Annotated in this window: 52 protein-coding genes and 1 tRNA gene (2 of these 53 only partly in view); 18 read left to right on the top strand and 35 right to left on the bottom strand. The window is 64.0% G+C overall.

Translation table 11 applies throughout. The annotated features are described in order from the left end of the window. The 3 genes in view from AZ34_RS13305 to AZ34_RS13295 are tightly spaced (at most 29 nt apart) and all read right to left on the bottom strand, a layout consistent with a single transcriptional unit that may run on beyond the window. On the bottom strand, nucleotides 1–438 hold the 5' portion of the coding sequence (locus tag AZ34_RS13305; protein WP_035608842.1) for a TIGR00730 family Rossman fold protein. Its footprint begins 183 nt before the window's first position; only the first 438 of its 621 coding nucleotides appear in the window; it begins with the start codon at nucleotides 436–438; its stop codon lies beyond the left edge, outside the window. 29 nt (nucleotides 439–467) lie between these two features. Next, the gene (locus AZ34_RS13300) at nucleotides 468–875 is read right to left on the bottom strand and encodes a diacylglycerol kinase (protein WP_081767217.1); all 408 of its coding nucleotides are present in this window, start codon (nucleotides 873–875) and stop codon (nucleotides 468–470) included. Beyond that, complete coding sequence (locus AZ34_RS13295) at nucleotides 872–1,423, bottom strand: RDD family protein (RefSeq protein ID WP_081767216.1); 552 nt, start codon at nucleotides 1,421–1,423, stop codon at nucleotides 872–874. Before AZ34_RS13295 ends, AZ34_RS13300 begins: the two co-directional genes overlap by 4 nt. 250 nt (nucleotides 1,424–1,673) lie before the next feature. Between AZ34_RS13295 and AZ34_RS13290 the strand changes: the two genes are divergently transcribed. The 6 genes from AZ34_RS13290 (at nucleotide 1,674) to AZ34_RS13265 (ending at nucleotide 9,321) form a co-directional block, all read left to right on the top strand. Then, the gene (locus AZ34_RS13290) at nucleotides 1,674–3,449 is read left to right on the top strand and encodes an acetolactate synthase 3 catalytic subunit (protein ID WP_035608834.1); all 1,776 of its coding nucleotides are present in this window, start codon (nucleotides 1,674–1,676) and stop codon (nucleotides 3,447–3,449) included. Nucleotides 3,450–3,569: 120 nt separating this feature from the next. Continuing rightward, on the top strand, nucleotides 3,570–4,061 hold the full coding sequence (ilvN, locus tag AZ34_RS13285; protein WP_035608831.1) for an acetolactate synthase small subunit: 492 nt from the start codon (nucleotides 3,570–3,572) through the stop codon (nucleotides 4,059–4,061). Between the two features lie 51 nt (nucleotides 4,062–4,112). Further along, nucleotides 4,113–5,135 carry a ketol-acid reductoisomerase gene (gene ilvC, locus AZ34_RS13280; RefSeq protein ID WP_269320455.1) on the top strand — a complete coding sequence of 341 codons (1,023 nt, stop codon included), beginning with the start codon at nucleotides 4,113–4,115 and terminating at the stop codon, nucleotides 5,133–5,135. Between the two features lie 154 nt (nucleotides 5,136–5,289). Further along, the gene (gene pssA, locus AZ34_RS13275) at nucleotides 5,290–6,114 is read left to right on the top strand and encodes a CDP-diacylglycerol--serine O-phosphatidyltransferase (RefSeq protein ID WP_035611748.1); all 825 of its coding nucleotides are present in this window, start codon (nucleotides 5,290–5,292) and stop codon (nucleotides 6,112–6,114) included. Between the two features lie 228 nt (nucleotides 6,115–6,342). Continuing rightward, nucleotides 6,343–8,034: a 2-isopropylmalate synthase gene (gene leuA / locus AZ34_RS13270; protein WP_035611746.1), complete on the top strand. Its 1,692-nt coding sequence runs from the start codon at nucleotides 6,343–6,345 to the stop codon at nucleotides 8,032–8,034. Nucleotides 8,035–8,292: 258 nt separating this feature from the next. Next, complete coding sequence (locus AZ34_RS13265) at nucleotides 8,293–9,321, top strand: serine hydrolase (protein WP_155831816.1); 1,029 nt, start codon at nucleotides 8,293–8,295, stop codon at nucleotides 9,319–9,321. 78 nt (nucleotides 9,322–9,399) lie between these two features. On the opposite strand, the gene AZ34_RS13260 is transcribed toward AZ34_RS13265, so the two are convergent. The 3 genes from AZ34_RS13260 to aat form a co-directional block, all read right to left on the bottom strand. Next, nucleotides 9,400–10,188, bottom strand: coding sequence for an IclR family transcriptional regulator (locus AZ34_RS13260; protein WP_035608823.1), 789 nt, complete (start codon nucleotides 10,186–10,188; stop codon nucleotides 9,400–9,402). A 147-nt stretch (nucleotides 10,189–10,335) separates the two neighbouring features. Then, nucleotides 10,336–11,112: an arginyltransferase gene (locus AZ34_RS13255; RefSeq protein WP_035608821.1), complete on the bottom strand. Its 777-nt coding sequence runs from the start codon at nucleotides 11,110–11,112 to the stop codon at nucleotides 10,336–10,338. Between the two features lie 19 nt (nucleotides 11,113–11,131). After that, nucleotides 11,132–11,896, bottom strand: a complete 765-nt coding sequence (gene aat, locus AZ34_RS13250; protein ID WP_035608819.1) for a leucyl/phenylalanyl-tRNA--protein transferase — start codon at nucleotides 11,894–11,896, stop codon at nucleotides 11,132–11,134. Between the two features lie 72 nt (nucleotides 11,897–11,968). On the opposite strand from aat, the gene AZ34_RS13245 reads away from it, so the two are divergent. Continuing rightward, nucleotides 11,969–12,045 (top strand) — tRNA-Pro (locus AZ34_RS13245). A 156-nt stretch (nucleotides 12,046–12,201) separates the two neighbouring features. Here AZ34_RS13245 and AZ34_RS13240 read toward each other — a convergent pair. The 18 genes from AZ34_RS13240 to epsA all read right to left on the bottom strand — a co-directional run bounded on the left by AZ34_RS13240 (nucleotide 12,202) and on the right by epsA (nucleotide 30,471). Continuing rightward, complete coding sequence (locus tag AZ34_RS13240; protein ID WP_035608817.1) at nucleotides 12,202–12,471, bottom strand: hypothetical protein; 270 nt, start codon at nucleotides 12,469–12,471, stop codon at nucleotides 12,202–12,204. Nucleotides 12,472–12,524: 53 nt separating this feature from the next. Then, nucleotides 12,525–13,073: a hypothetical protein gene (locus AZ34_RS13235; RefSeq protein WP_035608814.1), complete on the bottom strand. Its 549-nt coding sequence runs from the start codon at nucleotides 13,071–13,073 to the stop codon at nucleotides 12,525–12,527. 265 nt (nucleotides 13,074–13,338) lie between these two features. Then, nucleotides 13,339–14,124, bottom strand: a complete 786-nt coding sequence (locus AZ34_RS13230) for a WecB/TagA/CpsF family glycosyltransferase (protein WP_035608811.1) — start codon at nucleotides 14,122–14,124, stop codon at nucleotides 13,339–13,341. Further along, nucleotides 14,121–15,593 (bottom strand): lipopolysaccharide biosynthesis protein, encoded by a 1,473-nt coding sequence (locus AZ34_RS13225; protein ID WP_051509829.1) that lies wholly within the window; start codon nucleotides 15,591–15,593, stop codon nucleotides 14,121–14,123. The genes AZ34_RS13230 and AZ34_RS13225 overlap by 4 nt, the downstream gene beginning before the upstream one ends. A gap of 27 nt (nucleotides 15,594–15,620) precedes the next feature. Next, nucleotides 15,621–16,829 (bottom strand): glycosyltransferase, encoded by a 1,209-nt coding sequence (locus AZ34_RS13220; protein ID WP_081767215.1) that lies wholly within the window; start codon nucleotides 16,827–16,829, stop codon nucleotides 15,621–15,623. Further along, the gene (locus tag AZ34_RS17675; RefSeq protein ID WP_051509825.1) at nucleotides 16,826–17,875 is read right to left on the bottom strand and encodes an acyltransferase family protein; all 1,050 of its coding nucleotides are present in this window, start codon (nucleotides 17,873–17,875) and stop codon (nucleotides 16,826–16,828) included. Before AZ34_RS17675 ends, AZ34_RS13220 begins: the two co-directional genes overlap by 4 nt. Nucleotides 17,876–17,878: 3 nt before the next feature. Beyond that, entirely contained in the window at nucleotides 17,879–18,898 is a 1,020-nt protein-coding gene (locus tag AZ34_RS13210) for a glycoside hydrolase family 5 protein (RefSeq protein ID WP_035608809.1), read from the bottom strand. Beyond that, nucleotides 18,895–20,031, bottom strand: coding sequence for a glycosyltransferase family 4 protein (locus AZ34_RS13205; RefSeq protein WP_035608807.1), 1,137 nt, complete (start codon nucleotides 20,029–20,031; stop codon nucleotides 18,895–18,897). Before AZ34_RS13205 ends, AZ34_RS13210 begins: the two co-directional genes overlap by 4 nt. Continuing rightward, entirely contained in the window at nucleotides 20,028–21,311 is a 1,284-nt protein-coding gene (locus AZ34_RS13200; protein WP_051509823.1) for a hypothetical protein, read from the bottom strand. The genes AZ34_RS13205 and AZ34_RS13200 overlap by 4 nt, the downstream gene beginning before the upstream one ends. Before the next feature lie 21 nt (nucleotides 21,312–21,332). After that, nucleotides 21,333–22,010, bottom strand: a complete 678-nt coding sequence (epsI, locus tag AZ34_RS13195) for an exosortase-associated protein EpsI, B-type (RefSeq protein ID WP_035608806.1) — start codon at nucleotides 22,008–22,010, stop codon at nucleotides 21,333–21,335. Nucleotides 22,011–22,014: 4 nt separating this feature from the next. After that, nucleotides 22,015–22,935 carry an exosortase B gene (gene xrtB, locus AZ34_RS13190; RefSeq protein WP_081767214.1) on the bottom strand — a complete coding sequence of 307 codons (921 nt, stop codon included), beginning with the start codon at nucleotides 22,933–22,935 and terminating at the stop codon, nucleotides 22,015–22,017. Then, nucleotides 22,925–23,815 (bottom strand): chain length determinant protein tyrosine kinase EpsG, encoded by an 891-nt coding sequence (gene epsG, locus AZ34_RS13185; RefSeq protein WP_035608798.1) that lies wholly within the window; start codon nucleotides 23,813–23,815, stop codon nucleotides 22,925–22,927. Before epsG ends, xrtB begins: the two co-directional genes overlap by 11 nt. Then, entirely contained in the window at nucleotides 23,812–25,188 is a 1,377-nt protein-coding gene (gene epsF / locus AZ34_RS13180; protein ID WP_035608794.1) for a chain length determinant protein EpsF, read from the bottom strand. Before epsF ends, epsG begins: the two co-directional genes overlap by 4 nt. A 2-nt stretch (nucleotides 25,189–25,190) precedes the next feature. Next, nucleotides 25,191–26,015, bottom strand: coding sequence for a polysaccharide export protein EpsE (epsE, locus tag AZ34_RS13175; RefSeq protein WP_231495530.1), 825 nt, complete (start codon nucleotides 26,013–26,015; stop codon nucleotides 25,191–25,193). A gap of 64 nt (nucleotides 26,016–26,079) precedes the next feature. Next, a complete protein-coding gene (locus AZ34_RS13170) occupies nucleotides 26,080–27,036 on the bottom strand; it encodes an EpsD family peptidyl-prolyl cis-trans isomerase (protein WP_035608789.1) in 957 nt (318 codons plus the stop codon). Nucleotides 27,037–27,046: 10 nt separating this feature from the next. After that, complete coding sequence (epsL, locus tag AZ34_RS13165) at nucleotides 27,047–28,255, bottom strand: XrtB/PEP-CTERM-associated polysaccharide biosynthesis outer membrane protein EpsL (RefSeq protein WP_081767213.1); 1,209 nt, start codon at nucleotides 28,253–28,255, stop codon at nucleotides 27,047–27,049. Between the two features lies 1 nt (nucleotide 28,256). Further along, nucleotides 28,257–29,678, bottom strand: coding sequence for an undecaprenyl-phosphate glucose phosphotransferase (locus AZ34_RS13160; protein WP_051509822.1), 1,422 nt, complete (start codon nucleotides 29,676–29,678; stop codon nucleotides 28,257–28,259). After that, a complete protein-coding gene (epsA, locus tag AZ34_RS13155; protein WP_331280914.1) occupies nucleotides 29,671–30,471 on the bottom strand; it encodes an XrtB/PEP-CTERM-associated transcriptional regulator EpsA in 801 nt (266 codons plus the stop codon). Before epsA ends, AZ34_RS13160 begins: the two co-directional genes overlap by 8 nt. 252 nt (nucleotides 30,472–30,723) lie before the next feature. On the opposite strand from epsA, the gene AZ34_RS13150 reads away from it, so the two are divergent. Continuing rightward, on the top strand, nucleotides 30,724–31,830 hold the full coding sequence (locus tag AZ34_RS13150; protein WP_231495529.1) for a sugar phosphate nucleotidyltransferase: 1,107 nt from the start codon (nucleotides 30,724–30,726) through the stop codon (nucleotides 31,828–31,830). 119 nt (nucleotides 31,831–31,949) lie between these two features. Here AZ34_RS13150 and AZ34_RS17670 read toward each other — a convergent pair whose 3' ends face one another. The 4 genes from AZ34_RS17670 to AZ34_RS13130 all read right to left on the bottom strand — a co-directional run bounded on the left by AZ34_RS17670 (nucleotide 31,950) and on the right by AZ34_RS13130 (nucleotide 34,399). Continuing rightward, nucleotides 31,950–32,606, bottom strand: coding sequence for a hypothetical protein (locus AZ34_RS17670; RefSeq protein ID WP_051509817.1), 657 nt, complete (start codon nucleotides 32,604–32,606; stop codon nucleotides 31,950–31,952). Nucleotides 32,607–32,750: 144 nt separating this feature from the next. Continuing rightward, nucleotides 32,751–33,374, bottom strand: coding sequence for a Crp/Fnr family transcriptional regulator (locus tag AZ34_RS13140; RefSeq protein ID WP_051510173.1), 624 nt, complete (start codon nucleotides 33,372–33,374; stop codon nucleotides 32,751–32,753). Nucleotides 33,375–33,789: 415 nt separating this feature from the next. Beyond that, nucleotides 33,790–33,948 carry a DUF3309 family protein gene (locus AZ34_RS18020; RefSeq protein WP_035608776.1) on the bottom strand — a complete coding sequence of 53 codons (159 nt, stop codon included), beginning with the start codon at nucleotides 33,946–33,948 and terminating at the stop codon, nucleotides 33,790–33,792. A 199-nt stretch (nucleotides 33,949–34,147) separates the two neighbouring features. Further along, nucleotides 34,148–34,399: a hypothetical protein gene (locus AZ34_RS13130; protein WP_035608773.1), complete on the bottom strand. Its 252-nt coding sequence runs from the start codon at nucleotides 34,397–34,399 to the stop codon at nucleotides 34,148–34,150. Nucleotides 34,400–34,636: 237 nt separating this feature from the next. Here AZ34_RS13130 and AZ34_RS13125 point away from each other — a divergent pair, with 237 nt between their 5' ends. Beyond that, nucleotides 34,637–35,770 (top strand): rhomboid family intramembrane serine protease, encoded by a 1,134-nt coding sequence (locus AZ34_RS13125; protein WP_197026554.1) that lies wholly within the window; start codon nucleotides 34,637–34,639, stop codon nucleotides 35,768–35,770. Between the two features lie 11 nt (nucleotides 35,771–35,781). Here the strand turns inward: AZ34_RS13125 and murI are convergent, their stop codons facing one another. Genes murI through AZ34_RS13110 form a run of 3 tightly spaced genes read right to left on the bottom strand, consistent with a single transcriptional unit; the run spans nucleotide 35,782 to nucleotide 38,809 of the window. Beyond that, on the bottom strand, nucleotides 35,782–36,585 hold the full coding sequence (murI, locus tag AZ34_RS13120) for a glutamate racemase (RefSeq protein WP_035608770.1): 804 nt from the start codon (nucleotides 36,583–36,585) through the stop codon (nucleotides 35,782–35,784). Nucleotides 36,586–36,589: 4 nt separating this feature from the next. Continuing rightward, on the bottom strand, nucleotides 36,590–38,143 hold the full coding sequence (locus tag AZ34_RS13115; RefSeq protein WP_035608767.1) for a fumarate hydratase: 1,554 nt from the start codon (nucleotides 38,141–38,143) through the stop codon (nucleotides 36,590–36,592). Nucleotides 38,144–38,191: 48 nt separating this feature from the next. Continuing rightward, a complete protein-coding gene (locus AZ34_RS13110) occupies nucleotides 38,192–38,809 on the bottom strand; it encodes a YqhA family protein (RefSeq protein WP_035608764.1) in 618 nt (205 codons plus the stop codon). Between the two features lie 232 nt (nucleotides 38,810–39,041). Between AZ34_RS13110 and acs the strand changes: the two genes are divergently transcribed. Beyond that, on the top strand, nucleotides 39,042–41,045 hold the full coding sequence (gene acs / locus AZ34_RS13105; RefSeq protein WP_035608761.1) for an acetate--CoA ligase: 2,004 nt from the start codon (nucleotides 39,042–39,044) through the stop codon (nucleotides 41,043–41,045). A 135-nt stretch (nucleotides 41,046–41,180) separates the two neighbouring features. Here the strand turns inward: acs and AZ34_RS13100 are convergent, their stop codons facing one another. Further along, nucleotides 41,181–42,158 (bottom strand): LysR family transcriptional regulator, encoded by a 978-nt coding sequence (locus tag AZ34_RS13100; protein WP_051509814.1) that lies wholly within the window; start codon nucleotides 42,156–42,158, stop codon nucleotides 41,181–41,183. A 152-nt stretch (nucleotides 42,159–42,310) separates the two neighbouring features. Between AZ34_RS13100 and AZ34_RS13095 the strand changes: the two genes are divergently transcribed. From AZ34_RS13095 to AZ34_RS13070, 6 genes are all read left to right on the top strand, one after another. Beyond that, nucleotides 42,311–43,312, top strand: coding sequence for a TRAP transporter substrate-binding protein (locus tag AZ34_RS13095; RefSeq protein WP_035608758.1), 1,002 nt, complete (start codon nucleotides 42,311–42,313; stop codon nucleotides 43,310–43,312). An 8-nt stretch (nucleotides 43,313–43,320) separates the two neighbouring features. Further along, nucleotides 43,321–45,102, top strand: a complete 1,782-nt coding sequence (locus AZ34_RS13090) for an IlvD/Edd family dehydratase (protein WP_035608755.1) — start codon at nucleotides 43,321–43,323, stop codon at nucleotides 45,100–45,102. Nucleotides 45,103–45,110: 8 nt separating this feature from the next. Then, nucleotides 45,111–46,310, top strand: a complete 1,200-nt coding sequence (locus AZ34_RS13085; protein ID WP_051509812.1) for a fumarylacetoacetate hydrolase family protein — start codon at nucleotides 45,111–45,113, stop codon at nucleotides 46,308–46,310. A 10-nt stretch (nucleotides 46,311–46,320) separates the two neighbouring features. Continuing rightward, nucleotides 46,321–46,860 (top strand): TRAP transporter small permease, encoded by a 540-nt coding sequence (locus AZ34_RS13080; RefSeq protein WP_035608753.1) that lies wholly within the window; start codon nucleotides 46,321–46,323, stop codon nucleotides 46,858–46,860. A gap of 6 nt (nucleotides 46,861–46,866) precedes the next feature. Further along, complete coding sequence (locus AZ34_RS13075) at nucleotides 46,867–48,150, top strand: TRAP transporter large permease (protein ID WP_035608750.1); 1,284 nt, start codon at nucleotides 46,867–46,869, stop codon at nucleotides 48,148–48,150. Between the two features lie 182 nt (nucleotides 48,151–48,332). Next, nucleotides 48,333–49,952 (top strand): ATP-binding cassette domain-containing protein, encoded by a 1,620-nt coding sequence (locus tag AZ34_RS13070; protein WP_035608747.1) that lies wholly within the window; start codon nucleotides 48,333–48,335, stop codon nucleotides 49,950–49,952. Nucleotides 49,953–50,024: 72 nt separating this feature from the next. Here AZ34_RS13070 and AZ34_RS13065 read toward each other — a convergent pair whose 3' ends face one another. Next, nucleotides 50,025–50,351 (bottom strand): c-type cytochrome, encoded by a 327-nt coding sequence (locus tag AZ34_RS13065; RefSeq protein ID WP_035608744.1) that lies wholly within the window; start codon nucleotides 50,349–50,351, stop codon nucleotides 50,025–50,027. A gap of 178 nt (nucleotides 50,352–50,529) precedes the next feature. Here AZ34_RS13065 and ilvD point away from each other — a divergent pair, with 178 nt between their 5' ends. Further along, complete coding sequence (gene ilvD / locus AZ34_RS13060) at nucleotides 50,530–52,401, top strand: dihydroxy-acid dehydratase (RefSeq protein ID WP_035608742.1); 1,872 nt, start codon at nucleotides 50,530–50,532, stop codon at nucleotides 52,399–52,401. Between the two features lie 99 nt (nucleotides 52,402–52,500). Here ilvD and AZ34_RS13055 read toward each other — a convergent pair whose 3' ends face one another. Then, a complete protein-coding gene (locus tag AZ34_RS13055; RefSeq protein ID WP_035608740.1) occupies nucleotides 52,501–54,444 on the bottom strand; it encodes a TIGR03545 family protein in 1,944 nt (647 codons plus the stop codon). Continuing rightward, on the bottom strand, nucleotides 54,441–54,977 hold the full coding sequence (locus tag AZ34_RS13050) for a TIGR03546 family protein (protein WP_051509810.1): 537 nt from the start codon (nucleotides 54,975–54,977) through the stop codon (nucleotides 54,441–54,443). The genes AZ34_RS13055 and AZ34_RS13050 overlap by 4 nt, the downstream gene beginning before the upstream one ends. A 132-nt stretch (nucleotides 54,978–55,109) precedes the next feature. On the opposite strand from AZ34_RS13050, the gene lgt reads away from it, so the two are divergent. Further along, a protein-coding gene (gene lgt / locus AZ34_RS13045; protein ID WP_035608739.1) for a prolipoprotein diacylglyceryl transferase crosses the window boundary here: on the top strand, nucleotides 55,110–55,708 show its 5' portion. Its footprint extends 250 nt past the window's final position; the window shows 599 of its 849 coding nt (coding positions 1–599); it begins with the start codon at nucleotides 55,110–55,112; the stop codon falls past the right edge of the window.

Genomic DNA, 55,708 nt, shown 5'->3' with positions numbered 1-55,708 from the left:
GTAGTAGCCGTGTGCGTTGAGGATGCCGACGGGCTTGTCGTGGTAACCCAACTGGCGCCAGGTCCAGACCTCGAACAGTTCCTCGAAGGTGCCGATGCCACCCGGCAGGGCGAGGAAGGCGTCGCTGCGCTCGGCCATCAAACGCTTGCGTTCGTGCATGGTGGGCACGATGTGCAGCTCGGTGCAGTCGGTGTAGGCCCATTCGCGCTCCACCAGCATCTCGGGGATGATGCCGACCACGCGGCCACCGGCCTGCAGCGTGGCCTCGGCCACCGCGCCCATCAGTCCGGCGCGGCCACCACCATAGACCAGTTGCCCGCCGTGGCGGCCAATCCAGCGACCCACGGTGCGGGCCAGATCGGCTTGGCGCGGATCGGCGCCCGGGCGTGAGCCGCAATAGACGCACAAGGAAAAACGGGGGGCTGGCGTGGAAATCATGTGGGAGGAATGTCGGGAGTGGCGGGCGGTCAGCCTGCGAAGCGGTGCCAGAGCGCCGCTGCCCAGATGCCGGCGCACAGCAGCAGAGCCAGCAGCACTGCGGCGCTGCCCATGTCCTTGGCGCGCTTGGACAGGTCGTGCCATTCCGGTCCGATGCGGTCGATGGCGGTTTCGATCCCGGTGTTGAGCAACTCCACGATCATGAGGAGTACGACGCTGCCAGCCAAGAGGGCCACCTGTTCCCAGCCCTGACCCAGCCAGAACGCCAGCGGCAACAGCACCAGGGCCGCGATGACTTCCTGCCGGAAGGCGGTTTCCTTCCAGCCCGCGCGCAGGCCCTCGAAGGAATATCCCAGCGCATGCACCATGCGGTTGAGACCGGTGCGGCGTTTCTGTGGGTTAACGGAGTCCGGGGCCTGCGGCGCGGGTGGGTTCATGGCTGCGGTTCCCGAGGGCGTGCGTCCACCAGCTGCGTGCCTGCGAGCACATCGTGCCAGAACTGGCGTCGGGGGTGAAAGCGGGCGAGCAAGGCCCAGACCAATATCCAGCCGATCAGCAGCACCGAGGTTTCACCCGCCCCCAGGTGAAAGGGTGCGATCAGTGCCAGCGGCGGAAGGAACCACAGCCAGGACAGCAGATAGCGCAGCAGGGCACGCGGCTGTGTGAGTTGCCGGCCCTGCAAGTCGGTGACCCGGATGTGCCAGGTTTTCATGGCCAGGGTCTGTCCCTTGCTCCAGAACCAAGTGAAATAGATGCCCAGCACCAGGAAGAGGAAGGCCATCAGCGCATGCCGACCGGCGAGCGCGTGACGCTGCTGGGTGAGTGAGGAAAATAGGTAGCCGGCAATGAAGATCACGCCGAACAGCAGCATGCCTTCGTAAAGCCAGCAGGCCATGCGGCGCATCAGGCCGGGCGTTGCGGCGGGGCTGGAAGTAGGGGGGGCGGGGGAGGGCGATGCCGCGGCGGGATGCTGGGGATGGGTCATGCGGTCTGCACAGAGCTGTGGCGCGATTATCTCAGTCGCCGAAGCCCGGTCCATCGAATTTGCCATGGGCCGTCCGGGCAATGCCATAATCCATGCTGCTCATTCAAATCATCCGATTGGCAAACGGGTCACAGTCCGGCGCGGTTATCCAATGCGCCCATGGCTTTGGCCTCAAGTTCCGACGCGGTGCCACAAGCGCTGGCGAAGGAGCACCCCAGGTTTTTCGTCAGAGAAATACTCGAGGTTCATCATGGAAATTTCCAAAGCTGAAATCGCCTCCGCCGCTGCTGCGGCCGAAGGCACGACCGAAGATCTGCGCGGCGCGGAGATACTTGTCAAGGCGCTCCAGGCTGAGAACGTGAAATATGTCTGGGGCTACCCAGGCGGCGCGGTTCTTCACATCTACGACGCGTTCTACAAGCAAGACAGCATCCAGCACATCCTGGTGCGTCACGAACAGGCTGCCGTGCATGCCGCCGACGGCTATGCGCGGGCGACTGGCGACATCGGCGTGGCGCTCGTCACCTCGGGCCCCGGCGTGACCAATGCGGTGACTGGCATCGCGACGGCCTACATGGACAGCATCCCCATGGTCATCATCACGGGCCAGGTGCCGACCGCGGCCATTGGTCTGGATGCTTTCCAGGAGTGCGACACCGTGGGCATTACCCGTCCCATCGTCAAGCACAACTTCCTGGTCAAGGACGCCAATGATTTGGCCGACACCCTGAAGAAGGCCTTCCATATCGCCCGCAGCGGCCGCCCCGGCCCCGTGGTGGTGGACATCCCGAAGGATGTGTCGTTCAAGAAAGTCCCTTACAAGGGCTATCCCGAGAGCGTGCATATGCGCTCCTACAACCCGGTGCGCAAGGGGCACGCGGGTCAGATTCGCAAGGCCCTGCAACTGCTGCTGACCGCCAAGCGTCCTTATATCTACACCGGGGGTGGCGTGTTGCTGGGCAATGCGGTGCCCGAACTGCGCGAGTTGGTGGATCTGTTGGGCTACCCCGTGACCAACACACTGATGGGCCTGGGCGCCTATCCCGCGACCGACCGCAAATTCCTGGGCATGCTGGGCATGCATGGCACCTGGGAAGCGAACAACGCCATGCAGAACTGCGACGTGCTGCTGGCCGTGGGCGCGCGCTTCGACGACCGCGTGATCGGCAACCCCAAGCATTTCGCCTCGGTGGACCGCAAGATCATCCACATCGACATCGACCCGTCGAGCATCTCCAAACGCGTCAAGGTGGACGTGCCCATCGTCGGTGATGTGAAGGACGTGCTGTCCGAAATGCTGGTGGCCATCAAGGAAAGCCCGCTGCGCCCCGAGGCGGGCGCGCTGCAGGCCTGGTGGGACAGCATCGAGGGGTGGCGAGCCCGCGACTGCCTGAAGTACGACCGAGGCAATCAGGACGTCATCAAGCCGCAGTTCGTGATCGAGACGCTGTGGAACATGACCAAGGACGCGGATGCCTACGTCACTTCCGACGTGGGGCAGCACCAGATGTGGGCCGCGCAGTACTACCGATTCAACCAACCTCGGCGCTGGATCAATTCCGGTGGCCTGGGTACCATGGGCGTGGGGATTCCCTATGCCATGGGCATCAAGCTGGCCAAGCCCGAGAGTGAAGTGTTCTGCGTCACGGGCGAAGGCTCGGTGCAGATGTGCATCCAGGAGCTGGCCACCTGCCGCCAGTACGACACGCCCATCAAGATCCTCTCGCTGAACAACCGTTACCTGGGCATGGTGCGCCAGTGGCAGGAGATCGAGTACTCGGGTCGCTACAGCCACAGCTACATGGACTCCCTGCCTGACTTCGTGAAGCTGGCCGAGGCCTATGGTCATGTAGGCTTGCTGATCGAGAAACCGTCCGACGTGGAAGGCGCGCTGCGCGAGGCGCGCAGGCTGAAGGACCGCACGGTCTTCCTCGACTTCCGCACCGACCCCACCGAGAACGTGTTCCCGATGGTGCAGGCGGGCAAGGGCATCACCGAGATGCTGCTGGGCGCCGAGGATCTCTGATCCTTCACGCGGGCCCTGGTCTGCCTGGGCCTGCTTCCTTTCAACCCTGGACGAATCTATTGACCACCGAGCCTGCTGCTTACCGGCAGCAGGGGAGGGTGGCAAAAAGAGGAATCGCAAATGAAACACATCATCGCTGTGCTGCTGGAAAACGAACCCGGCGCACTGTCCCGCGTCGTGGGCCTGTTCTCGGCCCGCGGCTACAACATCGAGTCGCTGACCGTCGCCCCCACTGAGGATGCCTCGCTCTCGCGCATGACGATCCAGACCACCGGCTCGGACGAGGTGATCGAGCAGATCACCAAGCACCTGAACCGGCTGATCGAGGTCGTGAAGGTGGTTGACCTCACCGAAGGCAGCTACATCGAGCGCGAGCTCATGATGGTCAAGGTGCGCGCCGTGGGCAAGGAGCGCGAAGAGATGAAACGCACCGCCGACATCTTCCGCGGGCGCATCATCGACGTGACCGACAAAAGCTACACCATCGAGCTGACCGGCGACCAAAGCAAGAACGACGCCTTCCTTGAAGCCATCGACCGCAGCGCGATCCTCGAGACCGTGCGCACGGGCAGCAGCGGCGTCGGTCGTGGCGAGCGCATCCTGCGCGTCTAGCCCGCGCATACTGTTTTTATCCCACCCCTATTTCACATTTTCCACAGGAGCATCAAAGTGAAAGTTTTCTACGACAAAGATTGTGATCTGAGCCTCATCAAGGGCAAGACCGTCGCCATCATCGGCTATGGCTCGCAAGGCCATGCGCACGCGCAGAACCTCAACGACAGCGGCGTCAAGGTCGTCGTCGGCCTGCGCAAAGGTGGCGCCTCCTGGGACAAGGTCGGCAAGGCCGGTCTGAACGTGATGGAAGTGAACGACGCGGTCAAGGCCGCCGACGTGGTGATGATCCTGCTGCCCGACGAGCAGATCGCCGAGGTCTACAAGAACAACGTCGAGCCGAACATCAAGAAGGGTGCCTCCCTGGCCTTCGCCCACGGCTTCAACGTGCACTACAACCAGGTCGTGCCGCGCGCCGATCTGGACGTGTGGATGGTCGCGCCCAAGGCCCCCGGCCACACGGTGCGCTCCACCTACACCCAGGGCGGCGGCGTTCCCCATCTGGTGGCCGTGCACCAGGACAAAAGTGGCAAGGCGCGTGACCTCGCGCTGAGCTACGCGATGGCCAACGGCGGCGGCAAGGCCGGCATCATCGAGACCAATTTCAAGGAAGAGACCGAGACCGACCTGTTCGGCGAGCAGGCCGTGCTCTGCGGCGGCGCTGTCGAGCTGATCAAGATGGGTTACGAAACCCTGGTCGAGGCCGGGTACGCGCCTGAAATGGCTTACTTCGAGTGCCTGCACGAGTTGAAGCTCATCGTGGACCTGATCTACGAAGGTGGCATCGCGAACATGAACTACTCGATCTCCAATAACGCGGAGTTCGGTGAGTACGTGACCGGCCCCGAGGTGATCAACGAGACCTCGCGCGCGGCCATGCGCAATGCCTTGAAGCGCATCCAGAACGGTGACTACGCCAAGATGTTCATTCAGGAAGGCCGTTTGAACTACCCGTCGATGACGGCTCGCCGCCGCAACACGGCAGACCACAGCATCGAGAAGGTGGGGGGGCAGTTGCGTGCCATGATGCCCTGGATCGCCAAGAACAAGTTGGTGGATCAGTCCCGCAACTGACGAGTTCGCGAGGCGCAGGCCCGGATCTGCCCTCGCTGCTGGCTTTTTTGCAACAAGGCTGCCTCGGGCAGCCTTGTTGCCTTTCAGGGCTTGCATGGGGTGACGAAGCGCTCGCTTACACTTGCGCTCCATGCAAAACGACGCGCAGGACGATATGGTCGACAACAATGAGCGGGTGGCGGCCCCGCTACCCAAAAGTAAGAACAAGGGCATCTACATGCTGCCCAATCTGGTCACGCTGGCCGCTTTGTTTGGCGGTTTCTACGCCATCGTGATGGCGATGAATGACCGCTTTGGCCTGGCGGTCATCGGCATCTTCTGCGCCATGGTGCTCGATGGCTTGGACGGTCGCGTGGCACGCATGACCAATTCCCAGAGCGCCTTCGGTGAGCAGATGGATTCTCTCTCGGACATGGTGTCTTTTGGGGTCGCGCCCGCGCTGGTGGCTTATGCCTGGGCTTTGAAAGACGTGGGGCGCTGGGGCTGGATGGCCGCCTTCGTCTATTGCGCCTGCGCGGCCTTGCGGCTGGCGCGTTTCAATGTCAACACGGCTGTGGTGGACAAGCGTTATTTCCAGGGTTTGCCTTCGCCCGCAGCGGCTGCGCTGCTGACCGGCTTCATCTGGATCATGATCGAATGGGACATCAGCCCGGACGAAACGCGGGCGGTTTGCTGGTTCGTCTTCGCGCTGGCGCTGTATGCCGGTCTGACCATGGTGAGCAATGTGCCCTTCTACAGCTTCAAGGACATCGGCTTCAGAAAGAGCGTGCCCTTCGCGGCCGTGATCCTGATCGTGCTGATCTACGCGCTGATCACCATCGACCCGGCCACGGTGCTGTTCGGCATCTTCGCGCTCTACGGCGTGAGTGGTTACGTGGTGTACGGCTGGCGCAGGCTCAAGGGACAACGCGTGAGCGTGATCAGCACCTCGATCGACGAGCCGGAGGAGAGCGGCCTGCATCCTGACCGAGAGCGGTGAATTTACCCCCCGGCCTCGTGTTTTGTGCTAAATTCACAGCCATGAACTTCCTGGCGCTAGCCCTACTGATCTCCTCCCTCCACGGGCGGCTACGGTAGCGCACGCGCACTCCCTACACCTCAAGGCCCGTATGCACCTGCAGCGGGCCTTTGTGTTTTGGAATGTTCGAACTAGCCGCAGGTGTCCATCAACGACTGAATGAACAACTGCTGGAGATCCACGATGACGATGTTGAAGAATCCCGCCGCCAAATACCGCGCCTTCGCGCCGATCGGCCTCAAAGACCGCACCTGGCCCGACGCGGTGCTGACCCAGCCTCCCGTGTGGTGCAGTGTCGACCTGCGCGACGGCAACCAAGCGCTGATCGAGCCCATGGACATTCCGCGCAAGCTCAAGATGTTCCAGACCCTGGTGGACATCGGCTTCAAGGAAATCGAAGTCGGTTTTCCCTCGGCCTCGCAGATCGAATACGACTTCGTGCGCAAGCTGATCGAGGACCGACTCATTCCCGATGACGTGACCATCCAGGTGCTCACGCAGGCGCGCGAGCACCTGATCCGTCGCACATTTGAGTCGCTGCAGGGCGCCAAGCGCGCCATCGTCCATCTGTACAACGCCACCGCGCCTGTCATGCGCAAGGTGGTGCTGGGGCTGAGCGAGGACGGCATCGTCGAGCTGGCCGTGACGAATGCCAAGCTGTTCAAGCAGATCGCGGCCGAGCATCCCGAAACCCAGTGGACCTTCGAATATTCACCGGAGATGTTCTCCGGCACCGAGCTGCCTTTCGCCAAGCGTGTCGTCGACGCGGTCACCGAGGTCTGGCAACCGACGCCGCAGCGCAAGTGCATCATCAATCTGCCCTCGACGGTGGAGCATTCCACGCCCAACATCTTCGCGGACATGGTGGAGTGGATGCACCGCAACTTGGCGCGGCGCGACAGCATCGTGCTGTCCATCCATCCGCACAATGACCGCGGCACTGGCACGGCGGCCGGTGAACTGGCCATCATGGCCGGCGGAGATCGCCTCGAAGGTTGCCTCTTCGGCAATGGGGAACGCACGGGCAACCTCGATCTGGTCAACGTTGCGCTCAACCTGTACACGCAGGGTGTGAACCCGGGGCTGGATTTTTCCGACATCGACGAAATCCGCCGTGTGGTGGAGCATTGCAACCAATTGCCCGTGCATCCTCGTCATCCCTACGTGGGCGAACTCGTCTACACCTCCTTTTCGGGCTCGCACCAGGACGCGATCAAGAAAGCCTTCGCGGCGCGCAAGGAGGGCGATGTCTGGGTCATGCCTTACCTGCCGATCGACCCCAAGGACCTTGGGCGCAGCTACGAGGCCGTGATCCGTGTCAACAGCCAGTCCGGCAAGGGCGGCATTGCCTACCTGCTGGAAAGTGAATATGGCCTGGAGTTGCCGCGCCGGCTGCAGATCGAGTTCAGTCAGGTGGTGCAGGCCGTGATGGACGCCAGTGGCAAGGAACTGAGCGCACGGGACATCCACGGGGTCTTCCTGCGCGAGTACGGTTTGAACGAAGTCGCCGCGCCGCGCTACCGCGCACAGGAAGAGGGCGAGAACGCCGCTGGCCTGCGCATGACGACCTTGCAAGCCGACGTCGTGCTGGAGGGCAAGACCCTGGCCATCGAAGGCGCTGGCAATGGGCCCATCGAGGCCTTTGTCGAGGGGCTGGCCGCAGCCGTGGGCGAATCCGTGCGCGTGTTGGACTACCACGAGCATGCCGTGGGCTCGGGCGCCAACGCCCAGGCCATCGCCTATCTGGAGTTGCGCGTGGGCGAGCGCACGCTGTTCGGTGTTGGCATGGACGCCAACATCGTTTCCGCCTCGCTCAAGGCGATTGTCTCGGGCTTGCTCCGAGCCCGGCGCGGGACTGAACAGGTGGCGGCCTCCGCTTGAACCAGGCCATGCCAGTGGTCTAGAACCCTGGCCTTTGGGATGAAGCCTCGAAAAGCCAGGTTTCATCCCTTTGTTTTTACCGTAACAGAACGTTAGAAAATGCGTCCAAGTGATTGATTGGCAATGATATTTTCTGTATAACCGTGCACCAATTGGTGTCATCCGTCGAACGATGACAGCGTGTATTGCCTGAGCCAACGTGCTGGTTGCGCGGAAATGTCATCCTTTTTCACCTCATCGTCGCTGAAAACTGCGGGTATGGCCCGCAGTTTTGTATTCCGCGCTCACTGTTCATCACTGTTGTTGCTTGTGCTGGCATTGCCTTTGCAGGGCTTGGCAGCTTCGGGCAACGTCCAGCTTTCCGCTTCCGAGCCCCGTCGCGTGGTCAAAGCGCAAGCGACCAGCGTGAAGCCGGCCCCGAAACGTCAGGCCGCACGCCGCGTGATCATTCCCGCCAAACCTTCGGTGGGCATGCAGGCGGGCCTGCATCGTGTGAATGACCCCCTTTCCCTGCGCTCCAGCGTGGCCTATGTGATTGATCAGGACACGCAGGAAGTGCTGTTCAGCAAGAACGAGGAGGCCGTGTTGCCCATCGCCTCGCTGACCAAGCTGATGACCACGCTGCTCATCAGCGAGGCCGAATTGCCGCTGGACGAGCCCGTCGCCATCACCCAGGATGACGTGGACACGGAGAAGAACAGTGTCTCCCGCCTGCGCGTGGGCACGGTGCTGAGCCGGGGTGAGCTGCTGCACCTGGCCTTGATGGCCAGTGAGAACCGGGCCGCCAACGCGCTGGGACGCACCTATCCCGGGGGCATGGACATTTTTGTCACCATGATGAATGCCAAGGCCCAATTGCTGGGCATGCAGGACACCCGCTTTGCCGAACCGACGGGGCTGTCCAGTCGTAACCAGTCCAGCGCACGGGATCTGGCCTTGCTCGTCGCCGCTGCCTCGGCCGATCCGATGCTGCGCGAGTTTTCCACCACCCGTGCCTACCAGGTGGCCGTGGGACGGCGCAAAATGATGTTCGCCAACACCAACCGGCTGGTGCTGAACCAGCGCTGGGACATCGGCCTGCAGAAAACCGGTTACATCAGCGAAGCCGGGCAATGCCTCGTGATGCAGGCCAACGTGGCCGGACGCAAGCTCATCATGGTCTTCCTGGACTCGGTGGGTAAGCTCAGCCGCCTGGGCGACGCCGAGCGCGTGCGCCGCTGGGTGGAATCCAATGAGGCCAAGCAGGCGGGGGGTGACTCGCTGTTGGACTTGGCCAGCAAGACCTGAGACGGTCCCGGCCGTCCAGGGCAGCTAAGCCCGCCCAGCTTGTCTTGCGCCAGCGCGTCGGGCTCAGGCTCAGGCTCCTCAGGGGGTGTTCGGGCCGTGGTAGCCCAGCATGCGCGAAATCTCGTTCGCGACGCCCTGCAGTTTCACGGCCCATTCCTTGTCCAATCGTCCGGTGGGCGCGGAGATCGACAGGCCTGCAACCAGCTTGCCCTGGTCATCATGGATACCGGCGGCCAAGCAATGCACGCCCAGCTCCAGCTCCTCGTCGTCGTGTGAGATGCCCGATTGGCGGATTTTCATCAATTCCCGTTCCAGCACGGGCAGTTGCGTGATGCTGTTCTTGGTGTGACCAGCCAGCCCGGTGCGCGTGGCGTAGGCACGCACGCGCTGCGGGTCGTCTGCCGCCAGAAACAGCTTGCCGACAGACGTCAGATGCAGCGGTGCCCGCCCGCCCACGGCGCGGATCACCTGCATGCCCGAGCGTTCGCTGTAGGCCCGTTCGATGTAGACGATCTCGTCACCCTGGCGCAGGCTCAGGTTCACTGGTTGCTGAATCTGGCGATGCAGCTCGCGCATGGGTGCGATCGCCGCGTCCCGTACGTTCAGGCGGGCCTTGACCAGGTTGCCCAATTCCAGCAGGCGCATGCCCAGCCGATAGCTGCCGGGCTGGGGGCGGTCGACGAAACGGCCCGTGGCCAGGTCATTCAGGATCCGGTGGGCCGTCGAGGGATGCAAGCCTGTCTTTTCGCTGATTTCCTTCAGCGAAATCGCGTCTTCGCGTGAAGCCAGTACATCCATGAGCGTGAACATGCGTTCAATCACCTGCACGGTTGGCGTGCTGATGGCGTCCGGGTCTTTTTTTCTCATCGGGCTGCTCTCCTGCAATACGCGTTTCAAACTCAAGCCTATTTTACGCCTTGAAATTGTTTGGTTCGCAGGAATTGCTGCGGCGCACAAAAAAGTGTGTGCCGAAATGCCCACGCTCGGGGTGGCCGTGCACCCGCATGCACGGGCTCAGGACGTCATCGCACTGTCGGCCTTGGCGCCATCCCGCCACTGCCCTCGCACCAGCAGTTCGTGCGGCAGGAAGCGGGCCTTGTAATTCATCTTGGGGCTGTGCTGAATCCAGTAGCCCAAGTAGACATAAGGCAGGCCCAGTTGGCGGGCCTGCTCAATCTGCCACAGCACGTTATAAGTGCCATAGCTGGCGCTGCGTGCGCCGGACGGCGGGTCCGGCTCGTAGAAGGTGTAGACGGCGGACAGGCCGTCGTCCAGCACGTCCAGCACGGACACCATGCGCAAGGCACCGGGCGCGCCGTCTTGTTCCGGTTCCCGGAATTCCACCAGCCGCGAATTGACCCGGCTTTGAAGCAGGAATTGCGTGTACTGGTCGATGCTGTCCTGGTCCATGCCGCCGCCCGCGTGTCGGCCGTTTTGATAGCGCAGGTACAGTTGGTAATGCTCGGGGCTGAAGGCCAGACGCGTGATCTGAACCTGAAGTGTCGCGTGCCGGTTCCAGGCCCGGCGCTGGCTGCGGTTGGGCACGAAATCCGCCGCCCGCACCCGCAGGGGCACGCAGGCCTGGCAGCCGTCGCAATGCGGGCGGTAGGTGAACATGCCGCTGCGGCGGAAGCCCTGGGCCACCAGCCCGGTGTAGATGCTGGTGTTGATCAGGTGGCTGGGCGTGGCCACCTGCGAGCGGGCTTGCCGGCCTTCCAGGTAGCTGCACGGGTAGGGCGCCGTGGCGTAGAACTGCAGGTGCTGGAGCGGCAGGTCTTGGAGGTGCGTCATGGACGGACGGCGCGCGGTGTCAGGGGCGGACGATGGCGTCAGGCAGGAGTTCGTTCCAGTATAGAGGCTGGAATTGCCAGTGTGGCGCGGGGAGATCGCGCGCGCCGGCCAGGTGCCGCAGGAAGTCGGCCCGCGGGACTTCACGCGCGCCGAGCGATGCCAGGTGCGCCGTGTTCTGCTGGCAGTCGACCAGGCGGATCTCGTGAACCCGACAGAAGGCCACCAGTGCCGACAGCGCGATCTTGGATGCGTCCGTGGCACGCGCGAACATGGATTCGCCATACACCGCGCGCCCCAGGGACACGCAGTACAGTCCGCCCAGTAACTCGCCGGCTACCCAGGTTTCGATGCTGTGCGCATGACCCGCGCGATGCAGGTCGGCGTAGGCGCGCCGCATGGCCGGCGTGATCCAGGTGCCGTCCTGACCCCGTCGCGCGCTACCGGCGCAAGCGGCCACCACCTCGTCGAAGGCGGTGTTGACGCGGATCTCGCATTCCGGGGCGTGGATGAAGCGCTGCAGGGTTTTGCGCAGTGATCGGTGCAGGCGGAAATGCGGGATCTCAAGCACCATGCGCGGGTCCGTGCTCCACCAGAGGATGGGCTGGCCCGGGCTGAACCAGGGAAAAATGCCCTGCGCGTAGGCACGCCGCAGGGTGTGCACGTCCAGCTGGCCGCCAGCGGCCAGCAGGCCAGGTGCGTCCGAGCCTGGCCCCCAGGCTTGTTCAACCGGCGGAAAATCTTCGCCGGGCTCCAGCCAGGGCAGGTGAAAGGGGCGCGCATGCATGCATGAAACTGTAGCGTAAGCGTCCTGATGCACCGATACCTGGCCGCCAGCCCGGTAGAATACGCAGTTCGTCGGGGCGTAGCGCAGCCTGGTAGCGCATCTGCTTTGGGAGCAGAGGGTCGTACGTTCGAATCGTATCGCCCCGACCATCATCACCAGGACGCGTGCCATACATTCCGTAGCATGCGTCAGCCCCCGGCTGACGGCTGTTTTCAGGCCGCTGGCCGATGGGGCCCACTTCGTGTTCCGAAGTCAACGGCCCCGGGCAGTTCTCGTAGACCCTGCGCCTGGGCATTTCCCGGGATTCATGACCGCGATCGCGTCACCATCATCAGAAGTGCGCCGAGCAGCGCGCCCGTCGCTGCGGCAATCAGCACCGATTTGACCGGTTCCTTGCGGATGTACTCCACGGTGACTTGATTGGCATTGCTCGCCTGGTCGAGCAGTTTCTTGCCCGCGCCCTGAACGGCATCGAGCCCCTGGAGAAGCAGCGCACTGACTTTTTCGGAGGTCTGGGCAAGCATGGGCGTGGTGTCGTGGGCGTGGTTGTCGCTGTTGCCCGTGAGTGAGTTCATGATTTTTCCTTTGTACATGTCGATGAAGGGTGTAGTGGTGGAGGGGGCGTGGTTTACTTTTTCCCGAACCGGGTTTCGGCGTCACTCAGGCACTTGTCCTTGCTGACATCGGAAAAGGCATCGCACATTTCCTTGGCAACCTGGAACTGCGCGTCAGACTTGTCTTCGGCGGCTTCCTTGCGCGCGGCGCTTGTTTTTTTCTGGACCTTGGCGTCCGCCTTGGCGGTGATTTCCGCGGCCTTGGCCTCCTTGACGCAGATGTCCTGCAGATTGCCTGCCTTGTCGTCACAGCGTTCCTTGGCGACGCTGTATTCGGATTCGGCCTTCTGGATCAGGACCTTGCTGTGATTGGCCCGGGTCGGTTTGTTGCGGTACTCCAGCTCGGCCTTGGCCACCTTTTCCTTGCCCTCGGCCTCTGCCTTGCAGATGTCGGCCGCATTGCCTGACAGGGGTTTGCAGGCTTCCTTCGCGGTGAGGTGATCGGCCGCGATCTTTTCCTTGTCCATCTTGTAATCGGCCTGGGGCAGCGCTTGGGCCATGGCCCCCGCGCTGAGTGTCATCCCCACGATGAGGGACAGGTAGTGACGTCGGAAGGCGCGCATAAGGATTCCTTGGTGTGGTGAAAATGAAGTCGTACATCCTCCGGGACTGGAGCAGGCCGTCAGCTCGGTACCCTGACCATGTGCCTCGGCTTGTGATCACCGATTCAGGGACTGAACATTGAAGCGTAGTGCTGTGATCGGGCCAGGTCTGTTTGGTGTCGCACGCTGGCGCGGAAAGATGGCTCGCTTGCACCGGCATGTGATGGGCATCGCTTTTGACGGCGGTGCACGCAGCGCAGGCGCGGACCTTCAGGCTTTCCGGGCTTCAGGCCGGGCCCTGTCTTTCCGCGGGATTGCCGATGTGCCAGCGCGGATAACGACGACAGAGCGCAAAGAAGCTCAGCAGATCCAGGGTGTAGCGCCGTGCCAGGCGCCGGGGCTCCTGGCTGAAGCGGTACAGCCACTCGCAGCGGATCCGCTGGACCCAGCGTGGCGCGCGCTTGACATGTTGGCCGAGAAAGTCGAACAGGGCCCCCACGTTGATGAAGAGGGAGGCCTGCAGGCCGGCCAGGTTGTCGCGCACCCACGCCTCCTGCAAGGGGTTGCCGAGGCCGACAAGCACCACATCCGCGCCCGAATCATTGATCATCCTGCGCAATTCGGCGGGCTGGACAGGGGTGTAGCCATCGTGGAAGCCGACGACGGCATGGTGGCTGGCACGGGCAATGACCTCAGCGGCCCGACCGATGACCTCGGGTTTGCCACCGAAGAGGAAGAGCCTGCAAGGCGACTGCAGGGTCTGGAGCAGGTAGGGAATGAAGTCCGTCCCATTCAGATTCTCCTGGTACATCTGACCGTACTGGAGGTAGGCGGCGAGGTCGACGCCGATGCCGTCATTGACCAAGATCACTTCCTGCGAACAGAGCCAGCCGCGCAGGTGCTGGCAGCGCATCACGAGATTCGTGTTGGCAAAAGCCAGCACTGTTTTCTGCTGGGTCTTCAGGCGCTGGTCCAGCAGTTTGCCCAGCGCGTCCCTGCCGATGGACAGGATGGGGTAGCCCGCCAAGGGCAGGTTCAAGCCGGATTCAATGCGGGGGGTAGACGGTGTCATGGTGGATTCCCGGGAGTAGGCGGGGCGATCCGCCCCAGCTGCAGCAGATCCTTGAATGCGTTGTGACTTGCCGGACTGGCGTGGGTGACCCAGGTGTGGACCAGCCCATAGACGAGGGCGCCGGACACGACCAGGCCCATCAGGCTGATGAGGCTGGGGGCAGTCAGGTGGACGCCGCCGAGCAACAGTGCCCCCATGGCCGCGGTGGCCAGGGCGGGGGCCTTCAGCGTGCGTGCGAGGCTGGAGAAGCCGGACTGCATGTGATGCAGTGCCCGCCATTGAGACCAGGGCCAGACCAGGGCGCTGGCCAGCACGAAACCTCCGGCGATCCAGCGCAGGTCGCCCTGCGCCAGGAGTCCGGCAAACAGCAGGGCGAAGAGGATTTGCAAGGTGGTCCGCAGCAGCGGGGCAGAGCGTTCCCCGACGGCGAACAGCAGGTAGTCATTGATCTGGTTGGCCGCCAGCAAGAGGTGCAGCACCGACAGCAGGGCGATGACCGGGGCCGCCTGCGCCCAGGCCGGACCGAAGAAGATGGCGATCATCGGTTCGGCCAGCACGCTCATGCCGGCATACAGTGGCGCCATCAACAGAAAGGTGAGGCCCAGAATGCGGGTGTAGGCCAGCCGCAAGGCCGTGGCCTGGTGCTGGGCCGTGGCGAAGGCGGGCAGGGCCAGTTTGAGCAGGGAACTCCCGATGACCAGATAGACGGTCGAGGTCAGGCGCTTGGCAAAGCTGTAGAGGCCGGTGGCATGCGCGCCCAACAGCAGGCTGACGATCACGGTGTCGCCCTGGTTGGACAGGAAGCTGAACAGTCCGGTCAGGCCTACCCGCGAGGCATCGGGAGAAAACACCCGCGCGGCCAGGCCTCGCCAGACCCACCGGGGGCGCCATGGGGATTGCACGACCAGCAGCAGCAGCGCCGTTGCGCTGGTGACCAGCTGCTGGACCAACAGGGCCCAGACGCCGTGGCCCTGCAAGGCGAGCACGATGCCCAGGCCACCGCCCAGGGTGACCGACACCATGGCACGCAGGGCCAGCGGGCGGAATTCCATCGCCCGGATCAACCGCACCTCATAGACCGCCGAGGCGCCGGTGAGCAGCACGACCAGGCTCATCCACGACACCACCGCCGCCAGTTCGGGCTGGCTGTAGAAGCGGGCGATGAACGGCGCCGCGACCAGCATCAGGCCGCACAGCAGGAGCGAGCTCAGCACACAGGCGCTGAAGGCCGAGTCGTAGAGCGCGTCCGATGGGAGTGGGCCGCGGGCGACCGGATGCACGATGGCGTCCAGCAGCGTCTGACGGACCAGGGACACGATCAGGTGCGAGATCGCCATCAGGCCGAAATCCTCGGGCATGACGAGTCGCGCCAGCACCAGGAACACCGCGAAGGACAGGACTTGCTGGGTCAGGTTGTCCAGCACGGACCAGAGGGCACCCGAGCCGAGCGTGGGGAGGTGCCTGGCCATCGTTGTCGCTTTAGGGTCGCGCGCGGCTCAGGCCAGTTGAGGGCCGTGAAACCGGTGCACGGTGGTGGTCAGGAACTCATCCATGGACGCGGCGATGTCTTCGATGTCAAACGCGGATGAACTCCGCAAGGCGTTGAGGGCCAGGGCGTAGCGGCCGGGCTCGTCGGGTTCGATCACGTCCCTGAGCAGGCGCGCCAGCGCCACTGCGTCGCCGGATGCGAAGGTGAGCCCGTTGACTCGGTCCTGAATGCTCTCGGCCATGCCGCCCGAGCGCGCGCAGATGACGGGGATGCCGTACGCCAGCGCCTCGACCACGATGCGGCCGAAAGGCTCTTTCCAGCGCGAGGGCACCACCAGCACGTCAAACAGGGGATAGGCTTTTTCCGGTGAGGTCCAGCCCAGGAAGCGGACATCGGCCTCGCCGAAGGCTTGCTGGAGTTGGGCGACGTAGCCTTCATCCTCGCCCGTGCCGCCGATGCGGAACTGGAACCGTGCATCCCGCCCCAGGGCGCTGGCGGCGGCGGCCAGCACATCGACGCCCTTGTGCGGTGCCAGCACGCCCATGTAGCCGACGACCAGCGGTCCGCTGCGGCGTTTGGGCGTCCGTCCGGGGATGGGGAACACCGGCCCCGGTATGACCGCCGAGCGCGCATGCTTGAAGTACCCGCGCTTCAGATGTTCCTGCAGCACGAAGCGGGTCTCGCCGAACACGCCGTCGACGAGGGAAGACAGCGACTTCTTCCCAACCGAGAAGACCTTGCAGCTCGTGCATGTTCCAGCGCAGTCCTTGCCGTTCCTGAACAGGCTGCCCCGCCAGCACAGCAGGAAGTAGCTCTGGATCACATGCACGATGGGGGTGTCATGCAGGCGTGCGAGCAGCCAGGTGGCGACATTGGTGTTTTCGACGCTGACCGTCACCACGAGGTCAGGCTTGAAGGCCTGGATGTGCGGGCGCAGCCTGAAGTAAGCCAGCGGATTGAAGTTCTCCAGCGCATGCCACAGCAGCTTGAGCCAGGCGGCTCTTTGCGTGTGCAGGTAGTCCCAGTAGACATTGGGCGAGCGGATCAGGTGGACCGGGATGCCCTGGTAGCTTTCCAGCGCCTGCCGCTCACCGACGCTGACCACCCGCACTTCATGTCCCCGTGCCAGCAGGCAGCGAGCGATCATGTAGGAGCCAGTGGGGCCTCCGCCCTTGCCGCGGGGAGGGAAAGCCGCGCAGACGAGCAGTATTTTCATGACAGGCGCAGCAGGCGCGTCAGCGCCTGTCTCGTGGTTCTCTGTAAAGGGATTTCGATGTACTTCGAGGCCACCATGGGCAAGGCGATGGCGAATGCCGTCAGTGGCAGCCAGGCCAGGTGAAAGGCGTCGGGAGCGAGCCGCAGCAGGCGCAGGCCGAAATGGAACACCAGGGCGTGCATGAGGTAGATGGAAAAACTGGCGTGCCCGATGGATCGCATCCACCGCGAGGCAAAGGCTTGGCGGGTCCAAGCCGAATTCAAGGACAGCAGGTAGACGCCCAGCGCGAAGATCAGGCCCAGCTCGGTGGCGTCGTACATCGCGGCCTGCGAGTTGTAGAGCCAGAGCGGGGCCAGCACCAGGCCCAGTGCGCCGATCTGCAGCACGGCCAGCGTGGTCCGGTCCGTCGGGCTGTTCCAGCGATGGCGTGGCAGCAGGCCGGCGAGCGAACCGGCGAGGAAGAAGTGGAGCTTGTGGGGCAGCGCCAGGCCAGGCCAGTGCGCATGCGTGAGCAGCAGCGCCGCACTCAGCAGGGCCAGCAGAGGCAGGGCAAATGCGTGCTGCTGATGCCTGGCCAGGGACCACCAGAGCAGGGGGAAGAAGAGGTAATACTGGATTTCCGGCGGGATGGACCAGAACACATAACTGCTGCCGCCAAACAGATAGTGGCGGGTGATCTGCTCCAGCCCCTGGATCCGCATGGAAAAATCCGTCTGGGGTTCAAGGTAGGAGATGGCCACGCACAGGCTGACCACCAGCCAGTAGATCGGCGCGATGCGCGAGAAGCGGGCGACGCCATAACGGCAGACGGCGGCCAGATTCCAGGCCGATTTGGCGTAGAGATGGCTCATCAGGAAACCGCTCAGTACAAAAAACAGCGCAACGCCGACGGCACCCAGCGTGGGTGGTTTGCCTGGCCAGGGCACATGCGAGACCACCACCAGTAGGCAGGCCACGGCCCGGATGCCATCGAGGTTGGGCAGGATGACCGGTGGGTTGTGTTGCACCAGGGGCGGGGGCGTGCGGATGAAGGGGTCGGCGTACATGCCTTATTTCCCCAGGAAGGTCCGCAGCACGGTCAACTGCGGGGCCTCGGGCCCCCGGCCCGGATGGATGGAATAAGGGTAGGTTCCCCACCAGCGCCCCGCCGACCAGTAGGTCCAGCCCAGCCAGGCATGGGTGTCTTGCATGGACTGGAGCATGGCCGTCAGCGTGAGCAGGCATTCCGCGGACGGTGGCATGCCGAACTCACCCAGAAAGAGTTTCTTGCGCTCCTGGATGGCCCATGACGTGACTCGCTCCAGAATCTGGCGCAAGTGCGTGGCGCTCAGGCAGAGGCTGCCGGTACCCGAGAAATCGGCGTCGGCGTACTGGTGCAGTTCAATGGCGTAGTTGTCCAGCGGGTCCTGGAAGGTCTGGAAGGACTCCGCGGGCGTGACGCCCTCGAATCGTTTGTGCCATTCATGCGCGCCGCTCCAGCGGCCGCTGGGCACCAGGATCAGGTTCCTGGCGCCTGCCGCGCGCAGCGCCAGCACCGTCTCCTGCGCCATGGCCGTCCACTCGGCCACGGGGATGGGGGCGGGTTCGTTCATCAGGCCCAGCGCGGTCGTGTCCGGGTCCGGGAAGGCCCGCTGCAGTTGCAGCCAGACGTTGGTCAGGGCCGACCCTGGCAAGGCGGGGCTGCCCAGCACCTGGCCGCGGTAGCTGCCAAAGTTGTGCAGGTCGAGCAGGATGCAAAGCTTCAAGGCCCTGGCGGTGGACACCACGCGCTGGAGCTCCGCCAGCTCGGTGGTGTCGAGTGGCCCGTGCGGTTCGTGCTGGATCCGTTCCCAGCGAAAGGGCAGGCGGATGATGCCCATGCCCACCTGCTGGAAGTAGCGCAGATCTTCATCCGCGGGGTAGGTGTAGTCCTTGTGCAGCGTGCCGGGCAGTTGCGTGTTGCTGAATTCCGCGCCCGAGAGGTTGACACCCCGTAGCGGCCGGGTGTCCATGCAGCCCGCGTGGCCCGTGCCCGGGCCCAGCAGCCACAGCAGACCCAGAAGACGAAGCGCCGGTCCGAGCTTGTTCATCGCTGGCCGAGCACTTCGTCGTACTGACGGGTGTAGTGATCGGAGACATCCGACCATGAATAAGCACTGGCCGCCAGGCGCGCCGCGTCCCGCGCCTTCGCATAGGTGCTCACATGCGCCTGCTGGTGCTGATGCTGCGCGATGATCTGCATGGCCTGGTCGACCGGGCTGTCGCCCGTCAACAGCAATCCGACACCGCTGGCGTCGACCACGCGACGAAACGGCGGGATGTCGCTGAGCAGAGGGATCAGGCCGGCGCTCATGCCCTCGATGGGCGCGATGCCAAAACCTTCATGGCGCGAGAGACACAGGAAGTAGCTGGCCTGGGCGATCTGCTGGCGCAGGACAGTCTCACTCGGTTGCCCGACGATGCGGACCTGGGGCCCGATGCCCCGGAGTTCGGCCTCGGCCCGCAGCGTGGGCGCGTCCAAGTCGTATTCCCGTCCCGCGATGATCAAGAGCCAGGGCGTTGTGGGCTGCAGGGCACGCAGGGCCGCCATGACATCCAGCATTTCCAGCATGCCTTTGTTGACGGACCAGCGACCAAAGTAGATCAGGGTCGGCCGCAGTTGGAGCGCGGCGTCATTCTGGAATTTCGAGATGTCGACCCCGTTCTCGATCACGCGCAGTTTTTGCTCCCCCACGATCTGGCCAAAAATCTGGCCGTCGTTTTCGCTGGTCGCGATGACCCGTCGGTAGGCCAGCGCGGACAGCCGGGTCATGCAGCGAAAGTAGACCTGCTTGAGCCTTGGGGCAAAGGGGCTGTGGAAGAAGCCCCCGTGCGTGGAGGCGACCATGGGCTTGCGGTGCACCATGTGGGTCCAGGCCAGATAATCGAAAAAGAAGTCGATGGCATGGACGTGGATCAGGTCGGCGTCGCGCAAGGCTCCAAGCACCTGCGGGCACAGGGGGTAGCGTTCGGAACCGGCATAGGGCAGGCGGTGGATGGGGATCCCGTCGAGCATGTCGGCGGTCGCCAGTCGTCTGTTGTTCCCGCGGAAGATCCGGTCCAAGGTGATCACCGAGGGCTCGTAGCGTCCTTGGTCACGCTGGTGCTTCGCAAGGTTGCGGACCACCTCTTCCATGCCGCCGATGGCGGGGAAGTACTGACGCACGATGTGGACGACTTTCATGTCGGCGTGCTCACGGCATGGAGGGGTGGCGCGAGGTCGGTCATGGGGGCTTCGGGCATGGTGTCTTTCAGGGGGCGTGCGGCACTGAGCACGCCGAACAGGAACCACATCAGGCCCGCCGTCTTCAGGGCGAAGACGGAGGTGCCGCTGACGGCGAGGTTGGCGAAGATGTAGAGCACGATCAGGATCCGGAACCGTTCGCCGCGCAGATCGCCCATGGGCAGCGTGAACATCACCAGGATCAGGACGAGGCACAGCGGGATGCCGAAACGCGAGATGACGTAGGCAAAACCCATGTCACCGAAGTTCGGCAGCGGGCCCTGCAGGCCCAGCAGCATGCGACCGTCAAAGTTCAACAGCGCCTGGCCGCTCAGGCTGATCCGGCCAAGCAGGTGGTCGCCCGTGCTGGGCCAGAAGAAGGCCAGGCCGAGCACCGCGGCGAAGATCAAAAACGGGATGAAGGGGGAGAACCTGCGCAGCATCGGCAAGGGCAGCATTCGGGCGCCGATCAGGACGACACTCAGGGTCAGTCCCAAGCGTGAATCGGACAGGGCGATCAGCAGGGCCGCGCTCAGCAACCATGCCGGGAACCGGCGCATTTCGGCGCCCGACTTGCTCAGGCCCCAGGCCAGCAGGATCACGCCAAAATTCCCGAGGGACACCGGCTCCATCATCGCGGAGGACGTGCGATGGGCGCCCAGCACGGAAGGCAGGATGGTGCGGCCGATGCCTTCGGGGCGAAAGCCGTTGAGGGTCAGCAACTGGCCCTCGAACATGGCGGCGCTTTCGCGGATGCCGCCCAGGTTGACGTAGAAGGAAAAGGTGTTGAAGAGCTGGCTGTAGGTCGTCGTGAGCAGCGCCTCGAACAGGCCCAGCGCGACCAGAAGGGTCACGATCGTTTTCAGTTGCCGGTCGGCGAACGTCACATCCGCGACCTGCCGTCCCAGGCTGAGGAAGAGGATGGGAATGAGCAGGTCCCGCAGGCCCTTGAGATCGGGACTCTGGCGGATCAGCCAGGTGAGCATGACCCAGGAAAAGACGGCAAAGGAGAAGGCGAGCGTGGACAGGGGCAGGCGTCGGACCAGGGCGCTCAGGCAGGCCAGGTAAAGCAGGGCTTCAACGCCGGCCACCAGCAGGGGGCTGACTAGGAGGCCTCGCGCGTTCAGAAAGCTCAGGACCGCCAGATAACAAACGCTGGCGATCAGGATGAAGGCAACCCAGCGTGCCGGGTAGTCCGGCGCCTCGGAGGTGGTCTGGGCGGAAGGCAAGGGCTGGTTCATGGCGCGGATGGACGGATGCGCTCAGAGACCTGCCAGCCGGAGGCGGTCATCGCGGGAGATGGCCACCATCAGTTGCGAGACGAACCGGTCCTGCAAATCAAAGGCGCGGGCGGAGACGATGTCCACGCTGGAGACCCTGAAAAGCAGTCCATCCACGGTGTAGCCGCGGACCCCATGGCGCATCTCGACCAGCTTGCGGCGCACGCTGCCCAGAACAACCTCTTCGCCCACCAGGGCCCAGTAGGTGACGGGTTCGACCCGCGCCGCGCTGAGTCGGGTTTCCAGGCGACGTACCGGGATGACGCCGTACGGTGTGTCCAACTCCGCCGTCCGGTTGCTGAGCACCTGGAAGCCCTGGGCTGGATAACAGATTTCCGGGTGGTGCAGTTGCTGGCTGCCGCGTTGAGTCTTGCCGTAGACCATGGACAGCATGACACGATAACCCTGGCGGTTGGCGTAGGTGCGCGAGAGCGTCTGGCTGTAGAGATTTTCCAGGGATTGCTGCAGTTGCGGGTCAATGATCTGGGCCGTGGCGTTCGGTAATTCGACCCACTCGCCGAATGCGGCGGGCACCATGGATGCCAGATCCATGGCTGGGCGGGTGTCCGCCAGCAACTGGCGGGGATGCATCCAGAACGTCAGGGCGGCTGTGCTGAGCATGAGTCCCAGCAGGGTCAGATTTCGGATCGGGCGTTGCATGGCATCAATCCCTTGCGGCGTTCCGCCGGCGCTTGTGCCGCCATGCGACGCCCTGCTGCAACACCGTGTCGGCCAGCAGGATGAGCATCAGCGCGCTGAGGAAGAGCACCATGCCGGCGAAACCATGCAGGAAACCCTGGCCGGCGTCATCGCCGAAATGGAAGGTGATCAGGCTGAGGGTGATCACGCGGATGACGTTGGCCGTGAACGAGATGGGAATGATCAGCAACGCCAGGGTGATGTTGCGGAACGCCGAGTTGTGCCGGACCAGGTTCAGGTACAGCAGGCCCAGCGCTTCCAGGGTCAGCAGCGTGTGCAGACCCGCGCAGGCATCGGCGACCAGCATCTTGTACTGGCCGATCTGGAGGATGATGCCGCTGCGCCCGATCGGATAACCGACCCAGAAAAGCACGCTTTCGGCGACGTAGGACACGGCCATCTTCATGGGCATGGTCACCGTGTCCACCACGACGGCGGGCAGGGGAACCATGAACAGCATGAAAAAAAGCGCGAACCACTGGACCTTGAGCGCCGCGCCACCGCGTAGCAGCAGCAAGAGGCCGGCCAGCAGCCAGATGAAGGAACCGATCTCGAAAAAGAGGATGTCCTGGGACCGCCCCAGCGCATAGAGCAGCAGACCAAAGACCAGAACTGGCCACCCCCAGGGGCTGGCGCCCTGGCCGAGGGCCATTTCCTCCATGCGCGGCCAGTTCCGGTACATCAGCCACAGCGAAATGCTCAGCACGATCGGTCCGTGCATTTGCGCATCGGTGCTCCACACGCCCCGCAGCAGGTCGACCAGGCTGGGCACGTACAGCAAGGCCAATCCGCTGAGCAGGGGCAGCCACAGGCGCAAGCCCTGGTCCCACAGGGGCAAGGGCGTGGCCTGGGGCCTCGCGTGGGATGTGGAGGGGTCAGGCGTCATTGAGCACCGCTCCCACCAGGGCCACGTCGTCGTCGCGCAGTCGGCGCGCCAGCAGGGCCGCGTCGGGCAGCAGGCTCTGGTTGCGACGCGTGACCATCATGGCGGCGCCCGCCCGCGAGGCGATGATCTCCGCGTCGGCGTACTGCATGCCGCTGGGCGTGTCGATCAGGATGACATCGAAGGCATCGCTCACATCCGTCAGGAGCCGTGGGAAACTCATGCGGCCCAGCAGCTCCTGCGGATTCGGCGGGATGGCGCCGGCCGGCAGGACGACCAGGCCCGGCAGGCCGGGCACGGCCTGGGCCACTTCCATGCCCGCGCGGCCGGCCAGGATGGCCGACAGCCCCGTGCCGCCGGTCAGCTTGAAGAGGGCGTGCTGGCCTCGTGCCCGAGGTGAACGTAGATCGCCATCGATCAGCAGGGTGCGCTCGCCATGCTGCGCGAAGACGATCGCCAGGTTGGCGGCGATGAAGCTGCGGCCATCGCCTTGCCCCGGGCTGACCACCGCCAGCACCTTGCGCTGGGCGTCGTTGTTGAACCAGCGCAGCATGAGTTGGCTGCGCACGGCGCGGAGGTTCTCGCCGGCCTGGCTGAAGGGCTGGTAGGCGGCGATCAGGTCGGCGCTGAGGCTGGTGTCCTTGTCGATCAGGTAAGGGTAGTCGAATTGCTTGGACAGGGCGAATTCAATGTCGCTTCGGGAGATCACCTTGAGTTCAAGGGCCACTTCACCAAAGGGGCGCTGGTCGAGCTTCTGCCGGTTGATGACGCGCGCGGCGTCCTGCGGGCTGAGGCGACCGTGCGCCACCAGTATCTCGCCGATTCTTCTTTCCTCGCCCTGAGGCGGGTTCGGCTGGCCATAGATCAAGGCGGGCAGGTTCATGCGCGTGCTCCAGTGGGGGTGTAGGGCAGCCGGCCGGAGGCGGCGCTGACCGAGCCGAGCAGGGGCATCTTCAACAGCTCCAGAAGATCGTCCGTGGTTCGGACGCGGCGGTTGGCGAGTTCCAGCATGAGCGCGACGGCAACGCCCAGCAAGATGCCCAGGAAGATGGAGACGATGGTGTTGATCAGGAGCCGGGGCTTGGACGGCGCGTTGGGGGCCACGGCCGAATTGAGCACGGAGATATTGGTCTGGGTGGCGCGGCTTTCGATGTTCGTCTGCGATGCCCGCAGGCTCACCATCTCGAAGGCACGCTGGGCGGACTCGATGTCACGCCGCAGCACGTTCAGCTCGTCACGCTGCTTGTTCAGGATCAGCACACGCGACTTTTGCGTGGCCAGCGCACCCTGCAACTCGTGCTCGCGTCTTTTGCCGACCTGGTAGGTCGTTTCGATGGAGGCGCTAATTTTTTTCGTCTCCGCATCCAGCTGGGCCTTGAGCGAGTTGAGCTCGGACTCAGCGCGCAAGGTCTGCGGATGGTTGCTACCGAGGTTCACGCTGCTTTCCGAGATCCTGGATTGCATGCGCGCAATGTCCGCCTTCATGCCGTTGATGAGGGGGCTCTGCATGACCTCGGCCACCGTGTCCGACTGGGCCTGGGCACGCTTGCTCTGGCTGTCCGTGGTCATCCCTTGCACGCCCGTGAGCTGGCTGGAGGTTTCGTTCAGCTTGGATGTCTCGAAATCAACGCGCTCGTCCGCCGAGGTGATGCCGTTGCTCTGCAGGTAGCTCGACAACGCTTTCTGCGCGGTTTCGAGTTTCTCGCGCGCGGCCTGTGTCTGCTCGCTGAAGAAGGCGGCGTACTGGCGGGCCGGGGCCAGGCGCAAGTCCAGGTTCACGTCGATGTAGGCCTGCGCAAAAGCGTTGGCGACGGCGGCCGCGAAATCCGGGTCGGTGCCCGTGTAGTTGATGTTGATGACATTGCTCTCGCGCGCGGGCTTCACGTCGAGCTTGTTCTGCAGCAGGGAGGCCAGCCAGTCGCTCAACTGGCCCTTGCCCTGCGTGTTGGACAGCCACTGCTGCCTCACCGCCGTTCCCTCATCCAGGTGCAGCAGCTTGACGACGGCCTTGGCGACCCGGTCGCTGTTGATGATGTCGATCTGGGTCGCCATGTAACCCGGTGCCACCATGCCCTGGAGGACAAGACCGCTGACCGGGTCCGGCGATTTGACATCGAGCACCAAGGCCGCGCTGGCGGTGTATTGCCGTGCCATCCACAGACTGGCCAGGACGGTGATGGCCACCGTGGCCAGCAGCACCAGCAAGGCAACGCGCCAGCGCGCGCGCAGGATCAGGAAAAATTGTTGGATGTTCATGATCAGAAGATGCTTTCCTTGATGAACAGGACGTCGTTGGGCATCACCAGATCCGTCAGCGCTGGCTCGATCTCCTGGATTTTTCCGTCGGGGAACTTGCGATGCAGCCGCAAGCGGCGTTCACTGCCTCGGCTGGTGACGCCGCCGCCTTGCGCAAGCGCCTGCATGATCGTCATGTCGCGTTCAATGCGGTAGGCGCCCGATTTCTGCGCTTCGCCGTAGATGTAGAAGACCGATGCGCGGTGCACGTAGATCGTGTCGCCGCCCTGCAGCACGATGTTGGTGTCACGGCTCTCGTCGATGAAGATCGAGGGGATGTCGATGGTCTTGGAAAAAGGCTTGCCGTTGCGCTGACCCGTCACGATGACGGTGTCATCGCCCGTGGCCATGGCCCCGCCCGCGCTGGCCAGCATGTCACTGACCCGGGTGTTCACGGTCTCCAGCGGAAACCGCCCCGGACGCACCACCTGCCCCAGCACCGAGACCTGGTTGCCGCGGATCTGCAGCAACGTCAGGTTGACCTGCGGTTTCTTCAGGAAACCACCGCCCTGCAAGGCATCGGCGATCTTTTTCTCCGCCTGCGAGATGGAGAGTCCCCCCACTTGCAGCGAGCCGATCAGCGGGTAGGTGATGAAGCCATTTTCGGAGACCCGGGTTTCCAGCGTCAGGTCCGGGTTCAGGAAGACCTGGATCCGGATCGTGTCGCCCGCCCCCAAGGGATAGTCGGGTAGGGTCAGGGCCCACGAGGCCCGGGCGGCGAAGAAGAGGAGCAGACCGGCGATGACGGCGACCATGCCTGGGTGGATCCTGGACGTGCGGTTGATCATGGCGATGACCTCCATGGGGCGGGTGGTGATAAGGGATGTGCGCTTGACCCTGTTGACGACCGTCTCACTTGAGTCCGGCAACGCCCTTGTCGAGGGCTGTGCGAGGGGTCTCGGTGCTGGCGCTGGGGCGTTGCTCAGGGAGGGACGGTGGCTGCTCGGTCGCCGCGGGTTGTGAAAATTCGCCCACGTAGACCACCTTGGTGGACGAGCGCAGTTCCTGCAGATCGCGTGTCACGGCCTCAGTGATGCGTTGATTGCTCAGGAACTGGGCGATGCGTGGAAAGGCGACGGTTTCGCTGACGGGAATGGACTGGGAGGCCAGCAGTTGCAACAGCGTCAGCGTGCTCTCCGAGGTCAGAACGATGGCCTGGCCATCCGTCATGGCGTGGATGGCGGGCAGGATGTCCAGGGGGATCTGCTCGGCCGAGCGCGTGGCGCTGCCGCCGGTGTGGGGAATGTTGCGGGCCTTGAGCCAGGCCGAGGCCACTTCCACCGGTTTGTCAATTTTCGTGAAAGCTGCGAGCTGTTCGGCCAATCCTGGCGTGGGCGCGGTCACGATCTCCTGCACCCTGAACACGCGGCGCCGTGAGAAGAGCTGCGGGTGCGTGTTGAAATAGGCCCGAATCTCCTCATCGGTCGGCGGGGGAATGTTGCTGGTGACCTGCCGCAGATAGGCGCTGGCCAGAATCTCCCGGCGCGAGGCCTCGAGCTGCGTCACGACCTCGGGCGTGCGGTTGAGCTTTTTTTCCAGCGCCTGGGTGACGGCGATCTGCTGGTCGATCAGCCTTTCCAGGATGGCGCGCCCCATCAGCGAGATTTCCTGTGGTGACGCGTTGCGGGTGTTTGTCTGGCTCAGGATCTGGTTGATCTGATGGACTGAAATCTCATCGGAACCCACCTTGGCCGCGACCTGGGATGCGGCCTTGGGTGTGTCCTTGTCGCCGCAGGCCGATAAGCCTGCCAGGCTGGCGCAGCAGAGCGTGGCCAGCAGAAAACGGAATCGGAGTGCTTGTGGCTGCATGGTGGTTCCCCTAGAAGCTGTATTGGGCGGACAACGAGGCCATGTCGCTCACGTAGTCCAGGCCAGCGATGCTGGAGTTGCGGGTCTGTCTTTGCAGCGAGGCCATGAGCGTCCATGGCTCGCGCGGGTGCCAGTTGAAGAACAGGGTGGTGTCCTGCCCGGTGTCTTTTCGGCCGTTCGGGCTGCCTCCGGGCGGGGCATCCCGGAAATCGACCTGTGTCCAGGTCTGGCGCAGGCCCAGCTCGGTCTTGACGCTCATCAGCCAGACGGGGCTCAGGGTGATGCGGTTCGTTTCGCTGTAATTCGAGTAGCTGGTCGCGTAGGCGCCCAGTTCACGCGCATACGACATGGCCAGCGTCGTCTTGCCCGAGAGGGCCCAGTGGAGCGAGGCGCCGGCATTGAGTCCGCTGAAGTCGCGCTGCGGAAAGTGGGGGTGTTCGCGGACGAAGTAGCTGAGGAAAGCGTCGAGCTGTGAGGCTGATCCCATCACCCCATGGAAACGCAGTTCGTTGTCCGTCTGGGTGTAGCGGCTGTCCAGCAGGGCCTGGGTTGAGAGGGTGCGGTTGAGGTAGCGTCCCTCCGAGGCGATCAGGCTGTAGCTGAGGGTGCTGCCCGAGGCATGGACGCGGCGCAAGCCGATCTCGGCTGATTGGCTGCTGAAATCCCCGCCCGCGACCAGCGCCTGCTGGTTGGACTGGCGGGTCCGGGCGATGCCGGCCAGCAGACGCCAGGGCCCGTCGATTTCATAGGCGATGTCGAACTGCGTGCGGGTGTCGAGGCGCTGATTGCGGGAGGAATAGCCCTGGTAGTCGGTATAGCTGTTGAGGGTCTCCGTGCGGTCCGAGCTCAGGCTGCCGGTGAGTCGGGGGGTGAGCGCCCAGAGCCAGGTCAGGTCGTAGTTCGTGCCGGTGAAATCCAGGTGACTGAATGTTTTGTATCTGTAGTCCACCACGCTGGCTTCCAGCTTCAGGCTCTGCAGCCCCTGCCGGGTCAGGACCTTGAGGCCCAGGCTCGTGCTGTCGATCCGATCCGAAGCACTGCGGGTTCCGAGCAGGGCCATCGTGTCGGCATCCTCGGGAAGACGGAACAGATTGCTGTCCGTCTGAACGGCGTAGCCCAGCGTGAACCGGAGCTTCTTTTCCTCCTCGGCCGCGACGGGTGTCATCACCAGCAGAGCCCAGGCCATCGCGAGCGGAATCCGGCGGGTGCTGGTTTTCATGTCAGTAGGCCTTCTGGTCTTGCAAGACCAGGCGGACTGTCTTGAGGATGATGAGGACGTCCAGCAGCAGGGACCAGTTGCGCAGGTAGTCCAGATCGAAATCGACCCGCCCCTGCATCTTCTCCAGCGTGTCGGTCTCGCCGCGGTAGCCGTTGATCTGGGCCCAGCCCGTGATGCCGGGCTTGACCTTGTGGCGCACCATGTAGCCCTTGATCAGCTTGCGGTACAGCTCGTTGTGCGCCACCGCGTGGGGGCGCGGGCCCACGATGCTCATACGCCCCTGCAGCACGTTGATGAACTGGGGTAGTTCATCCAGCGAGGTTTTCCTCAGGAAGGCACCGGTTCTGGTGATGCGTGGATCGTTCTTGCGTGCCTGCGCGATCGTGCCGCCATCCTCGGTGACGGTCATTGAACGGAATTTGTAGACCACGATCTCTTCGCCATCGAGGCCGTAACGCCGCTGCCGGAAGATCACCGGGCCGGGCGAGTTCCACTTGATGGCGATGGCAATCGCGGCAAGCAGTGGCAGGATCAGCAGCAGGATGAGCGACGCGAAGAGGATGTCGCTGCTGCGCTTGACGAAGCCATGGAAGCCCGTAAACGGGGTCTCGCAGACCGAGATCACCGTCATGCCGCAGACCGTGTCCGTATGCGCCTGAATCAGGTCCGTGACGAACATGTCGGGCACGAAATAGATGGACACCGTGGTGTCCTTGAGCGCATCCAGAATCTGCAGGATGCGTGGCTGCGAGGCCATGGGCAAGGACAGGTAGATCCGCTGGATGTGCCTGGACTGCACCAGTCCGGCCAGACCATCCAGGGTGCCCAGCACCAGCTGAGTGGACTCGGGCCGCAGCCGCTCGACGCCGCGGCTGTCCACGAACCCCGCGAGTTCGATCCTGGAGTAGCGCGAGCGCTTGATCTTTTCCGCGAAATCCAGGCCTTGCGCATTCATGCCCACGATCAGGGCGCGTTGCGGGGGGCCTTGCAATCGCAGCACCGCCGGGGCCACGATCCGCAGCGCCATGCTGGCCATCAGCTCGGTCAGCGGGGCCGCCCAGGCCCATGTCCAGAGCGCGCTCCACGAATACTCCCGGATATAGCCCGTGGCGTAACCGGTGAGCATCAGCAGGCCGAAGATCCAGAGCCAATGCAGACCGATGTCGATCAGCAGCTGCCGGGGCGTGGATTGCAGACGCGCTTGTCCAGGAAAGTTCAGCGCAAAGACCAGAACGGACAGGATCAGGTAAGGCGCGGAAAGCGTTCCTTCCACGTACCAGCAGACCAGCCAGAGCGAGAAGATCAGGGCGAAGGGCGAGAGCAGGGACTCCACCACGCTGAGCAGGTTGTCTCGGCCCAGCGCCGCGTGCTGCAGCGGCCGGCGCAAGGTCGCGGATGCCATCTGTGCATGGGTCTCAGACATCGCTGGTCAACTTGGCAACGGCTTGCGCGCGGTTGCTGACGTTCATCTTCTTGAAGATGCGTTGCAGATGGTTCTTCACGGTGAACAGGCTGAGGCCGAGGATGCTGCCGATCTCCGAATTCGTCTTGCCCATGGCCACCCATTCCACAATTTCCACCTCGCGCCCGGTCAAGGCGTTCTCGCGCATGAACTTCGGGTCGATGAGCTGGCTGTACAGCTGAGGCGCGCGAAGCTGTTGCGCCTGGTGCTCGATCTGGCACATGGCGTGATCCAGATAGGGCAGCACCAGCTCAAAGGCTTCGCAGTGCGGAGCATCGAAGCGGCCGTCGGAGCGGAAGGTCACGTAGAGCGAGCAGGAGAGGCCCTGTGCGTCCCGGGTGCCGTGCACCATGGCCGAGCGCATCCCTTTCAAGGACTCCGCCAAGGCGCAGCGGACGCCACTTTTCTCCAGCAGGAAACCGCGTTCTCCGGCGTGGAGCGCGTAGGCCTTGCGACCGATCTGCTCCCAGCGGTTCATGAATCGGCGCAGCATCGGGTCCATGGTCCAGATGGCGAGGTTGCCATGCGGCAGGTCGTCCATGACGTCGACGACGTCATGCTCCAGCTCCGTGCCGCCAAAGTCGCCCCAGGCGCGCACCAACAGGTCGTGCGGCAGGTAGTGCTGCATGTCGCCCCTGAGCCAGTCCTGCACGTCATCGCGGTCGGGCAACGTCAGGCAGCGGCTGAGAACACCGTGAAAGCGGAGCAGTTCCTCCGGGGTCCGGGAGGAGAAGAAATCAGTGGATGTCCGCACATCCAACGGGGCGACCGGTGCTTGCACGAGGCCTGGATGGTGTGGGTTGTGCGACAAGGGGTGGCTCTTGGGTGGGTGTTCAGCGAAGAGGCATCGTATGGAGCTTTGATCGGTTTCGTACAGAGTCCGTTCGGCTTGCGTTTATGTCCTCTAGCGCACAGACGGGCAGTCCGCGCATGCCAAGACTCCCGGTTTCACAGCAATTGCATCCGCGACCGCTGTCGGCGCGATGAGCATGCAAGGTCGGGAGAAATGATGACGAAGGGAATGATTCTGGCGGCCGGGCAGGGAACGCGGGTACGCCCGCTCACCCATGACCTGCCCAAGCCGATGGTGCCCATCCTGGGCAAGCCCGTCCTGGAGTACCTCATCGTGCATCTGGCGCGGCATGGGGTGCATGAAATCATGGTGAACGTGGCGTACCACCACCAGAAGATCGAGGAGTACTTTGGTGATGGAAGCCGTTGGGGTGTTGAAATCGGCTACTCCTACGAAGGCCGACGCGAGCACGGCGACATTCTTCCGAGTCCGCGCGGTTCCGCGGGTGGCATGCGGCGCATCCAGGATTTCAGCGGGTTCTTCGACCAGACCACCCTGGTGTTGTGCGCGGATGCCTTGATCGACCTGGACATCACGGCGGCGTTGGCGGAGCATCGGCGCAAGCAGGCCATGGCCAGCGTGGTGGCGCTGCAGGTTCCGCGCGACGAAGCGCAGTCCTATGGCATGGTGGTGTCCGATGCACAGGGGCGGATCACCGCGTTCCAGGAGAAACCTCTGCCGGTGGACGCCCAGTCCACCTTGGCCAGCACTGGCATCTACATCTTCGAGCCCGAGGTGCTGGACCTCGTTCCATCCGACGCGGTGTACGACATCGGCTCGCAGCTGTTTCCCGCCCTGGTGGCGGAGCAGCGGCCGTTTTATGTGCAGAGCCAGGCCTTTAACTGGATCGACATCGGCCGGGTGAGCGACTACTGGCGGGTCTTGCAGCGGGTCCTGACCGGGGCCATTCCCAGCATGAAGATGCCGGGGCGCGAGCTCAGGCCCGGTGTATGGGTCGGGCTCAATGTCTGCGTTCCCTGGGACCAGGTGACGATCGTCGGCCCGGTGTACATCGGCTCGGGCACTCGCATCGAGCCTGGTGTCACCATCATCGGGCCGGCCTGGATCGGTCATGGCTGCATCCTCAGGTCCGGCTCTCGCCTGACCCGCAGTGTTCTTTTTGAGCACACCCGGATTGCCGCCAACATGGATTTCTGCGAAATGATCGTGTCGCGCCAGTACTGTGTGGACCGGCATGGCCACACGGTGTACCGTGACGACGACACCACGCCCCTGCGCTGGGGTGACGCACGCGCGTGAGGGCTTCTCGCGATGGCGCGCTGCCGCGCGTGATTCCCACATGCCCCAACAGTTCAAGGGAAACAGGAAAACCCCGCCTTGAGGGGCGGGGTTGACTTCAAGCCGGATACAGAAGGGTTTCAACCTTGCTTCGACTTGCGGCGGCGGATGATGGTGCCCACCATGCCCAGGCCGGCCAGCAGCATGGCGTAGCTTTCGAGTTCGGGAACCGGCGCGGCCACGCCAAAACCCTGCGCGTTGTCGCCCATCCCGTTGAGCAGGCCGAAGTTGCCTGCCGTGTATTCGCGGGCATCGGTCCGGATGATCTGCGTGAAGCTCGTCAGACCCGGGTTGATCGGCGACAGGCTGTTGGGCACGAAGCTGAAGCCGATGACGCCGGCCGTGGTGCGGTCAGCGTAGTCGGACTCTTCCGTTCCGGTGACGAAGATGTCGAAGGCGGCACCGGTCTGGTACACGTTCACGATGCCGACATTCAGCGCGGTGAAATCCGAACCCGTGAAGCGTTCGACGCCGTGCGTGGAGGTGTCATCGTTGGTGAACTGGTAGTAGAAATCCAGACCCGTGCCGGTGTCATAGACGGCCGTGCGTGCGATGCCGCTGTAGCTGGCGTTGCTGATGACGGTGATGGCCGAATCCAGCAGGGTGCCGCCAAAAGAGCCCGCCACCACATCGACGTTGGGCGTGATCACGCCGCTCATCAGCGCCGTGGCCTGGGCGCCACTCGCGGCCGCCGCCACCGCCAGAACCAGCGCCGTCTTTTTCAGATTGAACTTCATTAAAAACTCCTTGGTGTATCGATTGAAGAAGAGCAAGAACTTTCCACATCCATTGCTCTGGTTCATGGTATTTTTTGTTGGCAAGGTGTTCTGTGCGGTGGAAGACGCTTGATCTGTTCGACTTGGTGCTGATCTTGGGGCGCGTCAGGCCGGTATCAATTTCGAGAACAGACGGTCATATTCGTTCTTGACGACCTGATAGCACTCGCAGGAACGTTGCTCCAGTCCCGGACGATCCAGAACGGTGATGTGACCGCGGGCGTATCGGATGAGTCCTGCTCTCTGGAGCTTCAGTGCCGCTTCCGTCACGCCTTCGCGTCGCACCCCGAGCATGTTGGAAATCAACTCCTGGGTCATGACGAGATCGTTGCCCTTGAGACGATCCAGGCTGAGCAGCAGCCAGCGGCACAGTTGCTGATCCAGGGTGTGATGGCGGTTGCAGACGGCGGTCTGGCACATCTGCGTGATGAGCGCCTGGGTGTTGCGCAACAGCATGTGCATCATCGGTCCGGAGCGGGCGAACTCCTCCCTGAGGATGCGGGCGTTCAGGCGATAGCCCAGGCCGGCGCTCTGCACCACGGACCGGCAGAGCGTGGAGTTTCCGCCCATGAACAGCGCCATGCCGACCATGCCTTCATTCCCGACGACGGCGATCTCCGCCGAAGCTCCATCTTCCGTGACATACAGCAGGGAGACGATCGACGTGGTGGGGAAATAGGCGTGACTGGGCGTTCTCCCTGATTCACACAACACCATGCCCAGCGGCATCGCAAACGCCTCAATGTCCTTGCCGATGCGCTCCAGCTCGCCGGCTTGCAAGGCGTCCAGAACCTGGTTCTTGTGAAAGTCTTGAAGATGGATGGGTGTTGTTGTAATTTTGGAGCTCCTGGATGTTGTTGATTCAGGGTTTGATGGCGAGACTCATGCCCGCTGGCCTGCAAGTGAGGTGGCGGATGAGATCAGGTCCGAGGCAAGCGTGATCAGCCATGGAGTGTCTGGAACATCCATGTGAGCACCAGCAGCCACAGCGCGATCAGCGCCAGGGCGACTCCGTAGAAGATGGAAAAGCGGGTACCTCCGACACTAGGCAAGACGGTGGGGCGGGGAATGGCCAGCGCTCGAAATTCACGATGGGCCTGCGGGCGCAGCGCCGGCAACGGCGTGGGGTGCGAGCGCCCCTTTTTCACAGCCGTCCCGTCAAGACCAGAATCAGGATCACCAGGACGATCGTGCCCAGTGCTCCGCTGGGTCCGTAGCCCCAGCTGCGGCTGTGCGACCAGGTTGGCAGCGCGCCTACCAGCATGAGGATCAGGATGATGATCAGCAAAGTTCCAAGACTCATGTGATGCACCTCAGAAGATGTGGGAGTCAAGGCTATCGTTGTTCCTTACACATATCGGTGCGCTAGCGCACATATGCGGATCAACTCATCGGATGAGCGCTCCGATCCGCGTGGGGCTTGGATCTAGGTGTGCAAAAAGAATGGCGGCAAGCCCACCGCTTGCCGCCACGTTTCCCGAGCTGGAAGTGGGGGAGGCTGCTTACTTTTTACGCGGCGCGTCCGTGTGACTGTTCGGCTGCAGTCGCTGGATATGCTCGTTGGCATGGGCCAGGTGTTCCGCGGCTTTTTGCGCGTGGCGGGTGGCGGCTTGATGGTCACCCCCCTCCAGCTGCTTGGCCGTGTCATGGTGGCTCTTGGACGCCAGGTCCAGATGTTGTGCCGCTCTCAGGTGCAGGTCCTTGTTGCCCACGTTCTTGCCTATCTCCGGGGTGGCTTTCTGATCGAGTGTCATGTGCTTGTCCTAAGGTGTTGATGGTCTTTCTAAGATGCGAGTCAGGCAGTCCGACTCGCAGCGAATTCTCAAAGCCTCATGCCTCTGCGTCTGTGCGCGAGGGCACCTCCGGAGCCTGGCCGCGTGGTGCATCGCCCGACTACAGGTCCCGCGCATGCAGGCATGATGGGGTACCGGCGCTGACAGCCGCTACCTGAGTTCCTCAGTTGCGTTCAGCCCTAGCCCATGGTGTCTTCCGTGAATCAGCCTCGCCCTCTGGCTCTGACCGATCTGATGCGTCCGCACCCTCGCGGCATGCCGGTGACGCTCGTGCTGCTGACCTTGAACGGCGTCGTGTTCGCGCTCATGCTGGCCTCGGGGGGAGGCTTGCTGCACGCGGTCAACGAGGTGTCGCTGGCGTGGGGCGCCGGCTTCGGACCGGCCACGCAGGACCACCAGTGGTGGCGCCTGTTCACGGCCATGTTCGTGCATTTCGGGGTGATGCATCTGGCGCTGAACCTGTGGGCGCTCTGGGACATCGGTCGTGTGGTCGAGCGCGCCTATGGTTCCCTGCGCATCGGGGGGATATATGTGGTCAGCGGTCTGGTCGGCAACCTGGCGTCCCTGGTGGTTCAAGGCAATCAGGCGGTCTCAGGTGGCGCCTCGGGGGCCATCTTCGGTTTGTATGGTGCCCTCGTCGTTTTCCTGTGGCGCGAGCGCAGGCTGATCGAGCGGCGCGAATTTCGCTGGGTCATGGGGGCCTCCGCTCTGTTTCCCTTGCTGATGCTGGTGTTTGGCCTATGGATCCCCGAGATCGACAACGCCGCGCATGCCGGTGGCCTGCTCGCCGGTGCCTTGCTGGGCTGCGGGACCGCGCCCCGCTGGGACCCGGGTCGATCGACGCCGGCTTACCCGCCCTGGTGGTCCGGTCTGTTGCTCACCGCCGGTGTGCTGGCGCTGCTGCTGTGTATGCCTGACCCTCCTTACCGTTTTGGCGAAGAGGTGCAGGCGCGAGCGGCCATCCAGAGGTTTCTTCAAGAGGAGCGAAAGATCCACCAGCGCTGGGATGTGCTGATGGACTTCAGGCAAGGAGAGCAGTTGTCTTTCGACCAGATGGCGGAGCAGGTGGATCGGCAGATCACGGCTGCCTACCAGCAGAGTTTCGCGCAGCTGTCCGCGGTCCAACCCGTCTCGGCCGTGCCGTCCCAACAAGCCTTGAGTGAGCTGCAGGCCTATGCCGCCTTGCGCTCGGAGGCAGCCAGCAAGTTGGCCGAGGGCCTGCGAGCGCACGACCAGGAAAAAATCGACCAGGCCATGATGCAGGCGAGAAACGCCGCCGCCCAGGCCCGCAAGTCTCCAGCCCAGGCCTTGCCAGCGCCGGTTTCTCCCTAGGGCAAGGGAACTCAGATTTCCAGGGTGCTCACCAGCGCGTCGGCTTGTGACCAGCGTTGCACGGCGGATTGCAGCGCTTCCTTGCGGCCCGTGGTGTAGTAGCGGGTTTCCGATTTTCCTTCAGTGGCGATGTGCGGCAGCACGCGCCGCGTCTGGCGGGCCACGGGGGCGCCGCTTTCGATCAAGGTCACATCCGCGCCGAGCAAGGCCTGCAGACGGTCGGCCACCAGCGGGTAATGGGTGCAACCCAGCACCACGGTGTCGATCAGGCCGGGCGCGCTGCCGCAAGGCCCGAGCGCCGCGCAGTATTGCGCGGACAGCGTGGTGATGCGGTCTTCGTCCTGCCGCTCGATGGCGCCAGCCAGGCCATCACAGGGTTGCAGGATGAACTCGGTCTGCTGCGCCAGGCCCGCATGCAGCACCCTGAACTTTTCGCTCTGCAACGTACCGCGCGTGGCCAGCACGCCCACGCGGCGGTTGCGGCTGTGCTGCGCCGCGGGCTTGATGGCTGGCTCCAGGCCCACCAGGGGCAGTTGGGGATGATCAACACGCAGCAGGTGGATGGCGATCGCGGTGGCCGTGTTGCAGGCCACCACCAGCGCCTGGATCCCATGGTGCATGATCAGGTAATCGACAGCGGCCATCGTGCGGTCGATGATGTGCTGAGGCTCACGTTCCCCGTAGGGCGCATGGCCGCTGTCGGCGAGATAGACGTAGCGCTGATGCGGCAGCTCGGCCTGCAGCGCCTTGAGCACGCTCAAGCCGCCGATGCCGCTGTCGAAGACGCCGATCGGGGCTGTTTCAGGCGCGGTCATGAAGTCAGGCGGTGGCGATCGACACGCCCTTGAACTCGCCGGAGGCAATGCGCTTGCTCCACTCGGCCGGGCCGGTGATGTGGGCGCTGGTGCCGCCGGCATCGACCGCCACCGTCACCGGCATGTCGACCACGTCGAACTCGTAGATGGCCTCCATGCCGAGGTCCTCGAAGCCAACGACCCTGGCCTGCTTGATCGCCTTGCTGACCAGGTAGGCCGCGCCCCCCACGGCCATCAGGTAGGCGCTCTTGTGCTTCTGGATGGCGGCGATGGCCTCGGGGCCGCGCTCGGCCTTGCCGATCATGGCGATCAGGCCCGTCTTGGCCAGCATCATGTCGGTGAACTTGTCCATGCGCGTGGCCGTGGTGGGCCCGGCGGGGCCGACGGCCTCGTCCTTGACCGGGTCCACGGGGCCGACGTAATAGATGACGCGGTTGGTGAAGTCGACCGGCAGTTTCTCGCCCTTGGCCAGCATGTCCTGGATGCGTTTGTGCGCGGCGTCGCGGCCCGTGAGCATCTTGCCATTGAGCAGCAGGGTCTGGCCCGGCTTCCAGCTGGCGACTTCTTCCTTCGTCAGCTGGTTCAGGTCCACGCGCTTGCTCTTTTGCGTGTCGGGTGTCCACTGCACGTCGGGCCAGAGGTCCAGGCTCGGCGGGTCCAGGTAGACGGGGCCGCTGCCGTCCAGCACGAAGTGCGCGTGGCGCGTGGCCGCGCAGTTCGGGATCATGGCGATCGGCTTGCTGGCCGCGTGCGTGGGGTACATCTTGATCTTGATGTCCAGCACAGTGGTGAGGCCGCCCAGCCCCTGAGCGCCGATGCCCAGCGCGTTGACCTTCTCGTAGAGCTCCAGGCGCAGTTCCTCGACCTGGCTGAGCTTGTCGCCCTTGCTGGCCTTGGCCTGCAGTTCGTACATGTCGAGGTCGTCCATCAGGGACTCTTTCGCCATCAGCGTGGCCTTCTCGGCCGTGCCGCCAATGCCGATGCCCAGCATGCCGGGCGGACACCAGCCCGCGCCCATCGTGGGCACGGTCTTGAGCACCCAATCGACCACGCTGTCGCTGGGGTTGAGCATGTACATCTTGCTCTTGTTCTCACTGCCGCCGCCCTTGGCCGCGAGCGTCACTTCCACCGTGTTGCCGGGCACCAGTTCCGTGAAGATCACGGCCGGTGTGTTGTCCTTGGTGTTCTTGCGCGCGAACTGCGGGTCGGCCACGACGGAGGCGCGCAGCATGTTGTCCGGATTCAGGTAACCGCGGCGCACGCCCTCGTTCACCGCGTCTTCCAGGCTGCCTGTGAAGCCTTCCAGGCGCACGCCCATGCCCACCTTGAGGAAGACGTTGACGATGCCGGTGTCCTGACAGATCGGGCGGTGGCCCGTGGCGCTCATCTTGCTGTTGGTCAGGATCTGGGCGATCGCGTCCTTGGCCGCCGGGCTCTTTTCGCGTTCGTAGGCCCGCGCCAGGTGGGCAATGTAATCCGCCGGATGGTAGTAACTGATGTACTGCAGCCCGGCTGCGATGGATTCGATCAGGTCGTCTTGGCGGATGGTCGTGCTCATGGCGGGTTCCTCTTGAGGGGCTGTGTCGGGCTTTTCTGCTTTGTTGGGTCAGTGCTTCTCACCCGCGCTGCTGTTCATCAAGCGGTCCGTGTAGGCAATGGCCATGGCGGAGAACAGGAAGGCGATGTGGATCACGGTCTGGGCGATCAGCACGCGGTCGCTGTAATTGGCGGCGTTGATGAAAGTCTTGAGCAGGTGGATGGAACTGATGCCGATGATGGCCGTGGCGAGCTTGACCTTGAGCACCGAGGCGTTGACATGGTTGAGCCACTCCGGCTGGTCCGGGTGGCCTTCCAGATTCATGCGGCTGACGAAGGTTTCGAAACCGCCGACGATGACCATGATCAGCAGGTTGGAGATCATCACCACGTCGATCAGCGCGAGCACCACCAGCATGATCACCGTCTCATTGAGACTGGTCACGGCTGCGTCGGCTTTGTAGCCGATGCTGTGGATCAGCGCGTCCAGCGCGGCCTGGTTGCCGAAGGCAGCCATGACCAGGTGCTCAAGTTCAATCAGGAAATGCACCACATACACCCCTTGGGCGATGATCAGACCCAGGTAGAGGGGGAGCTGCAGCCAGCGACTCGCGAAGATCAGGCGGGGCAAGGGGCTCATGCGGGAGGCACGCTGAAGGTCTTGCTGGGGTGCTTCGGGTTTGGACATGATGGCAACGATGAAGCTGTGGTGTTCGGGTTCGAAAAAAGGCCGGTTGATCCGGGAAAACCATGAATTCTAGGCTGCATTTCGCCCTGGTTTGCGGTGGCCAGGGATGCAGTGTTTTCCCCTGCGCTTTTGTCGGGCTAGCGTCAGAACCCTGTAAGCGCATGCCGCACAATAAGACGATCTGCCGCAGGCAGCTTGTTCCACGCCTATAACGATCTTGAGGACACAAAACATGAGCTCATCCAACGCCTCTTCCTCGGCCATCGAATCCGTGCTGGTTGAGAATCGGGTTTTTCCGCCCTCGGCGGCCACCGTGAAGGCCGCACGCGTGTCGGGCATGGCGCAGTACCAGGCCATGTGTGATGCCTTCGAGAAGGATTTCGAGGGCACCTGGGCGCGCCTGGCCCGCGAGAATCTGGTCTGGGGCAAGCCCTTCACCAAGACGCTGAACCAGGGCAACAAACCCTTCTACAAGTGGTTCGAGGATGGCGAGCTCAACGCCAGCGCCAACTGTCTGGACAAGCACATCGGCACGCCGGTGGAGAACAAGACCGCCATCATCTTCGAGGCCGATGACGGCGCGGTCACCAAGGTCAGCTACAAGGAACTGCTGTCCAAGGTCGGCCAGTTCGCCAATGCCCTCAAGGCCCAGGGCATCAAGAAGGGCGACCGCGTGCTCATTTACATGCCCATGACCATCGAGGGCGTGGTGGCCATGCAGGCCTGCGCGCGCATCGGCGCGACCCACAGCGTGGTCTTCGGCGGCTTCTCCGCCAAGAGCCTGCAGGAGCGCATCATCGACGCTGGTGCGGTGGCCGTGATCACCGCCAACTACCAGATGCGCGGCGGCCGTGAACTGCCGCTCAAGGCCATCGTGGACGAAGCCCTGGGCATGGGCGGCTGCGGCAGCATCAAGACGGTGCTGGTCTACCAGCGCACGCAAACCGCCTGCAACATGGTCGCGGGCCGCGACAAGACGTTCGCCGAGGCGCTGGCGGGCCAGAGCACAGAATGCAAGCCGGAACAGGTGGGCGCCGAACACCCGCTGTTCATCCTCTATACCAGCGGCTCCACCGGCAAGCCCAAGGGCGTACAGCACAGCACGGGCGGCTACCTGCTGTGGGCGCGGCTCACGATGGATTGGACCTTCGACCTGCGGCCCAGCGACATCTTCTGGTGCACGGCCGACATCGGCTGGATCACCGGCCACACCTACGTGGCCTATGGCCCGCTGGCGGCTGGCGCGACGCAGATCGTCTTCGAGGGCGTGCCCACCTACCCGAACGCCGGGCGCTTCTGGCAGATGATCGAGAAGCACAAGGCCACCATCTTCTATACCGCGCCCACGGCCATCCGCTCCCTGATCAAGGCCGCCGAGGGTGACGAGAAGGTGCACCCGGCGCGTTCCAACCTCAGCAGCCTGCGCATCCTCGGCTCGGTGGGCGAGCCCATCAATCCCGAGGCCTGGATGTGGTACCACAAGCACGTGGGCGGCGAGCGCTGCCCCATCGTGGACACCTTCTGGCAGACCGAGACCGGCGGCCACGTCATCACGCCTCTGCCGGGCGCCACGCCGCTGGTGCCGGGCTCCTGCACCTTGCCCCTGCCGGGCATTTCCGCCGCCATCGTCGACGAGATGGGCAACGACATCCCGAATGGCACGGGCGGCATCCTGGTCATCAAGAAGCCCTGGCCGTCGATGATCCGCACCATCTGGGGCGACCCGGAGCGTTTCAAGAAGAGCTACTTCCCCGAGGAGCTCAAGGGCTACTACCTCGCGGGTGATGGCGCCGTGCGGTCGGCGGACCGAGGTTACTTCCGCATCACGGGCCGCATCGACGACGTGCTCAACGTCAGCGGCCACCGCCTGGGCACGATGGAGATTGAATCCGCCCTGGTATCCAAGACCGACCTCGTGGCCGAAGCCGCCGTCGTGGGCCGCCCGGACGACCTGACCGGCGAGGCCATCTGCGCCTTCGTGGTGCTCAAGCGCTCGCGTCCCACGGGCGAGGAGGCCAAGCAGATCGCCAACGAGCTGCGCAACTGGGTCGCCAAGGAAATCGGCCCCATCGCCAAGCCCAAGGACATCCGCTTTGGCGACAACCTGCCCAAGACCCGCAGCGGCAAGATCATGCGCCGCCTGCTGCGTTCGCTGGCCAAGGGCGAAGCCATCACCCAGGACATCACGACGTTGGAAAACCCCGCCGTCTTGGATCAGTTGGCGCAGACCAACTGATCCAAGGCAGCCTTTGGCTGCGTGCGCGCAAGCGCACAGGCGGGGTTTCAGCGCAGGCTAACTTGGCGAAAAGCGCCAAGTTAAGCCGCGCAGCGGCGGCCGAAGCCAAAATCCTGCTGCTCTGGAGCAACTGGCTCAGTCTTCGGCCATCGCCACACCGGCTTTCTCTCGCAACACGCTTACGAAAGCCTGCGCGGACGGTGACAGCGACTCGCCCAGGTGCGTGATCAGGCCGTAGTCCGGCATGCGGTCGGGCAGCTCGACCTGGATGCGGGTCAGCAGACCTTTGCGCGCATATTCCTCCGCGAGCGAGGCGGGCTGCAGTGACAGCATCTGGGTCGTTTGCAGCAATTCCAGCGAGAACCAGAAGGAGGGCGTTTCAACCACGCCCGAGGTCGGCGTCAGGCCGATGCTGTTGAAGATGTCGTCGGTGACGCGGCGCAGCGCGGTCGGTGAGGGATAGAGGATCCAGGGCCAGCGCGCCAGCTCGGTCAGATCCTGGATGCGCCTGCTGCGCAAGGGATGGTCCAGGCGGCCAACCACCTGCAAAGGCTCGGCCGACAGGCGTTCGTAGCGGAACTGGGCCTGCTGCTCGCTGCTGGTGAAGCGCCCGATCATCAGGTCGATCTTGCGCTCGGCCAACCACAGCGCCAGCTGGTCGCTGCTTTGTTCCAGCATCTTCAACACCAGCAGGGGCCGCAGGCGCTGGACCTCGGACACCGTGGACATCAGCAGATGCGCCGAGCCCGAAATGGCGCCGATCGTCAAATGCCCGGCCCCTCCTTGTCGCAGCGTGTCGAATTCGCGGGCGAACTTGCGATGCCCTTCCAGCGCGCCGCTGGCGTAGTGCAGGGTGAATAGGCCCAGCTCATTGGGCGCGACGCCGCGCGACAGGCGGTCGAACAGGCGCGCGTTGAGGATGGACTCGATCTCCATCAGCATCTTGGTCGCGGCCGGCTGCGTGATGTGCATCCATTCCGACGCGAGCCGCAGATTGCGGGTCTGCCCCAGGATGTCCAGGAATTGCAGGTGACGGAACCGCAGCCGACCCAAGGCGCTGGTGATGGAGGGCTCGAAACTGCGGGTGAACCCTGAGGACTCGGCTGTATTCATAACGTTATGGAATGACTTTCTACAGAAATTTCAGTGGACCGGGCCTGCTGTCTTCCCTAATCTCGCGCTCGCCCTGGGCCGCTTCGCCGTGTGCGTGTCTCGCGAGGTCGGCGGCGCGCCGGGGAGATATATCCAATCATCAGGAGACAAGCATGAAATTCAGATCCGTCGTGATGGCGGCGTTGGCGCTCGGCCTGGCGGCCGGCTCGGTGTCGGCGCAAGTCAGGGAACATGTATTCAAGATCGGCATCGGCTTGAGCGAGGACCACCCGCAAGGCGTGGCGCTCAAGCACTTCGCCCAGCTGCTGTCCGAACGCAGCGGCGGCAAGATGACCGCCAAGGTGTACGCCAGCGGCGCGCTGGGCAATGACATCACGATGACCTCGGCCTTGCGCGCCGGCATCCAGGAAATGACGGTGCCCGACGCTTCGACGCTGATGTCGCTGGTCAAGCCCTTCGGCGCGCTCAACCTGCCCATGCTGCTCAACAACGAGCAGGAAGCCGACGCGCTGCTGGATGGTCCCTTTGGCCAGAAACTGTTGGCCCAGTTGCCCGAGAAGGGGCTGATCGGTTTTGCCTTCTGGGAAAACGGCTTCCGCCATGTCACCAACTCGCGTCGCGCCATCAACACGGCGGCCGACCTCGAAGGCTTGAAACTGCGCGTGATCCAAAGCCCGCTCTTCCTCGACACCTTCACCGCCCTGGGTGTCAACGCCACGCCCATGCCTTTCCCCGAGGTCTACACGGCCATGGAACAGAAGGCGGTCGACGGCCAGGAGAACCCCACGCCGACCATCCTCGCCAGCAAGTTCTACGAGGTGCAGAAGTACCTGGCCCTGACGCGCCACATGTACAGCGCCTGGGTTCTGCTGATGTCCAAGAAGACCTGGGATGGCCTGTCGCCGCAGGAACAGAAGATCGTGCGTGACAGCGCACTCGACGCGACCCAGTTCGAGCGCAAGACCATCCGGGAATTCAGCGAGAAGGCCTTGGCCCAGCTCAAGAGCAATGGCATGGTCGTCACCGAGCTTTCGCCTGCCGAGCAGGCCAAGCTGCGCGCCAAGCTCGCACCGGTGGTGGCGAAATACGGTCAGGATTTCGGTGAAGCCTTCCAGGAACTGAACGCCGAATTGGCCAAGATCCGCAAGAAATAAAAGACTGCATGGCCAAAACACCCAGCCGTCCGTTCCGCTCGCGGGATTGGTTCGCCGACCCGCAGCGTTCGGACATGACGGCGCTCTATCTGGAGCGCTTCATGAACTACGGGCTGACGCCACAGGAACTGCGTTCCGGTCGACCCATCATCGGCATCGCGCAGACGGGCAGCGACCTGTCGCCGTGCAACCGCATCCATCTGGAGCTGGCGCGCCGCGTGCGCGACGGCATCCGCGACGCCGGTGGCATTCCGATGGAATTCCCCGTGCATCCGATCTTCGAGAACTGCCGACGGCCGACCGCCGCGCTGGACCGCAACCTGGCCTACCTGGGCCTGGTGGAAATCCTTTATGGCTACCCGATCGATGCCGTGGTGCTGACCACGGGCTGCGACAAGACCACGCCGGCCGGCATCATGGCGGCTTCGACGGTGGACATCCCTGCCATCGTGCTGTCGGGCGGGCCCATGCTCGATGGCTGGCACGATGGGCAATTGGTGGGCTCGGGCACCGTGATCTGGCGCAGCCGCCGGCAACTGGCTGCGGGCGAGATCGACGAGGAGGAATTCCTGCAGCGCGCCTGCAGCAGCGCGCCGTCGGCCGGGCACTGCAACACCATGGGCACGGCTTCGACCATGAACGCCGTGGCCGAGGCGCTGGGCCTGTCGCTGACCGGTTGCGCGGCCATACCCGCGCCCTACCGCGAGCGCGGCCAGATGGCCTATGAAACCGGGCGGCGCATCGTCGAGATGGCCTATGAGGATCTGCGGCCCTCGCGCATCCTCACGCGCGAGAGCTTTCTGAACGCGCTCTCGGTGGTCAGTTGCGCGGGCGGGTCCAGCAATGCGCAGGTGCACATCATGGCCATGGCACGCCATGCCCAGGTTCGACTGGAGCCGGATGACTGGACCACCCATGCCTACGATTTGCCGCTGCTGCTGGACATGCAGCCGGCGGGCCGTTTCCTGGGCGAGCGCTTCTTCCGGGCCGGCGGCGTGCCAGCCCTGATGTGGGAGCTGCTGCAGGCCGGGCGCCTGCATGGTGATTGCATGACCGTCACCGGGCGACGCTTGGCCGACAACCTGGCCGGTCGCGAGGCGAGCGACCGCGAGGTGATCCGGCCCTTCGATCAGCCCTTGATGGACAAGGCCGGTTTCCTGGTGCTGCGGGGCAATCTCTTCGATTTCGGCATCATGAAGACCTCGGTCATCTCCGAACGCTTCCGTGCGCGCTACCTGAGCCGGCCCGGCCAGGAAGGCGTGTTCGAGGCGCGTGCCGTGGTGTTCGAAGGCGGCGAGGACTACCACGCGCGCATCAACGACCCGGAACTGGGCATAGACGAAGACTGCATCCTCGTCATGCGCGGCGCGGGGCCGCTGGGCTGGCCGGGTTCGGCCGAAGTCGTCAACATGCAACCGCCCGACGCGCTGATCCAGCGCGGCATCAGCGCGCTGCCCACCCTGGGCGATGGCCGGCAGTCTGGCACTTCGGACAGCCCGTCCATCCTGAATGCTTCGCCCGAGAGCGCGGCGGGAGGGGGGCTGCGATGGCTGCAAAGCGGTGATTTGATCCGCGTTGATCTGAAGCAGGGGCGATGCGATGCGCTGGTGTCGCCCGAGGAAATCGCGCGCCGCCTGCGTGAACTGCCCGCGCCCTCGGTGCCCCCCAGCCATTCACCCTGGGAAGCCCTGTACCGGGAGAAAACCGGCCAGCTCGACCAGGGCGCCACGCTGGATTTCGCGCTGGAGTTCCAGCGCATCGCGCAGCGCACGCCGCGACACAACCATTGAGGACACACATGACTTCGACTTCCAAATTACCCAAACCCGCGTCCATCCTGCCCGAGGACGGCCTGGCCGGCACCCTGGTGGGGCGGGTGTGGGTGCCCGGCGACCACGCCGGGCCTGCCGTCGTGGCGCTCCGGCCTGAGGGCGTGTTTGATCTGAGCCGCGTCTATCCCACCATGAGCACGCTGCTGGACGCGGACCAGCCGGCCCGGGCCGTGCGTGGCACGCCCGGACAGCGCCTGTGCAGCGTGGACGAGCTGCTGGCCAACAGCCTGCCGGGCACGCGCGATGTGCGTCGCCCCTGGCTGCTGGCGCCCTGTGATCTGCAGGCCGTCAAGGCCAGCGGCGTGACCTTCGCGTCCAGCCTGATCGAGCGCGTGATCGAGGAACAGGCGCGCGGTGACGCCAGCCTGGCCAATGAGCTGCGTACCCAGGTGGTCTCGCTGATCGGTGGCGATCTCTCGGAGATCAAGCCCGGCTCGCCCGAGGCCATGGAACTCAAGGCGCTGCTGCAGAAAAAGGGCCTGTGGTCACAGTACCTGGAGGTGGGCATCGGCCCGGACGTGGAGGTCTTCACCAAGACCCAGGCCATGGCCTCGGTGGGTTGCGGCGACGACATCGGCATCCGCTCCGATTCCTCCTGGAACAACCCCGAGCCCGAGGTCGTGCTGGCGGTCAACAGCCGCAACAGCATCGTGGGCGCGACCCTGGGCAATGACGTCAACTTGCGCGACATCGAAGGCCGCAGCGCGCTGCTGCTGGGCAAGTCCAAGGACAACAACGCGTCCTGCGCCATCGGCCCCTTCATCCGCCTGTTCGACGCGGGCTACACGCTGGATGACGTGCGCCAGGAAACCGTGCACCTGCATGTGATCGGCGAGGACAACTTCGAGCTGCGTGGCATCAATCTCATGAGCCGCATCAGCCGCGACCCGGCCGACATCGTCGCGCAGACCGTGGCCATGCATCAATACCCCGATGGTTTCGTGCTCTTCCTCGGCACGCTGTTCGCGCCCATCGAGGACCGTGATCGTCCGGGCGGTGGGTTCACCCACAAGCTGGGCGATCTGGTGACGATCCGCAGCCCCCGGCTCGGCGCCCTGGTCAATCGCGTCACGCATTGCGAGGCCGCGCCACCCTGGCGCTTCGGCCTGCGTGCCCTGATCGGCAACCTGGCCCGGCGCGGTCTGTTGCAAGATGCCACGCTCTAGGGAGGCGCTCATGCTGGACGCCATTCTGGACAGGATTTGCCGCTTCCTGAACCTCACCATCGCCCTGGCCCTGGCCATCATGGTGGTGCTGGTTTTCGGCAACGTGGTGCTGCGCTACGTCTTCAACTCGGGCATCGCCATCAGCGAGGAAATGTCGCGTTGGCTTTTCGTCTGGATCACCTTCCTGGGCGGCATCGCCGCCATCCACGAGAACGCCCACCTCGGTACCGACATGCTGGTGTCACGCCTGTCGATGGGTGGCAAGAAGGTTTGCTACGTGTTGGCGCACCTGATCATGATTTACCTGACTTGGTTGTGCCTCAAGGGCAGTTGGCAGCAGACCCTGCTCAACGCCGATACGACGGCCCCCGTCACCGGTTTGACGATGGCAGTGTTCTATGCCTCGGGCGTGGTGTTCTCGGTCGGCGCCGGTGTCTTGCTTGTCCTGCGCCTGTTCCGGGTTCTGTCCGGCGGCGCCAAGGGGCAGGCACTGGTCATGAGCACGGAGTCCGAGGAATCGATCGCGTCCGTGGGCGTGAAGAAGGCTTGAAGCACCATGACGATTTTCATTTTTCTCGGTAGCCTGATCGGCGCGATGGCCCTGGGCATGCCCATTGCCTTCGCCCTGCTGGCCAGCGGTGTCGCCCTGATGTGGCATCTCGATCTGTTCGAAGCCCAGATCCTGGCGCAGAACTTCATCAATGGCGCCGACAGTTTTCCGCTGCTGGCCGTGCCTTTTTTCATGCTGGCCGGTGAGATCATGAACACGGGCGGCCTGTCGCGACGCATCGTGAATCTGGCCATGGCCCTGGTAGGCCATGTGCGCGGCGGTCTGGGTTACGTGACCATCCTCGCGGGCTGTTTGCTGTCGTCCCTGTCGGGTTCGGCCGTCGCCGATGCGGCGGCGCTCACAGCCTTGCTGCTGCCGATGATGACGGCGGCCGGGCATTCCAAGCAGTCGGCGGGCGGCCTGATTTCGGCCACCGCCGTGATCGGTCCCATCATCCCGCCCAGCATTGCCTTCGTGATCTTCGGGGTGTCCGCCAACCTGTCCATCGGCAAGCTCTTCATCGCCGGCATCTTCCCCGGCATCATGATCGGCCTCGGCCTCGCTATCACCTGGTGGCTGCTTTGCCGCAACGGAACGCTGCAACCGCCGCCGAAAAAAATGCCAGGCGAAGTCTGGAAGGCGGCGCGTGAAGCGGCCTGGGCCTTGATGCTGCCGCTGATCATCATTGTTGGCCTGCGCATGGGTGTGTTCACGCCCACCGAATCGGCTGTGGTCGCTGCCGTCTACGCGCTCTTCGTCGCCACCGTGGTGTACCGCGAGCTCTCGCTCAAGGACCTGGTGCCGGTCTTCGTCAACGCCGCCAAGACCTCGGCGGTGGTGATGTTCCTGGTGGCGGCCGCCATGGTGTCGTCCTGGCTGATCACCGTGGCCAACATTCCCCAGCAACTGGTGGCCCTGCTCGAACCCCTGATGGACAACCAGACGTTGCTGCTGCTGGCCATCATGGTGCTGGTGATGGCCGTGGGCACGGCCATGGACATGACGCCCACCATCCTGATCATGACGCCGGTGCTGATGCCCGTGATCAAGGCCGCCGGCATCGACCCGATCTACTTCGGCGTGCTCTTCATCATCAACAACTCCATCGGCCTGATCACGCCCCCGGTGGGCACGGTGCTGAACGTGGTGGCGGGCGTGGGGCGCATGAAGATGGACCAGATCTTCAGGGGCGTCCTGCCCTTCATGTGGGCCGAGTTCGCCGTGTTGCTGATCATGACACTCTTCCCGCAGACGGTGATCTGGCCCGCGCGCTTTTTGATGGGTGGGTAACTGCTGGAGTCGCTGGGGCCTTGCGGGGCCCCACGATGTCTTTGCGGCATACTTGCCGCCTGCTCATTGCACCACGAGGTATTCGATTCATGTGACATGGATGCCGCCGTCTCCCAGACGGCCTGACTCTTCGGTCCCCGCGCCTGGCGCCGGGGCGTGAATGGTTTCCTTGCACATGAGTCATGACGAATACCCTCTTGACGCTGGAAGGCGTCTCCTGCGTTCTGCCCGACGGGCGCGCACTTTTTTCCAATCTCCATTACAGCTTCGACCTGCGTCACACCGGTCTGGTGGGGCGCAATGGCGTGGGCAAGACGATGCTGGCGCGCATGCTGGCCGGCGAGATCGCGCCTTCCTCGGGGCGCTGCGTGCGCCACCGTCGGGTGCATTACCTGGCGCAGCAGGTCACGCCCGCGGATGGCGCGACGGTCGCCGATCTGGTGGGCCTACGCCCGGCGCTGGATGCCCTGCTGCGCATCGAAGCGGGCAGTGTGGCCCCGGAGGATTTCGAGAGGCTGGCGGATCGCTGGGACATCCGGCAACGCCTGCAGGCCGAGCTGGAGCGCGCGGGCTTGGGCCATCTGCGCGCGGACGCGCCCGCGCGGCAGCTGAGCGGTGGCGAGGTCATGCGGGCGGCATTGGCCGGGGCCATGCTGTCCGATGCCGAACTCCTCCTGTTGGACGAACCCAGCAACCACCTGGATCGGCCCCATCGCCTGGCCTTGATCGAGCAGCTGCGTCGCTGGCCACGGGGCTTGATCGTCATCAGCCATGACCGTGAGTTGCTGGAGGCGATGGACTGCATCGTGGAACTTTCCGCCCAGGGGCTGCGCAGCTACGGCGGGGCCTACAGTTTCTACGCCGAGCGCAAGACCGACGAGCAGGCCACCGCGCTGCAGTTGCTGGACCAGCGTAAGCAGGAGCGCCAACGCGAACAACGCGCCTTGCGTGAGCAGCACGATCAATTGCAACGGCGGCAGGCTCAGGGCCGACAGCGCGGGCGTGAAGCCAACCAGGCGAAGATTCTGCTGGGACGTCAGAAGGAACGCAGCGAGGCCTCCGCTGGCCAGGCGCTGCGGCGGCGGGAGGCGCTGCGCGAGCGGCTGGACGAGGGCGTGCGTGATGCGGCGCGGCAGCTCGCCGACGAAACACGCATCACCCTGCACATGGCGCCGGCGCGGGCCGCGGCTGGGCGCCGCGTGGCCTTGTTGGAGGAGGTCGTGCTGCCCTTGCTGCCTGCGTCCGCCGCCACGCGAACGGTAGACCTCGCCCTGCATGGCCAGCAGCGCGTCGGTGTGATAGGGCCAAATGGCTGCGGCAAGTCCACGCTGCTCAAGGTGCTGTCCGGCGCGCAAGCGCCACTCGCGGGGCGCTGCATTGTGTCGGTGCCGGCCGCGTACCTCGACCAGCATGTGACCGGTCTGTCGCTTCGACTCACCGTCATAGATCAGGCACTGGAAACGGACCCCGCCGCCGGCGAAAGCGCCTGGCGCATGAAGCTGGCCCAACTCGGGCTGGACGCGCACAGGTTGGCACTGCCCAGCGGGCAGTTGAGCGGCGGCGAGCGCCTGAAGGCGGCTCTGGCCCTAGCGCTTTACGCCAACCCGCCCGCGCAACTGCTTTTGCTCGACGAACCAAGTAACCATTTGGACCTGCCCTCGCTGGAAGCCCTGGAAACCCTGCTGCGTGGCTACACCGGCGCGCTGCTCGTGGTGTCGCATGATGAGGCCTTCCTGCGGCGCCTGGAACTGACTGACCGGCTGGAAGCCATGGAGACGGGCTGGCGACTCAGCCCCTTTTGAACGGGAAATGAAAAACGCGCCCTGCACGGGCGCGTTTTCTTGGATGGAAATGAGGAGGCGAGCCAGCCGTTTTTACTTCTGGCTCAACACCCAGGCCGCCAGCTTCTTTGCCTCGGCTTCGCTGACCTGCGGGTTGGCCGGCATGGGGATCTGACCCCAGACGCCAGAACCCCCCTTCATGATCTTGGTGGTCAGCATGGCCAAGGCGTTCTTGTCGTTCGCGTATTTCTTGGCCACGTCCTTGTAGGACGGGCCGACCACCTTCACGGCCACTTGATGGCAGGCCATGCAGTTCTTGGCCTGGGCCAGGGCCTGGTCCGCCAGGGCGGAGGTGCTGAAGGACGCGAGTGCGGCGCTGGTGAACAGGGCGGAAAGGACGGCGCGCGAAGTGGTTTTCATGGAACTCCTCGGGAAGGCGTGTATGGGGTTGAGAGGATAATGGATGCAAGAATTGTAGGGCTCTATTCCGTCAAAAGCGTCGCCCGAATCCAGCAAGGCCTCACACCACAAGATGTGGGCCGAGTTTCTTGATTGACCCCGCCGGGTTTTCCCTTTTCCGCTTCGTTTCGAGACTCCTATGCCTGCCTACCGTTCACTCACTTCCACCGCCGGCCGCAACATGGCCGGAGCCCGTTCGCTCTGGCGCGCCACCGGCATGAAGGATGGCGACTTCAGCAAACCCATCATCGCCGTCGTCAACAGCTTCACGCAGTTCGTGCCCGGCCACGTCCACCTGAAGGACCTGGGCCAACTGGTGGCGCGCGAGATTGAGGCCGCCGGCGGCGTGGCCAAGGAATTCAACACCATCGCGGTCGATGACGGCATCGCCATGGGCCACGATGGCATGCTTTACTCGCTGCCCAGCCGCGACATCATCGCGGACTCGGTGGAGTACATGGTCAATGCGCACTGCGCGGATGCCATGGTCTGCATCTCCAACTGCGACAAGATCACGCCCGGTATGCTGATGGCCGCCATGCGGCTGAACATTCCCGTGGTGTTTGTTTCCGGCGGACCGATGGAAGCGGGCAAGGTGCGCCTGGCCGTGCCGGGCGCCACACCGGGCACGCAGACCATCCAGATCAAGAAGCTGGACCTGATCGACGCCATGGTCATGGCCGCCGATGACAAGGTCAGCGACGCCGATCTGGCTGAGGTCGAGCGCTCCGCTTGCCCGACCTGCGGTTCCTGCTCGGGCATGTTCACGGCCAACTCCATGAACTGCCTGACCGAGGCCCTGGGCCTGTCCCTGCCGGGCAACGGCACCGTGGTGGCCACGCACGCCGACCGCGAACAGCTGTTCAAGCGCGCCGGCCATCTGGTGGTGGAACTCTGCAAGCGTTATTACGAGCAGGACGATGCCACGGTGCTGCCGCGTTCCATGGGCTTCAAGGCCTTCGAGAACGCGATCACGCTGGACATCGCCATGGGCGGTTCCACCAACACCATCCTGCACCTGCTGGCCGTGGCCCAGGAGGCCGAGATCGATTTCACGATGGACGACATCGACCGCCTCTCGCGCACGGTGCCCCAGCTCTGCAAGGTCGCGCCCAACACCAACAAGTACCACATCGAGGACGTGCACCGCGCGGGCGGCATCATGGCCATCCTGGGTGAGCTGGACCGCGCGGGCAAGCTGCACACCGATGTGCCGACCGTGCACAGCAAGACCCTCAAGCATGCGCTCGACGAATGGGACATCGCGCGCAAGCCCTCCGAAGCCGTCAAGACCTTCTACATGGCCGGGCCTGCGGGCATCCCGACCCAGGTGGCCTTCAGTCAGTCCACGCGCTGGCCCAGTCTGGACACAGACCGCGCCGAAGGCTGCATCCGCGCCTACGACCATGCCTTCTCCAAGGAAGGTGGTCTGGCCGTGTTGTTCGGCAACATCGCGCTCAATGGTTGTGTGGTGAAGACGGCGGGCGTGGACGACAGCCTGCTGGTCTTCGAAGGCCCGGCGCATGTGGTCGAGTCGCAGGACGAGGCCGTGGAACACATCCTGGGTGACCAGGTCAAGGCCGGTGATGTGGTCGTGGTGCGCTACGAAGGCCCCAAGGGCGGCCCCGGCATGCAGGAAATGCTCTACCCCACCAGCTACATCAAGTCCAAGGGCCTGGGCAAGGCCTGCGCCCTGCTGACCGATGGTCGTTTCTCCGGCGGTACGTCCGGCCTGTCCATCGGCCACTGCTCGCCCGAGGCGGCGGCGGGTGGCGCGATCGGCCTGGTGAAGAACGGCGACCGCATCCGCATCGACATCCCCAACCGCGGCATCAACGTGCTGGTCAGCGACGAGGAGCTGGCCAAGCGCCGCGCCGAGCAGGACCAGAAAGGCTGGAAGCCCGCCAAGCCCCGTCCGCGCAAGGTCTCGGCCGCGCTCAAGGCCTATGCGCTGCTGGCCATGTCGGCGGACAAGGGCGCGGTACGGGATCTGTCCCTGCTGGGGGATTGATCCGGCAGCGGGACACCAGCGCTACAGCCAGAAGAACCGTTGCAGGAAAGCGGGCGGCCCATACAGGTCGCCCGCTTTTTCATGGGGATGCCAAGTACTTCAACGCAGACTCTTCAGCTTGTTTTCAAGCTTCTCCTTTTGCTTGTCCAGCCTGTCGTTGGCTTTTGATTTGAGCCGATTTTCTTCGGCCTTGATCTTCTGCTCCAGGTCTTGTTCCAGCTTGGCACGGGCCGCGTCCAGCTTGTCGGCGTCGCCGAGCGCGGCGGAAAGGGTGCCACTCTGGTCGAAGCCGTCGAGTTTCTGTTTCAGGGGCGCGAGGGCCTGGTCGACCTCGGCGTCAAAGCGGGTGCGCAGTTCGCGGTTGAACTTCGCGACTTCGGCGTCCACGTAGGCGCGCAGTCGTGCGTTCAGGAGGGGCTCCAGATTGCTGCGCAGGCGGGTGGTGGTTCGCAGTTTCCCGTCCGGGCCCGTGGTCCTGACGTAGGCCAGGTCCACGGTCAGCAGATCGATGCGTGTCAGCACCGCGCTCAGCAGACGTTCCATGTCCTTGCCCATGCTGTCCGGTTTCAGCTTCAGGCCCACGTCACGCCCTTCGATGCGCAGGGCCAGCGAGAGACTTTCAGGGGTGTCGTTCAGCACGGCGCGGATGTCGGCCTTGCCGTCCATGCCCGCGAGGTACTTGTTGTCCACGCCGCTGGTCAAGCGCTGCAGTGGTGACTGCCGCAGGCTCAGCTGGATGTTGGAGTTCAGTCCTTGCTTGGTGCCCGACATGGAACCGCTCAGGGTGGCAAGGTTCGCGTTGTTTTGTGCGTCGCGGAAATCCACGTTGAGCAGCAGGGGCTGGTACGTCAGGTCGGAACTGGCATTGCGCACGGTGCCCGACAACACGGCCGTCTCGTAACGTCCCGACACATCGATCTGACCGATGTACACCGAAGGCAGGGCGCCCGCGCGCACGAAGTCCACCGTGGTGCCACGGGCGCGCTCCTGCTGCACGACCTTGGCCTCGGCGGTCTGCTTTTGCTCGGGGAGGTAACCCTTGAACTTGTCGTAATACCCCAGGTACTTGCGCGCGCTGTCCACCAGCGAAGCGCCGAGCAGGGCCGACAGGATGTTGCTGGCGCTGAACAGGTCACCTTGCGGGTCGATCAGCAGATCCTTCAGCTTGGCCTCGCGCAGCGCGTTGACCTGCGCGTAGCCGGCCTGCAGTTCGTTCATGTCGGTCTGCAGGCCTTGTCGGGCCTGCTTCAAGGCGTCCTGTTTGGCGTGCAACCGCTGCTTCGCGTCCTTCAAGGTGTCCAGATCCTTGCGCAGCTGCGGCAGATCCTCGGGCAGCTTGTACTTGCGCCTCGAGATGGCCTGGATTTCGTCCGACGTCGCCTGCAGATCGCTCAGGTCGGTCAGCCCAGGCAGGCGCTCCTTCCAAAGGTCGGAGCGTGCCTGGACCTTGTCCTCCAGTTCCTTGCCCAGACGCACGGCCGGAATGTCCTCGGGTTGACCGATCTTGCCGGCGATGGCCTGGTAGTCGATGCCCTTGGCGAAGGCCTCGATGGACGCGGCCATGTTGCCGGACGCGCCCGCATCGGTCGACGGGCCGGTGGCCGAGGTGTTCTTCTCGCGGGGCAGGGCGCCGGACGTTGTGCGCTCGGTGTCGAAACGCAGATCCTCGACCGCCATGCGCGTGACCACGAACTTGCCGACGGACCAGGGGCTGGACTGGAGCGTGAAGTCCGTGGCGCCGATCTCGAAGAGGTTCTTCATCGGCGCGTCGGCGTCCGTCCATTGGATGCCGCGCGTCTGGACCGAGGTGTCGAGCAGGCTGAAGTCGAAACTGCCGATCTCGACCCGGGCGCCGTTCATGGCGGTGAAGGTGGCTTCCAGGCCGCGCTTGACGAGGCGGTCGAAGAAGATCAGGTAGCCCGCGACGATCAGCGCGGTGATCAGTGCAAATGGCAGCAGCGCGGAGAAGCGGAAGAAGCGAACTTTTTTCGGCGTGGCTGCCGGGGCGCTGGCGGTCGGCGGCGTCGGGGTGGAAGAGGTCATCGGCTGCCTCCGTACACGAAGCCGTAGGCCTTGGCACCCCAGACGTAAAAGCGTGTCATCGAGAACCACTGGTAGAAGCGGGAACGCAAGATGCGGCCCTGCCAGGAAGCCCGGTACCGTCGCACCACGAAGGCGACCAGCAGGGCGATGGGCACGAGCAGGACCAGGGCGGTCACCAGTGAACCCAGCACCACGGTGTTGTTCAATCGCGTGAACACCACAAAAGGCGCGTTGAAGAACGCGGTCCAGAAGGCGGTGAGTCCGTCCAGGTCGATCAGCAGCAGATGGCCCAGGCGGTCGAAGGCACCGTCGAGCAGGTAGCCCAGCGGGGCCATGAGCACCATGCCCAGCAAACCGGCTGAGAAGCTGACGTTGATGACGCAGAGCAGCAGGAACACCAGCAGGTTGTGCGGGCTGCTGAGGGGTGTCAGCGCGATGATGCTGCCCAGCGCGAAGCCGAAACCGATCTGCATCGGTCGCTCCTCGCTGTGCAGCAGCTTGACGACCTTGTGGGCGAAGTCGAGAACGAACATGAGGCGGAAATCCCTGGCGGCAAACAGGGCCGCATGTTAACTGCCGCCCGCCCAGGCTTGTTTTTCCGGGGCCTCGGTAGCGGAAATCGCGTCGATCCGGTTCGCGGCTGAAATCCGCCGACAATAGCCGCCATGTTGCTCGCACCCCAAATCGATCCCATCGCCGTGCAGATCGGCCCCCTGGCCGTGCATTGGTACGGCCTCATGTACCTCGTGGCCTTTGGCCTCTTCTACGCGCTGGCGCGCCTGCGGCTGCGGCACCCCACCTACGCGGTGGCTGGTGGCAAGACCGGCGCAAAAGCCGGGAACAAGACGGGCGGGGCTTGGGCGCCGCGTGATGTCGAGGACATCCTGTTTTACGGCGTGCTCGGTGTCATCCTGGGCGGCCGGCTGGGTTATTGCCTGTTCTACAAACCGGCGTATTACCTGGCGCATCCGCTGGAAATCTTCGCCGTCTGGGAAGGCGGTATGAGCTTCCACGGCGGCCTGATCGGCGTGCTGCTGGCCATGGTCTGGTTCGCGCGCTCGCGCCAACGCCCCTGGCTGCAGGTGATGGACCTGATCGCCCCCTGCGTGCCCACCGGCCTGGCGGCGGGACGCATGGGCAACTTCATCAACGGCGAGTTGTGGGGGCGCGCGGCCAGCGCTGAACTGCCTTGGGCCATGGTGTTTCAGCAGAGCGGCACTTTGCTGCCACGCCATCCTTCGCAGCTGTACCAGTTCCTGCTCGA

Source organism: Hylemonella gracilis str. Niagara R, from assembly GCF_000600295.1.
Classification (GTDB): Bacteria; Pseudomonadota; Gammaproteobacteria; order Burkholderiales; family Burkholderiaceae_C; genus Hylemonella; species Hylemonella gracilis_A.
The sequence above is the reverse complement of the archived record's forward strand: the minus strand, read 5'-3'. Positions and strand labels throughout refer to the sequence as shown.

Excerpts from the sequence above, each read along its gene's own strand:
- AZ34_RS13300 (WP_081767217.1), bottom strand. The coding sequence starts at position 875 with ATGAACCCACCCGCGCCGCAGGCCCCGGACTCCGTTAACCCACAGAAA.
- AZ34_RS13295 (WP_081767216.1), bottom strand. The coding sequence starts at position 1,423 with ATGACCCATCCCCAGCATCCCGCCGCGGCATCGCCCTCCCCCGCCCCC.
- AZ34_RS13290 (WP_035608834.1), top strand. The coding sequence starts at position 1,674 with ATGGAAATTTCCAAAGCTGAAATCGCCTCCGCCGCTGCTGCGGCCGAA.
- ilvN (WP_035608831.1), top strand. The coding sequence starts at position 3,570 with ATGAAACACATCATCGCTGTGCTGCTGGAAAACGAACCCGGCGCACTG.
- pssA (WP_035611748.1), top strand. The coding sequence starts at position 5,290 with ATGGTCGACAACAATGAGCGGGTGGCGGCCCCGCTACCCAAAAGTAAG.
- leuA (WP_035611746.1), top strand. The coding sequence starts at position 6,343 with ATGTTGAAGAATCCCGCCGCCAAATACCGCGCCTTCGCGCCGATCGGC.
- AZ34_RS13265 (WP_155831816.1), top strand. The coding sequence starts at position 8,293 with ATGGCCCGCAGTTTTGTATTCCGCGCTCACTGTTCATCACTGTTGTTG.
- AZ34_RS13260 (WP_035608823.1), bottom strand. The coding sequence starts at position 10,188 with ATGAGAAAAAAAGACCCGGACGCCATCAGCACGCCAACCGTGCAGGTG.
- AZ34_RS13255 (WP_035608821.1), bottom strand. The coding sequence starts at position 11,112 with ATGACGCACCTCCAAGACCTGCCGCTCCAGCACCTGCAGTTCTACGCC.
- aat (WP_035608819.1), bottom strand. The coding sequence starts at position 11,896 with ATGCATGCGCGCCCCTTTCACCTGCCCTGGCTGGAGCCCGGCGAAGAT.
- AZ34_RS13240 (WP_035608817.1), bottom strand. The coding sequence starts at position 12,471 with ATGAACTCACTCACGGGCAACAGCGACAACCACGCCCACGACACCACG.
- AZ34_RS13235 (WP_035608814.1), bottom strand. The coding sequence starts at position 13,073 with ATGCGCGCCTTCCGACGTCACTACCTGTCCCTCATCGTGGGGATGACA.
- AZ34_RS13230 (WP_035608811.1), bottom strand. The coding sequence starts at position 14,124 with ATGACACCGTCTACCCCCCGCATTGAATCCGGCTTGAACCTGCCCTTG.
- AZ34_RS13225 (WP_051509829.1), bottom strand. The coding sequence starts at position 15,593 with ATGGCCAGGCACCTCCCCACGCTCGGCTCGGGTGCCCTCTGGTCCGTG.
- AZ34_RS13220 (WP_081767215.1), bottom strand. The coding sequence starts at position 16,829 with ATGAAAATACTGCTCGTCTGCGCGGCTTTCCCTCCCCGCGGCAAGGGC.
- AZ34_RS17675 (WP_051509825.1), bottom strand. The coding sequence starts at position 17,875 with ATGTACGCCGACCCCTTCATCCGCACGCCCCCGCCCCTGGTGCAACAC.
- AZ34_RS13210 (WP_035608809.1), bottom strand. The coding sequence starts at position 18,898 with ATGAACAAGCTCGGACCGGCGCTTCGTCTTCTGGGTCTGCTGTGGCTG.
- AZ34_RS13205 (WP_035608807.1), bottom strand. The coding sequence starts at position 20,031 with ATGAAAGTCGTCCACATCGTGCGTCAGTACTTCCCCGCCATCGGCGGC.
- AZ34_RS13200 (WP_051509823.1), bottom strand. The coding sequence starts at position 21,311 with ATGAACCAGCCCTTGCCTTCCGCCCAGACCACCTCCGAGGCGCCGGAC.
- epsI (WP_035608806.1), bottom strand. The coding sequence starts at position 22,010 with ATGCAACGCCCGATCCGAAATCTGACCCTGCTGGGACTCATGCTCAGC.
- xrtB (WP_081767214.1), bottom strand. The coding sequence starts at position 22,935 with ATGACGCCTGACCCCTCCACATCCCACGCGAGGCCCCAGGCCACGCCC.
- epsG (WP_035608798.1), bottom strand. The coding sequence starts at position 23,815 with ATGAACCTGCCCGCCTTGATCTATGGCCAGCCGAACCCGCCTCAGGGC.
- epsF (WP_035608794.1), bottom strand. The coding sequence starts at position 25,188 with ATGAACATCCAACAATTTTTCCTGATCCTGCGCGCGCGCTGGCGCGTT.
- epsE (WP_231495530.1), bottom strand. The coding sequence starts at position 26,015 with ATGATCAACCGCACGTCCAGGATCCACCCAGGCATGGTCGCCGTCATC.
- AZ34_RS13170 (WP_035608789.1), bottom strand. The coding sequence starts at position 27,036 with ATGCAGCCACAAGCACTCCGATTCCGTTTTCTGCTGGCCACGCTCTGC.
- epsL (WP_081767213.1), bottom strand. The coding sequence starts at position 28,255 with ATGAAAACCAGCACCCGCCGGATTCCGCTCGCGATGGCCTGGGCTCTG.
- AZ34_RS13160 (WP_051509822.1), bottom strand. The coding sequence starts at position 29,678 with ATGTCTGAGACCCATGCACAGATGGCATCCGCGACCTTGCGCCGGCCG.
- AZ34_RS13150 (WP_231495529.1), top strand. The coding sequence starts at position 30,724 with ATGATGACGAAGGGAATGATTCTGGCGGCCGGGCAGGGAACGCGGGTA.
- AZ34_RS17670 (WP_051509817.1), bottom strand. The coding sequence starts at position 32,606 with ATGAAGTTCAATCTGAAAAAGACGGCGCTGGTTCTGGCGGTGGCGGCG.
- AZ34_RS13140 (WP_051510173.1), bottom strand. The coding sequence starts at position 33,374 with ATGCCGCTGGGCATGGTGTTGTGTGAATCAGGGAGAACGCCCAGTCAC.
- AZ34_RS18020 (WP_035608776.1), bottom strand. The coding sequence starts at position 33,948 with ATGAGTCTTGGAACTTTGCTGATCATCATCCTGATCCTCATGCTGGTA.
- AZ34_RS13130 (WP_035608773.1), bottom strand. The coding sequence starts at position 34,399 with ATGACACTCGATCAGAAAGCCACCCCGGAGATAGGCAAGAACGTGGGC.
- murI (WP_035608770.1), bottom strand. The coding sequence starts at position 36,585 with ATGACCGCGCCTGAAACAGCCCCGATCGGCGTCTTCGACAGCGGCATC.
- AZ34_RS13115 (WP_035608767.1), bottom strand. The coding sequence starts at position 38,143 with ATGAGCACGACCATCCGCCAAGACGACCTGATCGAATCCATCGCAGCC.
- AZ34_RS13110 (WP_035608764.1), bottom strand. The coding sequence starts at position 38,809 with ATGTCCAAACCCGAAGCACCCCAGCAAGACCTTCAGCGTGCCTCCCGC.
- acs (WP_035608761.1), top strand. The coding sequence starts at position 39,042 with ATGAGCTCATCCAACGCCTCTTCCTCGGCCATCGAATCCGTGCTGGTT.
- AZ34_RS13100 (WP_051509814.1), bottom strand. The coding sequence starts at position 42,158 with ATGAATACAGCCGAGTCCTCAGGGTTCACCCGCAGTTTCGAGCCCTCC.
- AZ34_RS13095 (WP_035608758.1), top strand. The coding sequence starts at position 42,311 with ATGAAATTCAGATCCGTCGTGATGGCGGCGTTGGCGCTCGGCCTGGCG.
- AZ34_RS13090 (WP_035608755.1), top strand. The coding sequence starts at position 43,321 with ATGGCCAAAACACCCAGCCGTCCGTTCCGCTCGCGGGATTGGTTCGCC.
- AZ34_RS13085 (WP_051509812.1), top strand. The coding sequence starts at position 45,111 with ATGACTTCGACTTCCAAATTACCCAAACCCGCGTCCATCCTGCCCGAG.
- AZ34_RS13080 (WP_035608753.1), top strand. The coding sequence starts at position 46,321 with ATGCTGGACGCCATTCTGGACAGGATTTGCCGCTTCCTGAACCTCACC.
- AZ34_RS13075 (WP_035608750.1), top strand. The coding sequence starts at position 46,867 with ATGACGATTTTCATTTTTCTCGGTAGCCTGATCGGCGCGATGGCCCTG.
- AZ34_RS13070 (WP_035608747.1), top strand. The coding sequence starts at position 48,333 with ATGACGAATACCCTCTTGACGCTGGAAGGCGTCTCCTGCGTTCTGCCC.
- AZ34_RS13065 (WP_035608744.1), bottom strand. The coding sequence starts at position 50,351 with ATGAAAACCACTTCGCGCGCCGTCCTTTCCGCCCTGTTCACCAGCGCC.
- ilvD (WP_035608742.1), top strand. The coding sequence starts at position 50,530 with ATGCCTGCCTACCGTTCACTCACTTCCACCGCCGGCCGCAACATGGCC.
- AZ34_RS13055 (WP_035608740.1), bottom strand. The coding sequence starts at position 54,444 with ATGACCTCTTCCACCCCGACGCCGCCGACCGCCAGCGCCCCGGCAGCC.
- AZ34_RS13050 (WP_051509810.1), bottom strand. The coding sequence starts at position 54,977 with ATGTTCGTTCTCGACTTCGCCCACAAGGTCGTCAAGCTGCTGCACAGC.